The sequence below is a fragment of the Antarcticimicrobium sediminis genome, assembly GCF_004348975.1.
Taxonomy (GTDB): Bacteria; Pseudomonadota; Alphaproteobacteria; order Rhodobacterales; family Rhodobacteraceae; genus Antarcticimicrobium; species Antarcticimicrobium sediminis.
The window spans coordinates 1-57,671 of record NZ_SMFP01000012.1; the positions used below are offsets into that span (position 1 = coordinate 1).

General features: G+C 63.2%; 48 protein-coding genes and 2 tRNA genes (1 of these 50 running past the window's edge). 14 read left to right on the top strand and 36 right to left on the bottom strand.

Annotated features, from left to right (window positions below; all coding sequences use genetic code 11):
• A partial coding sequence (locus E1B25_RS16430) for a hypothetical protein (RefSeq protein ID WP_206338567.1) occupies positions 1–328 on the top strand: 328 nt, incomplete at its 5' end.
• Positions 325–681 carry a hypothetical protein gene (locus tag E1B25_RS16435; protein WP_132830615.1) on the top strand — a complete coding sequence of 119 codons (357 nt, stop codon included), beginning with the start codon at positions 325–327 and terminating at the stop codon, positions 679–681. The genes E1B25_RS16430 and E1B25_RS16435, both read left to right, overlap by 4 nt.
• 275 nt (positions 682–956) lie before the next feature.
• On the opposite strand, the gene E1B25_RS16440 is transcribed toward E1B25_RS16435, so the two are convergent.
• The 11 genes from E1B25_RS16440 to E1B25_RS16490 all read right to left on the bottom strand — a co-directional run bounded on the left by E1B25_RS16440 (position 957) and on the right by E1B25_RS16490 (position 14,272).
• Positions 957–2,120 (bottom strand): M20 aminoacylase family protein, encoded by a 1,164-nt coding sequence (locus tag E1B25_RS16440; RefSeq protein WP_132830616.1) that lies wholly within the window; start codon positions 2,118–2,120, stop codon positions 957–959.
• Positions 2,121–2,164: 44 nt separating this feature from the next.
• Complete coding sequence (locus E1B25_RS16445) at positions 2,165–3,193, bottom strand: ABC transporter ATP-binding protein (RefSeq protein ID WP_132830617.1); 1,029 nt, start codon at positions 3,191–3,193, stop codon at positions 2,165–2,167.
• Entirely contained in the window at positions 3,190–4,188 is a 999-nt protein-coding gene (locus E1B25_RS16450) for an ABC transporter ATP-binding protein (protein ID WP_165937645.1), read from the bottom strand. The genes E1B25_RS16445 and E1B25_RS16450 overlap by 4 nt, the downstream gene beginning before the upstream one ends.
• Entirely contained in the window at positions 4,188–5,141 is a 954-nt protein-coding gene (locus E1B25_RS16455) for an ABC transporter permease (protein ID WP_342635599.1), read from the bottom strand. The genes E1B25_RS16450 and E1B25_RS16455 overlap by 1 nt, the downstream gene beginning before the upstream one ends.
• Positions 5,138–6,142, bottom strand: a complete 1,005-nt coding sequence (locus E1B25_RS16460; protein ID WP_132830619.1) for an ABC transporter permease — start codon at positions 6,140–6,142, stop codon at positions 5,138–5,140. Before E1B25_RS16460 ends, E1B25_RS16455 begins: the two co-directional genes overlap by 4 nt.
• Positions 6,143–6,248: 106 nt before the next feature.
• Complete coding sequence (locus E1B25_RS16465; protein WP_245510741.1) at positions 6,249–7,778, bottom strand: ABC transporter substrate-binding protein; 1,530 nt, start codon at positions 7,776–7,778, stop codon at positions 6,249–6,251.
• 89 nt (positions 7,779–7,867) lie between these two features.
• A complete protein-coding gene (locus tag E1B25_RS16470; RefSeq protein WP_132830620.1) occupies positions 7,868–8,596 on the bottom strand; it encodes a sulfite exporter TauE/SafE family protein in 729 nt (242 codons plus the stop codon).
• Positions 8,593–10,083 (bottom strand): aldehyde dehydrogenase family protein, encoded by a 1,491-nt coding sequence (locus tag E1B25_RS16475; protein ID WP_206338569.1) that lies wholly within the window; start codon positions 10,081–10,083, stop codon positions 8,593–8,595. Before E1B25_RS16475 ends, E1B25_RS16470 begins: the two co-directional genes overlap by 4 nt.
• A gap of 70 nt (positions 10,084–10,153) precedes the next feature.
• Positions 10,154–11,056, bottom strand: coding sequence for a CobW family GTP-binding protein (locus tag E1B25_RS16480; RefSeq protein ID WP_132830621.1), 903 nt, complete (start codon positions 11,054–11,056; stop codon positions 10,154–10,156).
• Complete coding sequence (locus E1B25_RS16485) at positions 11,053–12,738, bottom strand: amidohydrolase (RefSeq protein ID WP_132830622.1); 1,686 nt, start codon at positions 12,736–12,738, stop codon at positions 11,053–11,055. Before E1B25_RS16485 ends, E1B25_RS16480 begins: the two co-directional genes overlap by 4 nt.
• 97 nt (positions 12,739–12,835) lie before the next feature.
• Entirely contained in the window at positions 12,836–14,272 is a 1,437-nt protein-coding gene (locus tag E1B25_RS16490) for an aminotransferase-like domain-containing protein (protein ID WP_132830623.1), read from the bottom strand.
• A 196-nt stretch (positions 14,273–14,468) separates the two neighbouring features.
• Here E1B25_RS16490 and E1B25_RS16495 point away from each other — a divergent pair, with 196 nt between their 5' ends.
• The gene (locus E1B25_RS16495) at positions 14,469–15,836 is read left to right on the top strand and encodes an aminotransferase family protein (protein ID WP_132830624.1); all 1,368 of its coding nucleotides are present in this window, start codon (positions 14,469–14,471) and stop codon (positions 15,834–15,836) included.
• Between the two features lie 300 nt (positions 15,837–16,136).
• Here E1B25_RS16495 and E1B25_RS16500 read toward each other — a convergent pair.
• The 11 genes from E1B25_RS16500 to E1B25_RS16550 all read right to left on the bottom strand — a co-directional run bounded on the left by E1B25_RS16500 (position 16,137) and on the right by E1B25_RS16550 (position 22,973).
• Positions 16,137–16,211, bottom strand: a tRNA-Phe gene (locus E1B25_RS16500).
• Between the two features lie 83 nt (positions 16,212–16,294).
• The gene (locus tag E1B25_RS16505) at positions 16,295–16,477 is read right to left on the bottom strand and encodes a DNA gyrase inhibitor YacG (RefSeq protein ID WP_132830625.1); all 183 of its coding nucleotides are present in this window, start codon (positions 16,475–16,477) and stop codon (positions 16,295–16,297) included.
• Positions 16,474–17,499, bottom strand: a complete 1,026-nt coding sequence (locus tag E1B25_RS16510; RefSeq protein ID WP_132830626.1) for a ribonuclease E/G — start codon at positions 17,497–17,499, stop codon at positions 16,474–16,476. The genes E1B25_RS16505 and E1B25_RS16510 overlap by 4 nt, the downstream gene beginning before the upstream one ends.
• Positions 17,496–18,074: a Maf family protein gene (locus tag E1B25_RS16515; protein ID WP_132830627.1), complete on the bottom strand. Its 579-nt coding sequence runs from the start codon at positions 18,072–18,074 to the stop codon at positions 17,496–17,498. The genes E1B25_RS16510 and E1B25_RS16515 overlap by 4 nt, the downstream gene beginning before the upstream one ends.
• A 207-nt stretch (positions 18,075–18,281) precedes the next feature.
• Positions 18,282–18,500: a translation initiation factor IF-1 gene (gene infA, locus E1B25_RS16520; protein ID WP_005978431.1), complete on the bottom strand. Its 219-nt coding sequence runs from the start codon at positions 18,498–18,500 to the stop codon at positions 18,282–18,284.
• Between the two features lie 139 nt (positions 18,501–18,639).
• Complete coding sequence (locus E1B25_RS16525; protein WP_132830628.1) at positions 18,640–19,098, bottom strand: arsenate-mycothiol transferase ArsC; 459 nt, start codon at positions 19,096–19,098, stop codon at positions 18,640–18,642.
• 2 nt (positions 19,099–19,100) lie between these two features.
• Complete coding sequence (locus tag E1B25_RS16530) at positions 19,101–19,580, bottom strand: UPF0262 family protein (protein WP_132830629.1); 480 nt, start codon at positions 19,578–19,580, stop codon at positions 19,101–19,103.
• A 7-nt stretch (positions 19,581–19,587) separates the two neighbouring features.
• Complete coding sequence (gene hisD / locus E1B25_RS16535; RefSeq protein ID WP_132830630.1) at positions 19,588–20,889, bottom strand: histidinol dehydrogenase; 1,302 nt, start codon at positions 20,887–20,889, stop codon at positions 19,588–19,590.
• A gap of 136 nt (positions 20,890–21,025) precedes the next feature.
• On the bottom strand, positions 21,026–21,496 hold the full coding sequence (locus E1B25_RS16540; protein WP_132830631.1) for a DUF2948 family protein: 471 nt from the start codon (positions 21,494–21,496) through the stop codon (positions 21,026–21,028).
• Complete coding sequence (gene murA / locus E1B25_RS16545) at positions 21,493–22,761, bottom strand: UDP-N-acetylglucosamine 1-carboxyvinyltransferase (protein WP_132830632.1); 1,269 nt, start codon at positions 22,759–22,761, stop codon at positions 21,493–21,495. Before murA ends, E1B25_RS16540 begins: the two co-directional genes overlap by 4 nt.
• 5 nt (positions 22,762–22,766) lie before the next feature.
• Positions 22,767–22,973, bottom strand: coding sequence for a hypothetical protein (locus tag E1B25_RS16550; protein ID WP_132830633.1), 207 nt, complete (start codon positions 22,971–22,973; stop codon positions 22,767–22,769).
• A 211-nt stretch (positions 22,974–23,184) separates the two neighbouring features.
• Between E1B25_RS16550 and E1B25_RS16555 the strand changes: the two genes are divergently transcribed.
• The 6 genes from E1B25_RS16555 to E1B25_RS16580 all read left to right on the top strand — a co-directional run bounded on the left by E1B25_RS16555 (position 23,185) and on the right by E1B25_RS16580 (position 30,956).
• On the top strand, positions 23,185–25,098 hold the full coding sequence (locus E1B25_RS16555; RefSeq protein ID WP_132830634.1) for a laminin B domain-containing protein: 1,914 nt from the start codon (positions 23,185–23,187) through the stop codon (positions 25,096–25,098).
• A gap of 150 nt (positions 25,099–25,248) precedes the next feature.
• A tRNA-Thr gene (locus E1B25_RS16560) sits at positions 25,249–25,323 on the top strand.
• A 1,165-nt stretch (positions 25,324–26,488) separates the two neighbouring features.
• Positions 26,489–27,016: a spore coat protein U domain-containing protein gene (locus E1B25_RS16565; protein ID WP_132830635.1), complete on the top strand. Its 528-nt coding sequence runs from the start codon at positions 26,489–26,491 to the stop codon at positions 27,014–27,016.
• Between the two features lie 75 nt (positions 27,017–27,091).
• Positions 27,092–27,526: a fimbrial biogenesis chaperone gene (locus tag E1B25_RS16570; RefSeq protein ID WP_132830636.1), complete on the top strand. Its 435-nt coding sequence runs from the start codon at positions 27,092–27,094 to the stop codon at positions 27,524–27,526.
• A 164-nt stretch (positions 27,527–27,690) separates the two neighbouring features.
• A complete protein-coding gene (locus E1B25_RS16575) occupies positions 27,691–30,018 on the top strand; it encodes a fimbria/pilus outer membrane usher protein (RefSeq protein WP_165937646.1) in 2,328 nt (775 codons plus the stop codon).
• Positions 30,009–30,956 carry a Csu type fimbrial protein gene (locus E1B25_RS16580; protein ID WP_165937647.1) on the top strand — a complete coding sequence of 316 codons (948 nt, stop codon included), beginning with the start codon at positions 30,009–30,011 and terminating at the stop codon, positions 30,954–30,956. Before E1B25_RS16575 ends, E1B25_RS16580 begins: the two co-directional genes overlap by 10 nt.
• On the opposite strand, the gene E1B25_RS22795 is transcribed toward E1B25_RS16580, so the two are convergent.
• The 5 genes from E1B25_RS22795 to E1B25_RS16605 form a co-directional block, all read right to left on the bottom strand.
• Entirely contained in the window at positions 30,953–31,663 is a 711-nt protein-coding gene (locus E1B25_RS22795) for an Arm DNA-binding domain-containing protein (RefSeq protein WP_132830639.1), read from the bottom strand. The two genes, E1B25_RS16580 and E1B25_RS22795, sit on opposite strands and share 4 nt — an antisense overlap.
• A gap of 288 nt (positions 31,664–31,951) precedes the next feature.
• Positions 31,952–33,193, bottom strand: coding sequence for an efflux RND transporter periplasmic adaptor subunit (locus E1B25_RS16590; protein WP_245510743.1), 1,242 nt, complete (start codon positions 33,191–33,193; stop codon positions 31,952–31,954).
• Between the two features lie 3 nt (positions 33,194–33,196).
• Complete coding sequence (locus E1B25_RS16595) at positions 33,197–35,572, bottom strand: ABC transporter permease (RefSeq protein WP_132830640.1); 2,376 nt, start codon at positions 35,570–35,572, stop codon at positions 33,197–33,199.
• A 4-nt stretch (positions 35,573–35,576) separates the two neighbouring features.
• A complete protein-coding gene (locus E1B25_RS16600; RefSeq protein WP_132830641.1) occupies positions 35,577–36,284 on the bottom strand; it encodes an ABC transporter ATP-binding protein in 708 nt (235 codons plus the stop codon).
• Between the two features lie 31 nt (positions 36,285–36,315).
• Complete coding sequence (locus E1B25_RS16605) at positions 36,316–37,824, bottom strand: amidase (RefSeq protein WP_245510744.1); 1,509 nt, start codon at positions 37,822–37,824, stop codon at positions 36,316–36,318.
• A gap of 101 nt (positions 37,825–37,925) precedes the next feature.
• Here E1B25_RS16605 and E1B25_RS16610 point away from each other — a divergent pair, with 101 nt between their 5' ends.
• Positions 37,926–38,453: a thioesterase family protein gene (locus E1B25_RS16610; protein WP_132830642.1), complete on the top strand. Its 528-nt coding sequence runs from the start codon at positions 37,926–37,928 to the stop codon at positions 38,451–38,453.
• Positions 38,454–38,476: 23 nt separating this feature from the next.
• Here E1B25_RS16610 and E1B25_RS16615 read toward each other — a convergent pair whose 3' ends face one another.
• Both E1B25_RS16615 and E1B25_RS16620 read right to left on the bottom strand, forming a co-directional pair.
• A complete protein-coding gene (locus E1B25_RS16615; protein ID WP_132830643.1) occupies positions 38,477–39,361 on the bottom strand; it encodes a 2-dehydro-3-deoxygalactonokinase in 885 nt (294 codons plus the stop codon).
• A 3-nt stretch (positions 39,362–39,364) separates the two neighbouring features.
• Complete coding sequence (locus E1B25_RS16620) at positions 39,365–39,673, bottom strand: EthD family reductase (RefSeq protein WP_132830644.1); 309 nt, start codon at positions 39,671–39,673, stop codon at positions 39,365–39,367.
• Positions 39,674–40,321: 648 nt separating this feature from the next.
• Here E1B25_RS16620 and E1B25_RS16625 point away from each other — a divergent pair.
• From E1B25_RS16625 to E1B25_RS16635, 3 genes are all read left to right on the top strand, one after another.
• Positions 40,322–41,047 carry a sugar transferase gene (locus E1B25_RS16625; RefSeq protein ID WP_132830645.1) on the top strand — a complete coding sequence of 242 codons (726 nt, stop codon included), beginning with the start codon at positions 40,322–40,324 and terminating at the stop codon, positions 41,045–41,047.
• A gap of 40 nt (positions 41,048–41,087) precedes the next feature.
• Positions 41,088–41,966 (top strand): CpsD/CapB family tyrosine-protein kinase, encoded by an 879-nt coding sequence (locus E1B25_RS16630; RefSeq protein ID WP_132830646.1) that lies wholly within the window; start codon positions 41,088–41,090, stop codon positions 41,964–41,966.
• A gap of 224 nt (positions 41,967–42,190) precedes the next feature.
• Entirely contained in the window at positions 42,191–43,474 is a 1,284-nt protein-coding gene (locus tag E1B25_RS16635; protein ID WP_132830647.1) for a GumC domain-containing protein, read from the top strand.
• 88 nt (positions 43,475–43,562) lie between these two features.
• Here the strand turns inward: E1B25_RS16635 and E1B25_RS16640 are convergent, their stop codons facing one another.
• Entirely contained in the window at positions 43,563–44,927 is a 1,365-nt protein-coding gene (locus E1B25_RS16640; protein WP_132830648.1) for an oligosaccharide flippase family protein, read from the bottom strand.
• A 261-nt stretch (positions 44,928–45,188) separates the two neighbouring features.
• Between E1B25_RS16640 and E1B25_RS16645 the strand changes: the two genes are divergently transcribed.
• A complete protein-coding gene (locus E1B25_RS16645) occupies positions 45,189–46,412 on the top strand; it encodes a glycosyltransferase (RefSeq protein ID WP_132830649.1) in 1,224 nt (407 codons plus the stop codon).
• Here the strand turns inward: E1B25_RS16645 and E1B25_RS16650 are convergent.
• From E1B25_RS16650 to E1B25_RS16670, 6 genes are all read right to left on the bottom strand, one after another.
• Entirely contained in the window at positions 46,409–48,181 is a 1,773-nt protein-coding gene (locus tag E1B25_RS16650) for a hypothetical protein (RefSeq protein ID WP_206338570.1), read from the bottom strand. The genes E1B25_RS16645 and E1B25_RS16650 overlap by 4 nt on opposite strands.
• Complete coding sequence (locus E1B25_RS22370; RefSeq protein WP_206338571.1) at positions 48,178–49,131, bottom strand: hypothetical protein; 954 nt, start codon at positions 49,129–49,131, stop codon at positions 48,178–48,180. Before E1B25_RS22370 ends, E1B25_RS16650 begins: the two co-directional genes overlap by 4 nt.
• Positions 49,132–49,198: 67 nt before the next feature.
• Positions 49,199–49,894: a 4'-phosphopantetheinyl transferase family protein gene (locus E1B25_RS16655; protein ID WP_132830650.1), complete on the bottom strand. Its 696-nt coding sequence runs from the start codon at positions 49,892–49,894 to the stop codon at positions 49,199–49,201.
• On the bottom strand, positions 49,891–54,576 hold the full coding sequence (locus E1B25_RS16660) for a MupA/Atu3671 family FMN-dependent luciferase-like monooxygenase (RefSeq protein WP_132830651.1): 4,686 nt from the start codon (positions 54,574–54,576) through the stop codon (positions 49,891–49,893). Before E1B25_RS16660 ends, E1B25_RS16655 begins: the two co-directional genes overlap by 4 nt.
• Positions 54,573–55,577: a glycosyltransferase family 2 protein gene (locus tag E1B25_RS16665; RefSeq protein WP_132830652.1), complete on the bottom strand. Its 1,005-nt coding sequence runs from the start codon at positions 55,575–55,577 to the stop codon at positions 54,573–54,575. The genes E1B25_RS16660 and E1B25_RS16665 overlap by 4 nt, the downstream gene beginning before the upstream one ends.
• Positions 55,578–55,581: 4 nt before the next feature.
• A protein-coding gene (locus E1B25_RS16670; RefSeq protein WP_132830653.1) for a type I polyketide synthase crosses the window boundary here: on the bottom strand, positions 55,582–57,671 show its end. The gene runs 4,423 nt beyond the window's last position; only the last 2,090 of its 6,513 coding nucleotides appear in the window; its start codon lies off the right edge, out of view; its stop codon occupies positions 55,582–55,584.

Consider the following 57,671-nt stretch of genomic DNA (forward strand, 5'->3'; position numbering starts at 1 on the left):
AGGCGAACCTTTCGATATAATTCCACGGTATAGATCTCCTCGCCCTCCCTGCTGCCGCACGAAGGGAAAAGTGGCCGGATTTTACTCCGCCCGCAGCAGGACTATCCCACCGCTACCGTGGCCCAATTTTGCACCGCCGTTCTCAGCAGTCGCTATCACGCTGTTTTGTGCATTCCCGTTTCGGGTGGCCGACACGGCCATGCGGTTCGGAGAAGAAATTCTCTGGGATGGCACCGGGTATCGTTTCGATCTGGTGCTCTCCAAGAACCGCATGCCGTTTGCGGCGCCCATTCAGCCAGTTTTTGGTCTTTTTTTATCGACCAGTTGATTCTGCAGGGGGCTGGTGTTGAGCATTTGCATGATTTGAGGGAGACCTGTTTTCGCCAGAAGCGCCCGCTGTTTGTGACATATGATGGGAGCAAACCCCATCCGCGGTATGTCAGCTACCTCTGGGAGAGGGTGCTGGGAACAGGAAACCACGCTGCGCGGACAAAACTCCATGACGAATTTGCACGTCTTGGAAGCCGCGGTGTGGAACTGGCCATGCGTGCCTGCGGACAGCGCAGCGAGAAGACGGCCGAGGCCTACCGTACTAGAGCGTTTCAGATGCTCAGCATCAACAGGGGGCATACTGACATGATCGGGGAGATCACACAGGAGGAATGGGAGGCGTTCTTCTGACATGAACCGGACTAGTAATTCAGTTCCAAACCGTACTGATCTCCAAGGAGATGGACATGCACAATTTTGCCAATGCGGATGTTTCGCCATCTGACCGGTCAGATTTCACCGCTCGCGAGTGGCCGGCTGGATGGCCTCCATCGGGTTCAGGGCGTCGGTCTGCTTCCCGACGGGATCGAGGATGACGACCTCCTGCTCCAGGGCGCGGCGCGCGCGGGCCGTTACTTTCGCACATCGATGCCGTCGGGGGGGGGAGTCACAGCATCAAAGCCTCGTCAGGCAAGTTCAGTTTCCACAAGGCGACAGAAATAGCTGGCCGCTGCAGGGATGATTTCATCATTGAAATCATAATTTGGGTTGTGGGGGCTCGCGCCAGGACCTGCGCCGACGAAAAGGTAGTTTCCCGGAATTTTCTCCATCAAAAAAGAGAAATCTTCGCTTCCTGGCATAGCTGGAAGATCGGTATGAACCTTGTCTTTACCCACCACATTACCGGCAACAGCGGCAGCAATATCTGTTGCTTCTGCGTCGTTCACTAGCGGCGCAAACGTATCAACGTATTCGACTTCGCTCGTGCCGCCATAGGAGTTGGCAACGCTTTGAATGATCGCCGTGAAACGGTCTTTCATTTTGTTACCGACTACCGCATCGAAGTACCGAAAACAGCCCTTCAACGTTGCCTTGTCAGGGATAACATTGTGGCTATTTGTACCTGCATAGACATCCGTAAAGGACAGGATGCCTTTCTCCTCGGTGTCCAAATTACGCGACACGATACTTTGGGCTGTCAGCACAATGTTGCTGGCGATTTGCGTGGGGTCGATCGTCGCAGCTGGCATTGCCGCGTGGCCGCCTTTACCTTGTATCTTGATGGTAAAGAAAGTGCTGCCTGCCATAGCGCGCCCGTGACGCATATAGACATGGCCAAACTCAAGCCCCGGAGCATTGTGGTAGGCATAGATGCGATCACAGGGAAACCGCTCAAACAAGCCATCGTTCAGCATCGCCAAAGCGCCGCCGAGCCCCTCTTCGGCGGGCTGAAAAATGAAATGAACAGTGCCTGAAAAATCCCGAGTCCGTGACATATGCGATGCAGCGGCCAGCAGGGTGGCGGTGTGCCCGTCATGTCCGCAAGCATGCATCACACCGGGCGTTTTAGACGCATAAACCTTGCCCGTTTCTTCCAGGATGGGCAGCGCGTCCATATCTGCTCGCAAACCGATTGCGCGGTTCGACGCCCGTTTGCCACGCAACACGCCCACAACGCCCGTTTTGCCGACACAGGTATGCACCTCGTCGAAACCAAATTCATGGAGTTTGGTTTCGACCAACTCTGCGGCAAAGCTTTCTTCAAAGCCAATACCAGGGTTTTCATGCATAGCGCGCCGCCATGCTGCAAATTCATCTTTCTGTGCGACAATCTCTTTAATCAATCCCATTGGGTCACCTTACTCTATCATTCATAAATTATTGCATTGTGAGACTATGGTGGTGTCCCTGGAGTTGATGTGACTTTGTTCTTCGGCCTTTGCTTGGCCGCAAGTTCGGCCAACGGTGGGGTGAGCGTTTCGGAAAAATGGCAGGCGACGCGATGTTTGCCCGCGACTTTCGTCAGTTCTGGCCGCTTGGTTACACAAATGTTCTGCGCAAACGGGCAGCGTCCGGCGAACCGACACCCCTTGGGCGGGTTGATCGGCGAGGGCGGTTCTCCCGACACGGTAAAGCGATCACGATCACGATCACGGTCATCCGGTGACAGGGCGGCGGCCATCAGGGACCACGTATAGGGGTGCTTGGCATTGGCAAAAATCTCGGCCACGGGCCCGGTTTCCACGAACTCCCCCAGATACATCACCGCGACATGGGTGCAGATGTTTTGTACCACGGCCAGATCGTGACTGATAAAGACATAGGTCAGTTTCTTGTCGCGCTGCAGCCCCTTCAACAGGTTCAGGATCTGAGCCTGAATGGCCACATCCAGCGCACTGACCGGTTCGTCACAGACCACGACGCGCGGCTCGGTCACCATCGCGCGGGCGATGCACAGACGTTGGCGCTGGCCACCCGAGAACTGGTGCGGAAACAGCCGTTTCGCATCAGGGTGCAGGCCCACCGCGGCGAACATTTCGTCCACCTTGGCCTCGCGCTCTGCCTTGGTTCCGATCCCCATGAGGTCCAGCGGTTCGCGCACGGCCTGACCTGCACGTAGACGCGGATTGAGCGAGGAAAACGGGTCCTGAAACACCATCTGGATGGTCTTGCGCGCAAGGCGCAGGCTTTCACCCTGCAATCCTGACAGGTTGTGATCGCCCAACCGCATCGCGCCCTCGACCGGATCAACCAGCCGCATCAACGCCTGCGCCGTGGTCGATTTGCCCGATCCAGATTCCCCGACGATGCCAAAGCTCGCGCCCTCATCAACCGAGAAGCTGACGCCATCCACGGCACGAACGCTCTGGCCGCTGGCCAGCGGGAAATGGACCTTCAGATTTTCGACTTCCAACAGTCTCATACGTAGACCTCTTCCTTGGCATGCCAGCACAGGGCGGATTGGTTGGGGCCGACCGCAACGGGCAAGGGCGCCTCGGTGGTGCAGCGGGTGTCGGCCAGTGGGCATCGTGGGGCGAACCGGCACGCCTTGGGAAACCGGCCCAACGGCGGAACCATGCCGGGGATTTCGCCCAGCGTGCCCGCCTCTGGCAACCGTGCCGCCGCGCCCAGACGCAGGCGGGGGGTGCAGGACATCAGCCCGCGGGTGTAGGGGTGCGCCGGGTGGTCGAGGATATCGGCCACCGGCCCGGTCTCGATCGACTTGCCTGCATAGAACACCGCGACCTCGTCGGCCATATCCGCGACCGCGCCCAGATCGTGGGTGATCAGCATGATGGCGGTGTCGGTATTGCACTGTAGATCGCGCAACAGTCCAAAGATCTGGGCCTGAACGGTCACGTCCAGCGCGGTGGTGGGTTCGTCCGCAATGATGACCTTGGGCCGACAGGCAAGCGCGATGGCGATCATCACCCGTTGCCGCATTCCGCCGGACAACTCGTGGGGATAGGCGGCCAGACGTTCCTCGGGCGAGGGGATCTGGACGGCGCGCAGGGTCTCTAGCGCGATCTCCCGCGCCTCTGTGGCGGACTTCCCCTGATGTAACTCGACCACTTCCGCGATCTGACGCTCGACGGTGAGCAGCGGGTTGAGAGAGGTCATGGGTTCTTGGAAAATCATCGAAATCGTATTGCCGCGCAATTGGCGCAGGCGGTTGGGTTTGACCGTGGTCAATTCCTCGTCGCCCAATCGGATGGAGCCACCGGCGATCCGGAACCGGTCGGGCAGCAGGCCCATGGTCGCGAGCGCGGTCATCGACTTGCCACAGCCCGATTCACCGACCACGCCCAGCGTCTTGCCGGGGTAAAGGTCAAGCGACACGCCATCCAGAACCCGGTGAACCGCCGATCCGGTGTCGACTTCGACGATCAGGTCACGAACTGACAGAATAGGTTGCATCAGCGTCTCCGCAGTTTTGGGTTCAGGGCGTCGTTGATCCCGTCACCGACAAGGCTGATCGCCAGCACGGTGACGAAAATGGCGATGCCGGGCAGGGTCACTGTCCACCAGGCGTCCAGCAGGTAATTGCGGTTCTGGCCGATGATCAGGCCCCAGCTCATCACGTTCGGGTCGCCAAGCCCGAGAAAGGACAGGCCGGCCTCGAACAGGATGGCGGAGCCGACGGCGAGGCCGGCGGCAACGATCAGCGGGGGCAGGGCGGCAGGCAGGATCACCGCAAAGATGAGATAGGCATTCTTGGCCCCAGCCGTCCGGGCGGCGGCAACATAGTCGAGTTTGCGGATCCGCATGAATTCGGCACGCGCCAGTCGCGCGGTTTGCGGCCAACTCACGATCCCGATGGAGAGGATGATCGTCAGCAGTTTTGCCCCAAAGACCGAGACCAACAGCATGGCGAGCAGCAGAGCCGGAAGGATCTGGAAGAATTCGGTCACTTTCATCAGCGCGGCATCGATCCAGCCGCCAAAGAAACCGGCGATGGACCCGATCAGAATGCCGATGACAACCGAGATGAACGCGGCGGAGGCGCCTACGGCAAGCGTGGCTTTGCCGCCCGTGACGATCCCCGCCAGGATATCGCGCCCGATATAATCGGTGCCCAGCGGCGCATAGTCGCCGCCCGGTGGGGCAAAGGGCATATCCACCATTTCATAAGGATCCACGCCATAGAAAAACGGCCCGATAAACGTCAGCGCGAACATCGCGATCAGCAGCACCAGCCCAAGGATCGCGGATTGGTTGCGGGCAAAGGCGCGGGCGAACTCGGTCACCGGATGCGCGGGTTTTTGCGGCACTTCCATGCCTTTGTCTGGCATCGGCTGTCGGGGCTGGCGCGCGGGGCTTTGGGCGGGATCGGTCACGGCGATGTCGGGCTCCATGGTCGCGTCGGTCATTGGGTGGCTTCCTTGGTCTTGCGCGGTGCGGGTTTGCGGCGCCCGCCGATCCGGGGGTCAATCTTGCCATAGGCAAGGTCGGTCAGAAGGTTGGCGACCACCACGATCACGGCCGAGAAAAACAGAATGGCCAAAAGCGTCGGATAATCGCGGCGAAGGATGCTTTCATAGGCAAGTCGCCCCAGACCCGGCCAGTTGAACACCGTTTCAACAAGCGTCGCCCCGGCCAGAAGCTGGCCCATCTGCAGGCCCAGCATCGTGACCACGGGAATGATGCCATTGCGCAGCGCGTGACCATAGATCACCTGCCGCTCGGATAAGCCCTTGGCGCGTGCGGTGCGAATGTAATCCGCCCCCAGCACGTCCAGCATCGAGGCCCGCGACAGCCGCGAGTACAGCGCGATGTAGACGGAGGACAGTGTGACAGCGGGCAAAACCAGATGATGCGCGACGTCGAGGATATATCCGAAAACGCCTTGCACGCCGCGGATGCTGGTCATACCCGAGACCGGGAAAATCGGCCAGACCGAGGAGAACAGGATCAAAAGCATCAATCCGGTCCAGAACACGGGGGCGGAATATCCGGCGAGGGAAAACAGCGTCACAAAGTGGCTCAGCAGCCCTTTGGGATGGCGCGCAGAAAAAATGCCCAGAAAGGTCCCGAGCACGACTGCAATCGTCATCGAGGCGAGCATCAGAAGCACGGTGGCGGGCAGGCGTTGCAGGATCAGTGAAAGAACCGGTTGGTTATAATAGATAGACAGGCCGAAATCGCCGGTCACGATCTTTCCCACATAGATTGCAAGTTGCACCAGAACGGGTTTGTCCAACCCGTATTCGGCTCGCATCTGGGCGACCAGTTCTTCGGATGCACCGCCCATTTCGCCAACGATCACCTCGACCGGGTCACCGGGGGCGAACTGGATGAGTAGAAAATTCAGCGCGACCACCGCGAACAAGAGCCCCACGACCGAGGCAAGTTTTGAGAGGAGGGTTTTCATCGGCTGTCGTCCTTTTGACTGCGGCATATCCGGGGGGCAGCGCGGCGGTTATGGTCCACCGCGCGGCAGGGGGCCGCGCGGTGAGTATTGGGCAGATCGGGTTGGATTATTCAGTCCAATGCAGGTCCAGCCAAGGCGAGGCGGGCCCCCAGATCGTGGTCGGCAAACCCTCCAATGTGTCTTTGTAGGCGAGAGAATAGGGGAGATCCGACAGATAGAGGATCGGCGCATCGCCGACGACAATCTGCTGGAATTCCTTGTACAGCGCGGCCCGTTTCGTCAGATCGGTCTCGATCGCAGCCTGTTCCAAAAGCTCGTCCACACGCGCGTTGGAGTATTGTTGGGTGTTTGACCAGATCACGCCGGGGCGGATGTTCGAGGTCATATAGGTGCGGTTCACACCGATCACCGGATCCCCCCAATTGAACACCGCGTCTTGCGTCATGTCGAAGTCATAGGACGAGATCCGCTGCGCCCATGTCGGGAAGTCGGGCGAGGTGCGCACGTCGAGCTCGATCCCGACCTGCTTGAGTTGCGAACGCAGGTATTCGGCCAGATTGCGACCGCCTTCGACGAAACCGGGGATATAGTCCACAGTCATCGAGAAGCGTTTGCCGTCCGCATCCTTGGTCATCCCGGCCTCGTCCAGCAGCGCTTCGGCTTTGGCGAGATCGAATGCATAGGCTTCCACCTCGTCGGTGGCGAGCGGCGAGGTCATGGTGATCGGCCCCATTGCATCATCCGCAAAGCCGCCCATGATCCGTTTCAGGTAGAACTCCTTGTTGATCGCATAGCCGATGGCCTGGCGCACCTTGACGTTGTCGAACGGCGCCTTCTTGGTATTGAACGCCAGCCAGTTGATGGCCCCGATTGAATCGCCGCCTTCGTTGGTAACTGAAATCCCATCGGCCTTTTGCAGACGGGCAATGTCGCGCACACCGGCCATATAGGTCAGCATGTCCACATCGCCACGCTCCATCGCGAGGACAAGGTTTGCGGGGTCGCTGAAGATCTGCACGATGATTTCATCAAGCATCGGTTTCCCGTCGATGAAGAAGTCGTCGTATTTCTCCAGCTTCAGATATTCGCCCTGACGGTATTCCACGAATTTGAACGGGCCGGACCCGATCGGGGCCAGGTTTGCCGGGTTTTGCTGAATCGGGCCTTCGCCATAGATATGCTTGGGCAGGATCGGCATCAGCGCGGGGCTCATCGCTAGCATCAGTGCGGGGTGCGGGTGTGCCAGATTGATGATGGCCGTGGTGGCGTCGGGCGTATCGACCGAGGTAACCGGCGCGAGCATGGTTTTGAACGGGTGGTTTTCCTGGATCACCCCGATGGAGAAGGCGACATCTTCCGAGGTCACCGGCGTGCCATCGTGGAAGGTGGCATTTTCAACCAGATGCAGGGTCACGGCGAGACCGTCCTCTGACACCTCCCAGCTTTTCGCCAGATAGGGCTGCGCGTTCCAGTTCTCGTCATACATCAGCGGCGAGGCAAAGATCTGGGTTGAGGGCATGGCTGTGGCGATACCCGACTGAATCGCGCCGTTGAAATGGCGCGGAACCTCGCCCGAGCCGACCAGCAGCGATTGCTGTGCCATCGCAGAGGTTGCCATGAGGGCGAGGCCAGCCAAGGCCCCGAATGCGGTTTTGCGAAAGTGTTTCAAGTTGTTTCCCTGTCGTTGTTTTATGGTTGGGTTGGCACGTGAGTGGTGGTTTCGGGTCAAAGGTATGCGGCGAGCCCCCGCAGGCCGGTCGCAATCGCGGTGAAGGCGAGCAGCACACTGGCGGCGGTGCGATAGCCGCCTTCCCCCAATCGGGTGAACATCCTGCCCCCGGCCCATGTCCCGATCAGCAATGCGGGAAGGGCGGAGACGGCGAGGATTACGGTCGAGCGATCCAGACGGTCGGCGATCAACAAGCCGGGCAGCGTCATCAGCGAGGTGATGAAGAAGAACACCATCAGAGACGCGCGGGTGGCCACCGCCCCGCTTGCGCGGCCCAGAAAATAGGCAATCGCAGGTGGCCCCGGCATGGCGGCAAGGCCCGAGAACACCCCCGACAACATCCCGGCAATCAAGGCCGGGGTGCGGTTCGGTGGCAGTTGGACCCGTGCCAGAAGGGCCGCCAAACCGGCAAATACGACCAGCGCCAGAACGATGCGCATGGCATCGGGCGACAATTGCGTCAGTGCGACGACGCCGATCGGTGTGCCGACCAGCGCCCCGATCGACAGCAGCACCAAGGCTTGCCGATCCATGAACGCGCGCATGGTCACGACATCGCGCAGGCCGACGAGGCACTGCAGCGTGATCGCAATGGCCACGGCACGGGCGGGGGCAACCACAAGGCTCATCGCCGGAACGGCTGCGAGGGCAAAGCCAAACCCCGTGAGCCCCCGCAAAACCGCTGCAAAAAAGACTGCTGCGCTTATGATCAGCGTCAGCATCATATGTCGAAGGCCATCACGATGGTCTTCTTGCGGGTGAAATGCTCCAGCATGGCTTCCAGCGACGCCTCTTTGCCGAGGCCGGAGCGCCCGAAACCTCCGTAGGAGACGTTGGGCTGGATGGTCAGGTTCTGGTTCACCTGAACATAGCCCGCGTTCAGCCGTGCGGTGGCATCCAGCGCGGTGGCGATATTCGTGGTCCAGACGGTGGCGGCAAGGCCATAGCGGCTGTCGTTCGCGCGCGCGATCACGTCGTCATAATCGCTCCATTTCAGGATCACCGCGACCGGGCCGAAAATCTCTTCGGTGACGCAGGGGTGATCGTCGGGCAGGTCCGTGATCAGCGTTGGTAGCATGAACAACTCGGGAGAGAGCGCCGCGTCGTCGGGCAGGGTGGCGCAGCGGATCACCTGCGCGCCGTCACAGGCCTCGGCCATGGCGACGTAGCGGGCGATGGTGGCGGCCTGTTTGGTCGAAACGATGGTGCCAACATCGGTTGCCTCATCCAGCGGATCGCCGATCACCAGCCGGTCGAGTTCGCCGGTCAGGCGCGCGGTGAAATCATCGTAAAGATCGGCATGGACATAAATCCGGCTTGCCGCCGTACAGCTTTGCCCCTGCCGGGTAAAGCGCATCCCGGAAATGGCCCCGGCAACGGTTTTGTCCAGATTGGCATCGGGGCATATGATCATCGGAGACTTGCCGCCCAGTTCCAGACTCACCGGGATGATCTTTTTGGCGCCAGCGGAATAGACGGTCTCGCCGGCAGCTTCGGACCCGGTAAAGGTGATCTTGGCCACATCCTCGTGCGCGGTCAGGGCCGCGCCACAGTCGGCGCCGGTGCCGCATACCACGTTCAGCACGCCGTCGGGCAGGTGCGACATGACGACCTCGGCGGCCAGCAGGGTGGCGAAGGGCGCTTCTTCCGAGGCTTTCACAACGACCGTGTTGCCAGCGACCAGCGCCGGGGCGATCTTGAGCATCATCAGGACCAGCGGCACGTTCCACGGCAGGATCGCTGCCACCACACCCAGCGGTTCGCGGGTGGTCATGGTCAAGATGCGCGGATTGAAGGGGATGGTCTCGCCCTTCAACTCGGATCCGAGCCCGCCATAGAATTCCAGCAGATCGGCCGCCACCGTGACCTCGCCCCGGCACTCGGTTCGCAGGGCTTTCCCGGTTTCCATCGCCAGCAGCCGTGCCACGGTTTCCAACTCGGCCAACATGGCCCGACCGGCCGCTGCGACCAGTTTGCCGCGGGCACGGGCGGGCAGGGCGGCCCAATCGGCGCCCGCCGCTTTCGCCGCCGCGACCGCCGCGTCGGTTTCCATGGCGCCGCTTGCCGCCGCGTGGCCAAGTACCTGCATCGTGGCGGGGTTCAGCACGTCCAACTGCGCCTGAGCGGCGACGCGCTGGCCATTGATCAGGTTTACACCTTCATAGGCGGCGAGCGCGGCCTCGGGTGTCAGGGGCAGGGGTGTATGTTCCATCATATTCTCATCATTCACGCCGCTGCGCGGCAATTCTTGGTCCAGTGTGACAATTTGGATGGGTCCAGAGCTAAGGCTTTGAACCCATTATGTTTTGAAGCGTTTCAGCCAGATCCATCTCGCCCGAGGCGGCAATGGCGACCAGACGAGTTTCTGCGGGAGCATCCGGCGCTGGGGTCAGCGCCCAGCGGCCCGCGACGTATTGCACCAGCATCGGCACAGGCTCATCCGTGATCTGCACCCAGCCCTTGAGCCGCAGGACGGATCTGGGCAGGGCGGTCAGCGCCGCTTCAAATCCTGCGCGCTCGACCGCATCGGGGCCGACAAACGTGGCGCTGGAATACATCCCGTCGTGGTCCGAGGCATCGACCAAAGGCCCGGCCGAAAAGATCGCATGGGTCGAGGCGGTGAGCATGTCGAGCGGCAGTTCAGCCGCCACCGTTTCCACCACCCTGCGCCCAACCGCGAGGCGGCGCAAAATGGCGTGCGCCTCTGCCAGCGTTTCGGGCGGCGCCGTGTCGGTATGATTCAGGACAATGAGATCGGCGCCATCGAACTGGCGCACCACGGTGTCGCCGATCAGCGGATCGTTTACCTGTTCCGACAACTCGACCGCATTGGCCAGCGTCACGATCATGTCCAGCCGAAGGGCGGGATCAAGCAGCGCGAACTCGGCCACTCGGCGCGGCTCACCTACGCCGCTGGCCTCGATCAGGATCACCTCTGGCCGGGTCGTAAGCGCCCGTTTGATCGCCGGACCGACCCCTTCTGCCATCGAACAGCAGATACAGCCGCCCGATAGCTCAAAGATCAGATCGTCGTCGGTTTCGACCAGATCAAAGTCCACGTTGATTTCGCCAAAGTCGTTTACCAGCACCGCCGTGCGCGCGGGCGCAGCGGCAAGAATGCGGTTGATCAGCGTCGTTTTCCCGGCCCCGAGAAAGCCGCCGACAACGGTAACCGGGACGGTCATGCGCGCGCCGGCTCGGTGGCTTTCGCACCGTGAATGGCGCTGATCTGTGGCGTGCCGCCCAGCACGGTTCCCAGTACCTTGATGTCTTTCAACGCCTTGGCGCCAACCTCGACCGGGTCGGCGTCTAGTACGGCGAAATCCGCGAACTTGCCGATCTCGATCGACCCGACAAGGTGATCCAGCTTCAACTGCCATGCCGCCCCCAAGGTGATGGCGTGCAGGGCCTGCTCGACGCTGATCTTTTCTTCTTCGCCCAGCACCCGCCCCGTCGCGGTTTCCCGGTTCACCGCGCACCATGCCGTGAACAGCGGCGCCAATGGCGTAACCGGCACATCCGAGTGGATCGCAAGCGGCACGTTGTAGGCCAGCGCGGTGGCGCAGGCATCCATCCGGTTGGCGCGATCCGGCCCCATGGTCAGGGCATAGTGTTGATCACCCCAATAATAGATGTGGTTGGCAAAAAGGTTCGCGCAAATGCCCAGTGCGCCCATGCGCCGGAACTGGCTGGAATCTGCCATCTGGCAATGTTGCAGGGTGTGGCGGTGGTCTGGATTGGGATGCTCGCGCAGCGCCTCTTGCAGGCAGTCGAGCACAAACTCCGAGGCCTGATCGCCGTTCACATGCAGGTGCAACTGCAACCCTTCGGCGTTATAGGCCTTGATCAATTCTTTCAGCTGCATGGGCGGGGAATTCCACATCCCGTTGGGTGCGCCGTTGTGATAGCCCGGCCATTTCACCCGGGCGGTGAAGCCCTGAATCGAGCCGTCTGTCATCACCTTGGTCACGCCGAAATGCAGCTTGTCGTTGCCACGCGATTTCAGCGCTTTTGCCCGCGCGACACCGGCCGGAACATCCCACATCATCGAGGCAAAAGCGGTGGCAATCCGCATCGGAAAGCCGTCTTCGCCGGTCGCCTCTTCATAGGTGGAAAGCTGGGTTTCGTCCATCTTTTGCGACAGGTCTGCCGAGGTGGTGACGCCCGCGTTCACGCCGGATTTGCCAAACCAGTATAGCTCGTCCTTGCTGATTCCCTGCAGCTTGAACCCCGCCCCGGTGGCCTCCTGAGCCATGAACATGGCGGCCATTTCCTGCAGTTCCCCGGTAACGTCGCCGCTGTCGTCCTTCAGGATCCCTTCCACGCCGGTGTCGCCAAACATATTAGCCATCTCCAGCACCTTGGAGTTCACGTTCATGATGTGGAACGAGGCATGCAGAACGATGATCGGTCGGGTGGTGGAGACCTGATCCAGTTGATGCCGCGTCATGCGCTGATTGTCATAGTAGATCGGGTCATAGCCCCAAGCGAGCAGCGGTTTGCTGGGGTCGTCCATCTTGGCTTCGGCAGCCTTCAGCCGCGCAAGCACCTGATCAAGGGTCTTCAGCCCACCTTCCAACTGCCCCTCGGGGGAATAGCGTTCGAAGAATCCCAGAAACAGGTCGCGCCAGACGCCGCCCTCCATCGCGTGCCCATGCGCCTCGACAAACCCGGGCATCAGCACCTTGTCGGCGTATCTGTCATCCACCCTGATCCCGGGCCATGTCGCCATCCAGTCGTTCAGATCGCTGCTGGTGCCGACCGCGCGCACCTTGCCGTCCTGCACCGCGACATGGGTGGCGGTGGGCCGATTGCGCGACATTGTTCGGATTTTCTTGGCGCAAAAGACGGTGATGGGGCTGGTCATAGGGCGACTCCGAGGCGTTGTTCCGGTTGCGCAGAACGTAGTGACCCCGCCTGCGACCCGGCTAGGTCCACGGCTCCAAAGTCGGTTGGTCCAAGGCTCAGATGAGGGCGTTCGCCGTCTCGCCCAAGATCTTAAGCCCTTGATCAACCTTTCTTTCTTCTATGTAGGAGATGCCGAGCCTAAGGAACCGCCCCGCCTGATCCTCTGGTACGAAAGGATCGCCGTCTTCGGCCAGTACCCCGCGTTTTGCGGCCGCCGCCAACAGTTGGTGGGCATTGATACCGGGGGGGCATTCCAGCCAGACGCTGGAGCCGCCAGAGTTCGTGGCGCGGGGGAAATCGGGCAGATACCGTTCGCAACCTTCCACCACTTTTTCAAAGCGTTCCGACAGGGCATGGCGAAGCTGTTTCAACAGGGCAAGGTAGTGCCCTTCGGCCAGAAAGATCGCGGCGGTGCGTTGGTTGTTCAGCGGGGCCGAGCGGTGAATCATGCGCCGCAGCCAGCGCGCCTCTTCGATAAGGGGGGCATCCGCGACCATGAAGCCAAGCCGCACGCCGGGGGCCAGCACCTTGGACAAGGTGCCGAGATAGGCGACCCGACCGCTTCGATCGAGTGATTTGAGCGTCGATTGATCGCCCGAATAGGAGGTTTCGCCCTCGTAGTCGTCCTCGATCAATATGGTGCCGTCCCGTTCCGCTTGTGCCATGATGGCTGCCCGCCGGGCGTGGGTCATCGAAATCATCGTCGGGCAGTGGTGCGCCGGTGTCAGGATGGCGATATCCAGCGGTCCGGCCCCGTGCATCACCGCGCCTTCGGTATCGATGGGCAGGTCCACCATGGTCGCGCCTTCGGCGGCAAAGATGTTGCGGCTGTCCGGATATCCGGGCTGTTCAACGCCGACCCGCGTTGTCTCCCGCGCCAGCAACCGGGCGAGCAGAAAGAACCCCTCCTGCGATCCCAGCGTGATCAGGATCTCTTCGTCGCGGGCATAGATGCCGCGTTGAGGAAGAATTTGCGTTCGGATCTGTTCAATCAGAAGCGGGTCATCCTCAACCGCGCGATCCGCCGTCCACCAGTCGATCGCAGAGCGGCCCAGTGCATCGCGCGAACAGGCCCGCCATGTGTTGAGCGGGAACAGTTGCGGGTCCACTTGCCCGTAAACAAAGGGAAACGGGAAATCCTGCCAGTTTGACGGTTTGTGGATATGGCGCAGGGTCGAGGGCCGCTGATGCAGGAGCGTGTCCCAATCCACGTTCGGGCGCGGGCTAACTGGGGCTTCTGACGCCCCTGATCCAATGCCGCGGGCGATGAAGTGACCTCGGCGCGGCACGCTGTAGAGATATCCACGCGCGACCAGTTCCTCATAGACTGCCGTGACGGTGTTGCGGGCAATTCCTAGTTGTTCGGCAAGTTGGCGAGAGGGAAGCATGCGCTGCCCTTCGGTCATCTGCCCGGAGTGAATCGCTTCGATCACAGAACGCCGCAGCCGGCTCTGGATCGTGTCACCGCGGTGTTTGTGGAAATCAATCAGCATGGTTTTCAGGGGCTTTCGTGAAGAACCTTCACCCATTTGTCAGTTGCTTGGCGGCGTCAAGACGACGCCGATCGTTCTGTTACGTCACGCCTGTCATCGCATAAATTTTAAGCTGGCTCCATCCTATGTCTGCACCTGGACCTGTCAGACGAGCGACGAAAGTGGCCATCTGAGCGCAGCAAATCAGGAGACCTTCATGCTCGATAACGATCTGACGAAAGTCGTATCCGCCGACCGTGCCCACGTCTGGCACCACCTGTTCCAGCACAAGACGCTTGAGGACAAAGACCCCCGCATCATCGTCGAAGGAAAAGGGATGCGCGTCTGGGATCAGAACGGGCGCGAATATCTTGACGCTGTCTCGGGCGGGGTCTGGACGGTAAACGTCGGCTATGGTCGCACCACCATCGCGGACGCGGTGCGCGACCAATTGGTCAAGATGAACTATTTCGCGGGCTCTGTCGGGACAGTGCCCGGTGCGCAGTTCGCCGAAAAGCTTATCGAGAAAATGCCGGGGATGAGCCGCGTCTATTATGCGAACTCGGGATCGGAAGCGAACGAGAAAGCGTTCAAGATGGTGCGCCAGATCGCGCACAATCGCTATGGCGGCAAGAAATACAAGATCCTGTTTCGCGAACGCGACTACCACGGCACCACCATTGCGACCCTGTCAGCCTGTGGGCAGCCGGAACGTGTGGTGCAATACGGTCCGCTTACCCCGGGCTTTGTCGAGGTGCCGCATTGTCTGGAGTACCGCGCGCAATGGGACGTGGAGGAGTATGGCCGACGTGCTGCCGACGCTATCGAAGAGGTCATTCTGCGTGAAGGCCCGGAAACCGTCGGCGCGATCTGTCTGGAACCGGTGACCGCTGGCGGCGGCGTCATCACCCCGCCCGAAGGATACTGGCCGCGGGTGCAGGAAATCTGCCGGAAGTATGATGTGTTGCTGCACATCGACGAAGTGGTTTGCGGGGTCGGGCGCACCGGGGAATGGTTCGGCTATCAACACTATGGAATCGAACCGGATTTCGTCACCATGGCAAAGGGCGTGGCCAGCGGTTATGCCGCCATTTCCTGCTGTGTGACGAACGAGCGGGTTTTTGATATGTTCAAGGAAAACGCGGACGATCCGCTTAGCCATTTTCGCGACATTTCCACCTTTGGTGGTTGCACCAGCGGCCCGGCGGCGGCGCTTGAAAACCTGCGTATCATTGAGGATGAAGGCCTGCTTGAGAATTGCACCGTCATGGGCGCGCGGCTGCTGGGCCATTTGAACGCGCTGAAGGACAAATACCCGGTTATCGGTGACGTGCGCGGCAAGGGGCTGTTTTGCGGGGCGGAGCTGGTCGCAGATCGCGAAACAAAGGTGCCGCTGTCTGAAAAGCTTGTCGCATCTGTCGTCGCGGAATGCGACAAACGCGGCGTTCTGATCGGCATGACCAACCGGTCTCTGTCCGGCTTCAACAACACGCTGTGCCTCTCTCCTGCGCTGATCGTGACGGCTGAGGAGATCGATAAGATCGCTCAGACCTTGGATGAGGCCTTGGCGACGTTGTCTGTCTGACGCCCGATGGTGCCCCGGTAAACCCGGGCTGTCGCATGCGTGAAATACGGCTGCGACAGCCCAGCGATCCGTGGGCCACGGAGATCGGGAGGGCGTGCATTCTGAATGTTAGGCAAGGGAGGCCTGTAGGGGCATAGACCCTCAGCAAGGCTGGAGCCTACTTTTTAGCCTGTTTCTAGAGAGCGTGAGCGTAAAGGGTACTGAAAGCCTTTGCGTCCCCAGTGCGTCCCCGCAAGCTATTGGCTTCGAAATCCAAGCGCGTTGTGAGAAAAATAGTTTATATTTTTCAAGTGCTTGAAGTGGTGCCCGGGGGCGGAATCGAACCACCGACACGAGGATTTTCAATCCACTGCTCTACCCCTGAGCTACCCGGGCACGGGAAAGGCTATTGCCTTTGGGTGGGGGCGTTCTAGGCATTCCACAGACGGGTGTCCAGAGGCATTTTTACCTTTGTTGCGCTAATGTGGGCGGTGGTGATCTGTCTCGATCTGTTCTGCCGCTTTATCAAGGTCTTCGGGGCTGTCCGAGGGCACCGCATAGGTGCCATCAAGCCAGTTTCCCAGATCAATATTGGCGCAGCGTTTCGAGCAGAACGGGCGATAGGCCGGATCGCTCGCACCCTTGCAGATCGGGCAGCTCATGCCAGCAGCTCATGCAGGGGCGCGCGACCGCGCTTGCGCTGCAATTCGTAGTGGCCCAGCGGGGTCCAGCCAAGAAGGTTGGTCTCTTCGCTGTCGGTGCGGAAGGCGGCGCGCAGGGCGGCTTCAAAGCCGCGGCGGTCCTTCTTGGGCATTGGTGCCAGATCGATCGTGATCTGCCCGCCCAACCCGCGCAGGCGGAGTTGGCGGGGCAGGTCGCGGGCGGTGGCGATATTGGCCTTGAGCCCGGCCGCGAGCGAACCGTCAGGCCCGGTGTTCACATCCACCGCGACCAGCGCGCGGGTCGGTTCCACATAAAAGAACGCGCCGCTGGGCAGGGGGGCACGGGGGGATTTCAGCGCCTCCAGCGCATCGAGCACACCGCAGCGCTCGAACCCGTCCGCATCTGTCTCGACCTGCGCAGGCTCTGACCAGTCGCGCCAAGCCAGCAGGTGTGGCGCATCGCCCTCAGTCAATGTTTCCGCAGCGCCGTCGGCATCCGCCAAGACCGCATCGGCCAGCGCTAGCATGGCGTCGACATCTTCGGCGATGTCATCCGCATCGGCGCCGTCGCAGGCCGAGCGCAGGATGATGCCATGGGCGCTGTCTTCGGCCGCTGGGGTACTGGCCGCCGACAGGATGCGGATGCGTTCCTCTTCATCGTGGATGCGCCGCGACAGGTTCACCCCCGGCGCTTGCGGGGTGACGATGGCATAGCGGCTTTTGAACAGCAGCTTGGTGGTGACCGGGATCGCCTTGCCCGGTTCGGCATATCCGGTGACCTGCACCAACATTGCCTGTCCCGGCGCGATGCCGCGCACCTGACGCAGATAGGCGGCGCCATCGGGCGTGTCGAGAAACAACCCGCCTTGACCCTTCATCGGGCGCCCGGCAATGGCGCGATAGATCGCGCCGGGGCGTGGGGCGTCGCTGTCGATCAGTAGATCCTCCAGCTGCCCGTCAATCAAAAGAGCGGCGGCCTCATGCCCGCCGATATGGTCCAGAACGATTTGACGGCCCTTCATGCGGTGCCTCCGTAAACGGGATATCCGGCCGCCTGCAACAGCGCGGCGGCCTCGGCCAGTGGCAGTCCCATGATTCCGGTAAATGAGCCGCTGATCCACGGAATAAAGGCGCCTGCCGGCCCCTGAATCCCGTATCCGCCGGCCTTGCCCTGCCAATCTCCGCTAGAAAGATAGGCCTCGATTTCAAGGTGCGACAGGCGTTTCATCCGCACCGCGCTGACCACCTCGCGTTCCCACAGGCGTTCACCGCGCCGCACCGCCATGGCGGTAATCACCCGGTGCCGTCGCCCCGACAGCGCCCGGAGAAAGCGTTCGGCTTCCGCCTTGTCCGCCGGTTTGCCCAGAATGCGCCGCCCCAGCGCCACGGTGGTATCGGCACAAAGCACGATCTCGTCGGGCGCGGCTGTGATGGCCAGTGCCTTTTCGCGCGCAACACGGGCGGCATAGGGGCGGGGAAGCTCGTCTTTTCCGGGGGTTTCGTCGATATCCGCCGGGCGGATCTCGTCCGGCACGACGTTGATCTGCGCCAGCAGATCGCGCCGGCGCGGGCTGGCAGAGCCCAGGATCAGTTTCATTGTGTGGCTCCGTCATCCGGCACGGTGCCGGATCTGTCCTTGTGGGCGCGAGCCATCCCGGCAGCGAGATGACATGCAAACGGGTTCAGGCCCTGTCCGGGATGCGGATCATTGATCTCGACCGCATCCTTTTGGGTAAACTGAACAGCACGCTTCGACGCGGTGCGCAAGCCACGCGAGCTTTCGAAGCAGCGCGCCAAGGCGTGGTTACTTGAAGCGATAGTTGATCCGACCCTTAGTCAGATCATAGGGGGTCATTTCGACCTGCACCTTGTCGCCGGCAAGAACTCGGATGCGGTTCTTGCGCATCTTGCCTGCCGTATGTGCGATGATCTCATGGCCGTTTTCCAGCTCGACCCTGAATGTCGCATTCGGCAGGAGTTCCTTCACGACACCGGGAAATTCGAGCGTATCTTCCTTGGCCATAGTGTCTCCATAGTCGTTTCACCCGCCAAGATGCGGGCCGTGCGCTTAGATGGCTCCATTTTGCCGCGTTTTCAAGGCTGCAATCGCCCGAAGTGTACGATTTGTGCCGGTTTTTCCCCAGACCGGCATGAACTGGCGGTCATTGCCCCTCGGTGGGCGGGCCCCATTTTCCGGCCAGCCGGGTAATGATCTGGTCGCGGGCCTGTCGATAGGCGTCCAGTTTTTCCGCGCGGGTGTGCCCCAGTCCGGTGGGGTCAAGCACCGGCCAGTATTCAACGTCCAGATGAAAGAACCGGGTCAGATCCAGCGCCCGGCGCTGGCTGGCGGGGGACAGCGCCACCACCAGATCGAACGAGCTGAGATCGTCGCCCCACTGTTCCATGTCCTCGAACGAGCGGCTGCGGTGGCGCGACAGCTCGACGTCGATTTCCTGACACACGGCGATGGCAAAGCCGTCAATTTCCAGATCGCTTTTAACACCAGCCGACTGCACATAAGTCGCCTTGCCATAAAGCTTTTTCATGATCCCCTCGGCCATTGGCGACCGGCAGGAATTGTGGTCGCAGCAGAACAGAATGGACTGCGGCAGCGATTCCATGGCTAGGCCCCGAAATGCAGGACGCAGATCAGGGTGAACAGGCGCCTTGCGGTGTCCTCGTCGACCCCGGCCTTGCCCTCCAGCCGTTCCTTCAGCACCCGGCTGCCTTCGTTGTGGATGCCGCGCCGGGCCATGTCGATGGTTTCGATCTGGCTGGGCGGCAGGGTTTTCACGGCGTTGTAGTAGGATTCGCAGATCTGGAAATAGTCTTTGACCACCTGCCGGAACGGGCCCAGCGACAGGTGAAATTCTGCCGCCTTCTGCCCGTCCTCGGTGTCGATATCAAAGACCAACCGCTTGTTCCGGATCGAGAGCATCAGCCGATAGGGCCCATCGGGCACCGCGCGGTCGTCGCGATCGGGGAGGGTGAAGCTGTTTTGCTCCAACAGGTCGAACATGGCGACCTTGCGTTCCTGTTCGATCTCGGGCGTCGGCGGGGGCAGCCCCGCATCGTCCAGCGCGATATCCACGATATGTGACATGGGCTGACTACCTGTTCAATTGATCCAGACGGGCGCGGACCGACAGCCCGTGCGCCTCGAGGCTTTCCGATTGCGCCAGACAGGCGGCGCTGGGACCGATGGCGCGCAGTGCTTCGGGGGTCATGCGCGCCATGGTGGTGCGTTTGAGGAAATCCAACACGCTCAACCCCGAAGAGAATCGCGCCGAACGCGCCGTGGGAAGCACATGGTTGGGTCCGCCCACGTAATCGCCGATGGCCTCGGGGGTGTAGCGCCCCAGAAAGATCGCCCCGGCATGGACGCAACTGGCGGCCAGCCCCTCGGGGTCGTTGACGCAAAGCTCAAGGTGTTCCGGCGCGATCCGGTTCGACAGCGCCGCCGCCTCGCTCAGATCGCGCACGGTGATGATGGCCCCGAAATCGCGCCAACTGGTGCCTGCGATGGCGCGCCGGTCCAGCGTTTCCAGCCGCTTGTCCACCGCAGCGGCCACCAGTTGGGCGAAATCGGCGTCATCGGTGATCAGGATGGACTGCGCGCTTTCGTCATGTTCGGCTTGGCTCATCAGATCGAGCGCGACCCAGTCGGGATCGTTGTCCTTGTCGGCAATCACCAGAATTTCGGACGGGCCGGCGATCATGTCGATCCCCACCTTGCCAAAGACGCGCCGCTTGGCTGCGGCGACAAAGGCGTTGCCGGGGCCGGTGATCTTGTCGACCGGCGCGATGGTTCCGGTGCCATAGGCCAGTGCCGCGATCGCCTGTGCGCCGCCGATGCGATAGATTTCATCCACCCCGGCGATCTTTGCCGCCAGCAGCACCAGCGGATTGACCTGACCATCAGGCGTCGGCACGGCGATGGCCAACCGATCAACGCCCGCCACCTTGGCCGGGATCGCATTCATCAGCACCGAAGACGGGTAGGAGGCCAGCCCCCCCGGCACATAGAGCCCTGCAGCGGACACGGCGGTCCAGCGCCAACCCAGCGTCGCGCCATCCGGGTCGGTCCAGCTTGCATCCGGGGGCATCTGGCGCACGTGATAGGCGCGGATGCGCTCGGCGGCCAGTTCCAGCGCGTCACGCTCAGCGGCCGGGACCATTGCGGCGGCTGTGGCGATCTCGTCGGGGGTAAAGGCAAGCCGATCCGGCGTCAGCTCCATCCGGTCGAATTTCGCGGTCAGCTCGATTACCGCCGCATCGCCGCGGGCCCGCACATCGGCAATGATGGCGGCCACCGTGTCATCGACATCCGGGCTGTCCTCGCGCTTGGCGGACAGCAGGGCGGAAAAGGCGGCTTCGAAATCGGCGTCTTGAGTGTCGAGAAACTGGGGCATTTGTGTCTCCGGCGGATAGTCTCACATACAAGCGCGGGCGAGGGGCCTCAAGGGGAGAGGTGTTTCTCCATCGCAGACCCGGATCAGCGCGGTGATGTACAGTCCGAGGTCATATTTGTACGCTTGTTCTGGTGGCTCATTCGGGGTGCGTGGGCGCCTTCCCCGAGAGGGCGCGATAGGGACGGGTGACATCCTTGAGCGTCACCCCCAGCGCCTCGACCTCGAGTCGGATCGCGCCATCGCCCGCCAGCGTCAGCAGCACATGTCCTGCACCATCCGCATCGGGGGTGAACTCGACCGACAACAGGGACAGCACCGTATCGGTGTCCTTGCGGTCGATGCCCTGACTCGAGACGCGCAGCACCTCGTCGATCGCCAGCACCGAGCGCACCCGTTCAGCGCCGTGGCGGTCGCGGTTGGCGTCCTCCCAGCGGAAGCGGTTGAGCAAGAGGGCGAAGCGGCGTTGCGCCGGGGCCCATTTCATCTCGCTGGCCGGAAAAACCGCGTCCTGCGCCAGCGATGAAATCACCTTGAGATCCTCGGCATCAAGTGCCCCAAGGTTCAGCGGCGCCTCGCCGCCTTCTTCGAATGTGGCATCTTTGGTCATCGGCTTTTGATCCGTTCGATTTTTGCACCTACGGCCTGCAACTTGCGTTCCACGTTCTCATAGCCACGGTCCAGATGATAGACCCGGTTGACCACGGTTTCGCCCTCGGCGGCAAGGGCGGCCAGGATCAGCGACACGCTGGCGCGCAGATCGGTGGCCATGACCGGCGCGCCCTTGAGGCGATCAACCCCGGTGACGGTGGCGGTGCCGCCCTGCACGTCGATCTGGGCCCCCATGCGCACCAGTTCAGGGGCGTGCATGAAGCGGTTCTCGAAAATCCGTTCTTCCAAAACGCTGGTGCCATTTGCGGTGCACAGCAGCGCCATCATCTGCGCCTGCAGGTCGGTGGGAAAGCCGGGAAAGGGTTCGGTGGCGACATTCACCGCCGCGATCTGGTCGCCGCGGCGTGACACCTTGAGCCCTTTTTCGGTCTCTTCGACGGCGACGCCGACGGCATCAAGCTTTTCGCAGAATGCGCCCACCAGATCGATCCGCCCACCCAACAGCTCAACCTCGCCGCCGGCGATGGCGGGGGCCAGCATATAGGTGCCCAGTTCGATCCGGTCGGTGACCACCGGATGGGTGGCGCCATGCAGCCGATCAACCCCCTGAATGGTGATCTCGGAGGTGCCGTCGCCGTCGATCTGCGCCCCCATCTTGCGCAGGCAGGTGGCCAGATCGACGATCTCGGGTTCGCGCGCGGCGTTCTTCAGAACCGTGGTGCCCTTGGCCAGCGTTGCGGCCATCATCACGTTTTCCGTCGCCCCGACCGAGGCAAAAGAGAAGTTGATCACCGCCCCTTTCAGCCCGCCCGGCGCCTTGGCGTGCAGATAGCCATCGCGCAGCTCGATCTCGGCCCCCAGCGCTTCCAGCCCGTGGACATGCAGATCCATCGGTCGCGCGCCGATGGCGCAGCCGCCGGGCAGGGACACCACCGCATGACCCAGACGCGCCAGCATCGGCCCCAGAACAAGGTTCGAGGCGCGCATCTTGCGCACGATGTCATAGTCGGCGACGTGGTTGTTCACGTCATGGCTGGACATCGCCAGCACCTGACCGTCCTGCAAGCCTGAGACTTCGGCCCCCAGCGATTGCAGCAGCTCGGTCATGGTGCGGATGTCGCTGAGACGCGGCGCATTGGTCAGCGTCAGCGGTTCCTCGCTCAGCAGCGTCGCGGGCATCAGCGTCAGGCAGGCATTCTTGGCGCCCGCAATGGGGATCTGGCCGCTGAGCGGTCCGTTCCCGGTTACCAGAATCGAATCCATCTGCCCTAGCCCTCGCTTTTGCCTGCTTTGTCCGCCTCGCCGCTAGCCTCGCCGCCGGCCTTGATCGCGGTTCCGGTCTCGGCCACGATCTCGGCTCTGGCCCGCGCCTGTGCCTTGCGCTTGGCCATATTGGCCTTGAGCGCGGCCTTGAGCCGGTCTTCCCGGTCTGCTGCCGGTTTCGTCTTGTCGGTGTCTGTTGGTCTGGATGCCATAGGGTCTCTCTACAGGAGGCCCCGCCTCTGGTCCAGATTGCGCGACAGCCGTGGGTGGAGGCGCGCAAATGATGCAAATCAAAAATGATATTCCGTAAATTCGATATAATGCAGGGATCAGGTGCGAGGAAAAGGATGCTGCCGGGCCAGCCTGTTTCCGGTCACAGCATCGGGCAAAAGTGCCCCTCGGACCCTTTGGGGAGAGAGAAGTATGACGATCAGCGCTTTTACGACGGGTTTGGACGGTTGGACCACCACCAACGGGACAGAGATATTTGACGCCATCGACGGCGATCCGGTCGGCAGCCTGCGTGGCACCGAGGGCGGCGGCGGGGACTGGTATTTCGTCGCGCCCGACGCCTTTCTGGGGGATCGGTCCGATTATTACGGCGGGTCGATCAGCTTCGACATGAAGCAGGATATCGCCACCAGCCAGTTTGACGCCGCCGACATCGTTCTGACCGGGGCCGGGATGGATCTGGTTCTGGACATGGGCGACAACCCGGGCACCGATTGGACCGCCTATTCGGTCAACTTGGCGCTGGGCGGCGGCTGGCGGATCAACAGCCTGTCCGGCTCGATCGCGAGCGAGGTGCAGATCCGGTCGGTTCTGGCCGATCTCGAATCGCTTTCGGTGCGGGGCGAATTCGTCAATGGCACCACGGGCGACGCCAGCAACCTCGACAATTTCTCGATGGTCAAGGAGCCGGCGACTCCGCCCGAGTACATTGGCGTAAAGGTGGACTCGCGCTTTGATACCGGGCTGGACGGCTGGTCCTTTGTTGCCGACGTCAAGGCGTTCGACTGGGTCGACACCGGTGGCAATCCCGGCGGCTATGTTCAGGCGGTCGATTACGCCACGGGGGCGGTGTGGTATTTCGTGGCGCCCAACGAATATCTTGGCGACAAATCCGCCTATTCGGGCGGCTCACTGCAATTCGACCTCAAGCAATCCTCGCTCAGCAGCCAGTTCAATGACGAGGACGTCGTGATCACCGGTGGCGGCAAGACCATTGCGTTCAACACGGCGAACAATCCCGGGCTCGACTGGACCCATTATTCGGTGTCGCTGGACGCGGGTAGTGATTGGCGGTTGGGCTCGGTCTCGGGTGCGGTGGCGAGTCAGGCTGATATCGACGCGGTGCTCGCCGATGTGACGAGCCTGTGGATCCGGGGCGAATATGTATCGGGCGCCGACACCGGCGGTCTGGATAATGTCCTGCTGAGCCCTGACACCTCGGCGGTCCGGGTGCTGTCGGACACCACCCTGGGGGTGCTGATGTCGAACCACGACACGCTGACAGAGGCGTTGGCGGCGACCGAGGATGGCAATGTGGTGCAGATCAACAAGGCCACTGCAGTGACCGAAGACAGCTATACCGTCACCGACAACGGGCTGAGTGTGACCTCGAACCGGGCCATCGACGCCGAACTCAAGCTTGATGGGGTGACCAGCCTGACCCTGTCGGGCGACAATGATCTGGACGCAACCGGCAACGTGTTGGCCAATACGCTGACCGGGTCGGACGGGGACAACACGCTCAAGGGGCTGGGCGGTCGCGACCGCTTGACCGGCGGTGACGGTGCCGACCGGTTGTTGGGGGGCAACAAGGGGGACACGCTGTTCGGGAATAATGGCGCAGACGCGTTGTTCGGCGAGAAAGGCAACGACACGCTGAAGGGCGGAAATGGCAGGGATCTGCTTGATGGGGGTGTCGACAACGACCTGCTGCTGGGCGGAAACCTGCGCGACAGGCTGCTCGGGAACAAGGGGGCCGACAAACTTTTCGGCCAGAACGGGAGTGACACGCTGAAAGGCGGAAACGGCAAGGATACGCTGGTTGGCGGGGCCGGGAACGACAAGCTCTTTGGCGGGAACGGGGATGATACCTTTCGGTTCTCTGAGGGGTCCGGCTTGGACAGTATCTTCGATTTCGAGGCGTCGAATGATCTGGAGAAAATCGACCTGTCCGGCCTGTCCGAAATCACCGGGTTCGCCGATCTGGCCGGTTCCCACATGACCCAGGTCGGTCTGGATGTGGTGATCGACGCCACGGGCGGCGACGTCATCACCTTGGTGAATGTCCAGCTGGCGGATCTGGACGCGGCAGATTTCCTGTTCTGATCCGATCTGAACAGGGGGTGGGCGGCCCTGAACCAGGGGCCGTCCGCCTGTTATCGACGGTGTTGGCGCGAGCCGATGGCATTGCTTTGAAAAAATTCCAAAGAAGCGCTTGCACCCCCGGATTTTTAAGTCTACCTAGCCGCCCACAGTGCTGCTGTAGCTCAGAGGTAGAGCACTCCCTTGGTAAGGGAGAGGTCCAGAGTTCGATTCTCTGCAGCAGCACCATGGATTTCACATAAGTCCTTGAGTGATAAAGGTGATCTCCTTTGGGCGGAGTGGCTTTATCCCCCAATTGTCCACCCTTCATGCGCTGGTGATGTCCAACATTCACTAATATTTTGGGCACCGAAGTTGCGGGTCGGTTTGGCGGGTTTGGCCGGTGACTCGGGTGACATTCGATGGGTCCGAATACTTTCGGGGGGCTGTTCCGGCAGGTCGGCGGTCGGTAGCTTTGTGGGATTGGAGACAAGCGGTGGGCTCAGTGGCGCTCAAGCCCGACCTCGACAAGCGCCACAATCAACCTTGTCAAACCTTAGCATTGTGGAGGGCGCTGGTGGCATGCCCGTCCCCCTTTGCCAAATCATTGCAGACCCAAAATGGCACGTCGATGCCGTCGGGGAGCGGCCACATCACCAAAGCCTTTTCTCATTGGGATCACGAGTTGAAGCAAGCGGTGTATAGGCCCCGGATTTGGCCAATCGCCGAAATTGTTTTGAAGGGTGGACATCGCGAGGGGCTGGAGTTGCGGAGCTGGAACCTGATTTCAGCATGTGGCGGCCATCCGCGTTGCGCTGTTGCATATGCCGGTCTTCACGAGACAGATTGGTTGAACTGACACCGGGGCTCACATCATTCAGGGGGCCGGCTGCTCGCGCAACAGTGGGGACCGACCATAGGGGCCGGGCCAAGTGTTGTCAGTCGTGGATGTGTCCGACCGGGCAGTACCAAGGCATCAGAGTTTCGCAGCGATGTCGCCCCCCTCGCGCTCGATTTTTTCCACCACCCAATTCAAGTAACTGCGTGGATTGATATCGTTCAGACGAGCGCTTTCGATCCGCCTCTGGCTTCTCCATTTGTCAATATGACCTAGATGTCATGCTTTTGGGAACGGCGGTCGGTGAGGCCAAACGCCGCAGGCCCGTCTTGAATTATGACGTCGTCAGGCGAGATTCAAGATTTCGAGAGTTCAATTGATCTACACCTACCTCATAAGTTGAGTGGAGTGGTGGAGTTTTCGCTTAAGTCATTGAAAACGCGAGAATTAATTTAATTGGATAATAATTATTACCAATAAGGAAATTCTATTTACTAAAAACTTGACCTCCCCGGTGTGATTTGAAAGGGCTGTTAAGTAGCGATCTCAAGCCAAGTAATCTATTGGCAGTAGAAGGTGAAAGTAAAAATGACGTTTTCAACGGGCCCTTTTTCACTGGGCACCTTAAGCACAGCCGTATTTTTGACAGCGACAGTTTTGTTGCCAGCGACAGCGCATGCCGCTGTGGAAGAAGGCACCCTGAACGTGACGGCCACGGTGATCGCGCAATGCACCGTCACCACATCGGCTGTCGCGTTTGGCGAAATCTCTCCAACCCAAGCGGCATCTGCCACGGGCTCCATTTCCATCAGTTGCGATGCCGACAATACGTTGTCTTCGGTCGTTCTCGACGGCGGCAGCAACGAGAGCGCGGGGACCCGCCAGATGAGTGACGGGACCAATTACATTCCCTACACTCTGGCCGTCAGCGGCAGTTCGGTCGCGGTAGATGGTGACATCAGCAGCAGCTTCACACTGACGGGAGGGGGCCCCTACGCGGACTCTGCCGACATCGACGGTGCGATCGCTTCTGTCGGGTCGGCGCGTGTGCTGGGATCCTATTCGGACGACATCACCGTTACCGTAACTTACTCAGCTCCCTAACCCCCCAATTTCCAGGCCGACCCAAGTCCCGAAAAACAAAAAAAGTCTCGGCCGGGAGAGTAAAGGCATACAGGCATGAAACTTGCGAAAAGGATCGCGGCGACCTTGTGCGCCGCGGTGATCCTCCCCTCCCTTGCTGTCGCGGATTCCTTTTCAATTTCGCCGACAAACCTGCTGGTAAGCGGAGCGGAGCGAACTGCAACACTCACTGTGAAATCCGGCGGCCCCGGCCAGATGCAAGGGCAGATCCGCGTCATGAGGTGGACCCGTTCCGGTGGAAAGGACCATCTGACACCGACCCGGGATGTCATCGCCAGCCCGCCGGTTCTGCGCCTTGCGCGCAATCAGGAGACGACGATCCGCCTTGTGCGTGTGAAGAAAACCGCCGTCCGGCAGCAACGCGAATGCTATCGCGTCCTGATCGACCAGTTGCCCGGCACTTCGCAGCGCAATTCCGCTGTCAAGTTCACGATCCGGCATTCCGTTCCGCTCTGCTTCGAGCGGGGTTGAGGTCGCGATAGGGTGGAGACCGGATTTCCAAAGCCAGGGCCCCGGTTGCCGGCTTTGGAAGGGAGAAGGACGTGATCAGAGCATCGGTTGTTCTTGCCGCAGTTTGCATGCAGATGTCGACAGTGGCATGGGCGCGCGACAATGCGCTGCAACTGCTCAAGCCTGTGGTCGTGGACCGCAGCCAAGACAGGGCAGGACCGGACGCAGTGCGGCCTGTCCCGGACGACGGGGTGCCGCTTTTCCTTCTGGTGTCGCTCAACGGGGTGGATACCGGATTGATCGCTGAATTCCTCTGGTTTTCCCAGGGCAACCGCCTAGGGATTTTGCCAAACGAACTAAAGGACATCGGCCTGACGCCCCCTCGGGCCACCCGGTCGATACTGTTGCTGGACGACATTCCCGGACTGTCCTACCGCTACGACGTGGCAGCCCAGGAGATCGAGATCTCCGCGGCGCCGGAGCGGCTGCAGCGCCGCATCATCAAGGGCAGAACACGGCCGACCTTTACCAAGGCGCAGCCCGGCTATGGCGCGCTCCTGAACTATCACCTGACGGGCAATATCGGCCGCGACGTTCTTTCGGACGGTTTTCGGGTCGAAGGCATGTTCGCTTCGCTGGAGGGGCGGATTTATGCGCCCTTTGGCGTCCTGCGGACCACCGGGTCGGTCTCTGCGCAGAACCTCGGTTTCGAGGGTGCGCATTTCCACCGCGAAGACACGACATACAGCTATTCGAGCCCGGGGTCCCTTGTGACCTTCAGTGCCGGGGATGTCATATCTTCCGGGCAACCCTGGACGCGCTCGATCCGCATGGGCGGCATTCAGATCCGGCGCGATTTCTCGCTTCGCAGCGACATCGTAACAGATCCGCAACTGGCCTATTCGGGCACGGCGGCCGTTCCCACCGCGATAGACGTATATGTGGATAACGTGAACGCATGGTCCGGCACGGTTCCACCGGGGCCGTTTACCCTGACCGACCTGCCGATGATTGGCGAAAGCGGCGAGGCGCAGATCGTCATTCGCGACGAAGCCGGAAACGAACAAACCAAGACGATCGGCTTCTTCGCAACCGAGAACCTCCTCCGCCGGGGGCAGCTGGATTTTTCCTTCGAAGCCGGCGTCGCGCGCAATAACTTCGCACAGGACAATTCCGCATATAGCGACGAGCGGATGGCACTTGCCAGCCTGCGCTATGGCCTGACGGATCGGGTAACGCTGCAAGGTCACGTCGAAGCCAGTTCGGACCTGGTCGCTGCCAGCGGGGGAATATCCTCGGTGCTTTTCAATCGCGCGGAGTTTGGACTGGCTGTCGGTGCCAGCAGGTTTCAGGGCCATACCGGATATCTGGGGCATTTCGATCTGCGGACCGACATTTCCGGCGTTGACCTTCGGATCTCGTCGACCCGCCATAGCGGTGACTACGCGGATCTCGCCTATGTCACGGCCCTGGTGGACGGCACCGCATCCAGCCCGGACCTTTTGCGCCCGGCCAAGGCGCAGGATGTCCTGTCGATATCGAAGCCGCTGTTTTCGGATCTCTCGACGCTTGGCATCAACCTCATCAACATTGAACGGGCGGATAGCCACAACACGATCCTTTCGGGATCGTTCAGCCGGAAGATGAAATGGCAGGAGGCCGATTTTCATGTATCGGGGTTCAAAGACGTCTCTACCGAGAGTTATGGCCTCTCGATCGGGCTTTCCGTTCCGCTCGGCAAAAAGGCCCGGGCCTCTTCCGACCTGCGGCGCGACAGCAGTGGCCAATGGCGCGCGGGCCTGCATTTGCGGAAACCCCTCGATCAGGATGTTGGCAGCGCCGCCTACAGGGTAGACATTGAAAAGACCGGAAAAGGGGATGACTGGGCATTCCTGGGCGGATCCTACCGTGGCCGTTACGGCGTCATCGACGGACGCCTGCAACGGGCAGATGATGGGGCCGTCGCGGCCGCTGCCAGCCTGGAGGGTGCCTTGGTTCTAAGCGACGCGGGGCTGGTTGCCGGCAACAGGATCAGCGACGGTTTCGCGGTTGTCGACCTTGGCGTTGCCGATGTCCCGATCCTGTTGAACAATCAGCCGGTCGCAAAGACAGGAGTGACGGGCAAGGCATTGGTTGCCGGGCTCGTGCCCTATCAGGAGAACCGCGTTTCGGTCGATCCCTCTGGCCTGCCGCTCAATACCAACATGATCGCCACCGCCATTCAGGCGGTTCCGGCCCGCCGCTCCGGGACCACCCTGCGCATGGGGCGAGGGGTCGGCTCCTCCGCTCTCATCGTGCTGCACGACAAGGCCGGACACTTTGTTCCCGTCGGTTCCGAAGTCGTGCTCAATGGCCGAACGTCGGATTTCGTGGTGGGCTATGATGGTGAGGTCTGGCTTGAGAAACTGCACCGACAGAACAGAATTGAAGTGATCGGCGGCGCCCTGCGATGCACGGCCCGGTTCGATCTTCCGTCAACCGAGACAGCCTATCTGGAATTGGAATGCTTGTGAAAATTCGAGCCCTCGCGCGGATCGCGCTGTTTCTTATGGTCCTCACAACCTTTGCCGGAGGAGCATCTGCGGCGACCTGCACGGCTTCGATGAGCGATTTCAACTTCGCGACCACCTCGGTGCGCGACGGCAACACGCCGCGCATCATGGGCACATTGCGGGTGGAATGTGATGCCCTGCTCGGTCTGATCAGCCTCGTCAATCTGTGCATAACAGTGGATGACGGCGACGGAGGTGCGGGGTCGTCAAATAGCCCGCGCTACATGCGCCGCGCCGATGGTACCCAACTGGCCTATCAACTCTACCGTGGCGGCTATGGCGGCACGGTTCTGAACACTATTTCCGGGATCACGCTGAACTTGCTCGGGTCGAGCGTCTACGAGGAGCCGATCTTCGCGGAGGTGATCGATTCAGGTACCTCCGTCAAGGGTGGATACTATTCCTCAAATTTCACGGCCGGCACCGATTTCCGCGTCACTGCGGGAACCCTGTTTTCCTGCACCTCCCGTGGCGCGCAGGACACAAGCGATTTCATGGTCTCCGCCGACATCGAGCCAAGCTGCACGGTCTCGGCCGGCACATTGGACTTCGGGACATTGGGCACCAATGTCTCCGCCGCTGTTACGGCGCAGACAACCATCGACGTATCCTGCTCTGTCGGCGTGCCCTACTCGGTCCAGCTCGGAGAGGGCCAAGGCCCGGGCGTTTCCGACCCGAGTTTTCGGAAAATGACATCTGGCAGCAACACGCTGTCCTACGGCCTTTATCGCAATCAGACGCTGACAGCGCCCTGGGGCTGGACCATCGGCGTCAACGACAACTCCGGCACGGGAACCGGGGCGATCCAGTCAATCCCTGTCTACGGGCAAATCAACAGCGGCCAAACAGTGCCTGTCGGTGTCTACAGCGACAGCGTTATCATTACGGTCAATTATTAGCGGAGTAAGCCAGCAGTCCGTATTCCCGTGAAGGGTCTGAGAACCGGGCAACCGCGCCGCACCAATGCCGCCCGTTTGGCCGGTGCCTTGCCCATTCCGACAGCCGCCGCCACGCATCCAGCGACACGACGCGGCCCGTCCAAGTGAGCGGACTGCCCGCGATGGATAGGCCATGTGGGAAGGTTTCGGGGGGGTGACACTTGCGACATTCGCGACACGGGGCGCGCCCTCCCCAACCGACTGAGGCTGCGCCCCGTGTCGCGAATGTCGCGTTGATCCACGTCGGTCACGGGCACTTTTCCCAGTTTTGGTAGAACGTGATTTTCGAGTGGTGACATCCAGCGTCCAGCCTTTCCGTCATCCTTCAACTCTGCCTTTCGCGCTTCGAACGCCTCGGCGGTCAGGGCCGCGAGCGAGATATTTTCTTGCCGAGCTGCTCGCCGCTCTGCTTCTCGTTGCTTGATCGGATCTTTGCCGATCGCAGCCACGGCGCGCCAACGGTCAGCCGCTTTGTGGGCCTCGGCGAGTCCCACTCCGGGTAATCCGCCCAAGCCCATCTCGCGCCGCCGACCGTGAACTGTTACACGCAATACCCATTGTGCGCCGCCGTCCTCACGCTTCACCAGCCAAAGGCCAGCGCCATCGTTCCATTTTCCGATAGGAGCCTTCTTCACGAAGGCTGCCGAAAGCCTGTTGCGAGCCCGCATGTCGTATCCACCTTTCAGGGCCTGGTTCTCTATCCACCAGTTTGTCCACCCTCAAGATATCGACACAGTTGGACGGGTAAGACAGAAAACTACAGTAAAATCAGCAATTTTTGGGAGGCGGGTGGGAACTCGGACGAGATAGGGCTACAACATATAGATGTTAGATGCCTCTCAGAGGCACCATTTATCCCTCTTGAAACGGTTCCGGCACTTTCTTGTCGCGCTTGCAGGGCTGGCTGTTGTCGTCACCGGAATCGGTGGTTGGTCCCTGTGCTTGGCCCCTGTGGCCTACTCGATCTGGCGTTGTGCCACGCGCTGCCCATCGGTCAGGCTGGCCGAGGGGAACAGCACCACCTTGTCGCCGGGCGACAGGCCGCCCAGCACCTGCGCCGTGGTGCCGTTGTCGCGCCCGATCTGTACCTTTCGCAGCCGCGCGATCCCGTCCTCGGCGCGAAACACTGCCCAATCCCCCTGATGGCGAAACAGCGCGCTGGAGGGGGCCAACAGCGCGTCCTCGCTTTGCCAGACCACGATCCGCACCTCGACCCGGTAGCCATGGCCCAGCCCGGCGCGCGGCGCGCTGTCGCCGGTAAAGCGGATGGTGGTCTTGACCCGCTGTTCTTCGACCCCGAGCGCGGAATACTTGGTATAGCCATAGGGGTCGATCCGCTGCACCACCCCGCTCAGATCGCCGGTCCCGCCCCAATTGGTGACAAGCACCGGATCGCCGACACCGACCTGCACCGCGTCCGAGGACAAAAGTTCGGCCTCGATCTCCAGATCGCGGGTCACATCGCCGATCTCCAGAATGGGATCTCCGGCGGGCAGGGTGGTCGCGCTTTTGCGGATCACCTTCAGGATGGTGCCGTCGATCGGGGCAAGGATGGGAATGCCCGACTGGGCTGTGGCGGAGTCTTCCAGCGCCTGCGCCAGATCCTTGTCGTCGAAACTGATCAACTGGGCGCTGGCGCTGTTCAACTCGGCCACGCGCATGGCGATGGCGGCGCGGGCGGTGTTGACGGCGGCATGGGCGACCCGCGCCTCCTGCTCGGCGCGTTCCAGCGCCACCTGGCTGGTGATCCCGCGTTCGACCAGTTGGCGCATGCGCTTCAACTCTCCGTCGGAAAACTCCTGATTAGCCATGGCCGCGTTCAGATCCGCATGCGCCACCTGCACCGCGGCCTCGGCGGCGGCGACCGCGGCCAAGGCCTGTTCGCGGGTGCGCGCATCCAGCGCGCTGGGGTTCGCGGGCCGCATCCGGGCCACCACGGTCTTGTTCGCGATCACCTTGTCGCCGGGTTGGACGGCAACGCGCTGTAATTCGCCCGCCACCGGGGAAGAGACGACATAGGGCTCATGCACCTGTGTGCGGCCCTCTTCGTCGATGCTCACCCGCATCGCGCCGCGCTGCACCTCTGCCAGATCGACCAGCGCCGCGCGGGGCCAAAAGGCCGCCGCCATCGCCGCGCCCACCAGCGCGACCGCCAAAAGCGTCAGGACCCTGCGAGAGTGTTTTCGTTTCACGGCCACCTGTCATTCCCTCGTTTTCAGCGCGGTGACCAAGTCTGCCCGGTCAATGTCGCGTTTGACAAGCCACCCCGAGACCAGCGCGGCGACCAGCACCACCGCCATCGCGAGCCCAAAGCTCTCGGCGTCCAGCACGGGCCGGATCTGATAAACGTCGGTGCTGAAGCCCGCCGCGATGGCAAAGGTCAGCCCATAGCCGATCACCCCGCCCAGCGGCAGCGCCAGCAGCGTGACCGCGGCCAACTCGCCCAGCAGGACAAAGGCGACCTCGCCCCGGGAAAAGCCCAGAACCCGCAGACCGGCAAGATCGCGGGCGCGTTCGGCCTGCGCCACGCGGGCGGCGTTGTAGATCACGCCAAAGGTGATCACCGCCGCGATCAGCGCCATGACATAGCGCATCGCGCCCGCCCCCTGATCCATGACCTTTTTCAGCGCCGCCCGGCTTTCTGATTTCACGCTGACACCGGCAACCATCGGCATCGCCTTGAGCGCGGCATAGATCTTTGCCGCCTGTGTCGCGTCCACCCGCAGATAGGCGCCAGAGATCCGCAGCGGTTCCTTCAGCACCCGGTTCAGCGCACCGATTTCCATATAGGCCGGCGATCCCAGCAGGCTTTCGGCCACAGCGATCACCGGCAAGCTCAACCGGGGCCGGCGCCCCTCGCGCACATCCACGCTCAGCTGATCGCCGGCTTTGATGTCCAGCGTGCGCGCCAACCCGGAGGACAGGATCACGCCCCCTTGCCGCATCGTGATCGGCTGCGTGTCCGCGTCCACGGCGCGATACAGGCGCGGCTGTTCGATCAGCCCGTGGATCGCGCCGTGATACAAAGCGCGTCCGTTGCGCAGGATCGCGGGCACGATGCGCACCGGCTCGACCTCGATTACGCCGGGCAGGCTTTGCAGATCATGGATGCTGCGCGCCTCTAGCGGCTGGATGAAGCTCACGTTCAAATCGCTGTGGTCGATCACGTCAAAGGTCAGCGCCTGCATGGCGGAAAAACTGTTGAGGATCGACATCATGGCGATCGACACCGACAGCCCCGCCGCCACACCCAGCACCGCCCCGCCCATGCGCAGCGGCTGGCGGGTGAGACGGCGCAGAACCATTCGCGTGGGCTGATCCAGAACATGCTCCAGCGCCGAGGAGAACTGACCGCTGTGGCTATAATCAGGCGGTGCCGCGGCGCGCATGGCCACCGCCGGTGTCAGGGCAAAGACCTGCCGCAACACCAGCAGACCGCCCGCCGAGGCCGCCAGAATGCTGACGGCAAAGCCGGTCAGGAACGAGGCCGGGTCAAGCCGAAACACCAGAAAGGGGAATTTGTAGTAAAGCAGATAGAGATCGGCCATCCATCGGCCCGCCGCGACCCCCAGCAGACAGCCAGCCAGCGCCCCGCCGACTGCGATCACAAGGATCATGCGGAAATAATGCCCGCCGACCTCGGTATCACTATAGCCAAAGGCCTTCATCAGGCCGATTTGCTCGCGTTCGGCCTGCACCATGCGCGAAATCACGATGTACAGCAGAAAGGCCGCCACCGCGAGAAAGATGGGCGGCACGCTGCGCGCGCTGCGCCGCAGCCCGTCGATCTCTTCGCTGATGAACAGGTCCGATTGCAGGTGCGACAGCCCATAGGCGCCTTGCGCGCCATAGCGGTCCAGCAGCCGGTCGGCCGCCGCGATCACCGCCTCCGGTTCCGCCCCGCGGCTGAGCGAGAACAGCACCTCGTTGAACGCGCCCTGCATGTCAAAGGCGGCCGCGAGCGCGGTGCGGCTCATCCACAGCACGGCAAAGCGGGCATCGTCGGGGGCGAGTTCGCCCGGCGCGGTCGAATACAGGAATTCCGGCGACTGGGCAAAGCCCACCACGCTGAGCTCGCGGCGAAACCCGTTCATCGTCGCCGCAATATGATCGCCCGGGCGCAGCCCATGGGCGCGGGCGAAACTGCGCAGAACCACCACCTCTTCGGCACGCGCGGCGTCGAACATGCGCCCATCGGTCAGATAGATGGTGTTGAGCGCGGCGGCCCGATACTCGGGCAGCGACAGTGCACGGGCCTGAATCGGCAGGGCATTGCCGCCCAGATCGATCAGCGCGCGTCCGCTCACCCGGGTCTGGATCGCGGCCACCCCGGGCAGGTGACGCAGCCGCTGCGCGACCGTCTCGGGCGCGCGGGCCACCGGGGCAAAGACATCGGCCAGCCGGAAGCGGTCGTAGTAGGTGCGCCGTGTCTCGCTGAGCGAGGCGACCAACCCGGTCATCATCACCAGCATCATCACCCCGACGGCGATCACCGCGCCAATCGCCACGGCTTGTCCCTTGATGCGGTACAGGTCGCGCATCAGCTTGTGGGTCAGCGGGGCAGGGTGGAGCGTCATCGCCTCACCACTCGATGTCTTCGGGGGCGCATTTGTTGGCGTTCTCGATGACCTCGCGCACGGTGCCATCGGCGAAATGGATCACCCGGTCGGCCATGCCGGCCTGAGCCGCGGCATGGGTCACGATCAGCACCGTGGTGCCCATCTTTTCGTTCGCCTCCTTCAGCACGTTCAGCACCGCCCGCCCGGTGGTGCTGTCCAGCGCGCCGGTGGGTTCGTCGCAAAACAGCACATCGGGCTGCTTGGCGAGCGCCCGCGCGATGGCAACGCGCTGCTGCTCGCCGCCCGAAAGCTGGGCGGGAAAGTGATCGGCCCGCTGCGCCAGCCCGACCCGCGCCAGCGCCTCGCCGGGGTCCATCGGGTCGCGGGCAATCTCGGTCACCAGTTCGACATTCTCGCGCGCGGTTAGGCTGGGCATCAGGTTGTAGAACTGAAAGACAAAGCCGACATGGTCGCGCCGATAGCGGGTCAACTCCCGGTCGCTCATCGCCGCAAGGTCGCGGTCGCGGAAGAACACCGCGCCATCGGTGCCCCGATCCAGCCCGCCAAGGATGTTCAGCAAGGTCGATTTGCCGCTGCCCGAGGGGCCCAGCAGCACGACAATCTCGCCCTCGGGGATCTCCAGCGTCACGCCGCGTAACGCCTGCACCGCCGCCGGCCCCTCGCCATAGATCTTGCGCAGGTCGCGGGTGGTGAAGGTGTTGCGCGTCATCGGCATTCCTTTGCCCCGATTTTGGGCCAGTTCAGGGGGTGCGGGGGCCACCCTCGATCAGGCTCAGTTGTTTGGCGGCCCAAGGGGCGGCGCGCTCGATCTGGGCCGACAGCGATATCAGGCGTTCATCCTCGCCAAAGGCCGTGGCCAGATGCACCCCGACCGGCAGGTCATCGGCGCTCCAGTGCAGCGGCAGGGTCACCGCCGGCTGACCGCTGGCGTTAAAGATGGCGGTGAAGGGCGAATAGTCAAACACGCTGCCCGGACCGTTGCGATAGGCGACGAAATCCTCGAAATCCGGCTTGTACTTGCCCACCGGTGCCGGTGGGGTCGCAAGGGTCGGTGTCAGCAAGACGTCGCAGTCAAGAAAGACATGCGCCATGCGGCGGCCAAAGCCATGGACCTCTTCGATCGCGGCCAGATAGTCCGCGCCGCTGATCTGCGCCGCATAGGCGATGGCGGCGCGTGTGACCCCCTCGACCTTGGTGGGATCCAATGGCGCGCCCTTGAGAACACTTTGCACGCTCAAGGCGGTGCCGCAGGCCACGATCTGGGTCCAGGCCAGCATCATCGCCTCGACGCCCAGGTCAGGGGCCGGGCGGAACGCTTCGACCTCATGGCCCAGATCCGCCAGCAGGCGGGCGGTCTTTTCCACCGCCGCGACACACTCGGGGTGCAGCGGGACGCCGCTCAGCGTTGTTGTGGCATAGCGCACCCGCAGCTTGCCCGGATCGCGCTGCATCGCCTGCAGGTGGGTGCCCTGCATCGGCGGTGCCCAATAGGGCGCACCAAGATCCGGCCCGGTGCAGGCATCCAGCATCGCGGCGGTGTCGCGCAGCGACCGGCTCAGCACCCCGTCGGTCGCCATCCCGGCCCAACCCTCGCCCGCAGCAGGCCCGTCAGGCAGCCGCGCGCGGGTTGGCTTGAACCCCACCAGCCCACAGGACGAGGCCGGGATTCGCACCGATCCGCCCCCGTCCGAGCCATGCGCCATCGGCACGATGCCTGCTGCCACCGCCGCGCCCGCGCCGCCGGAGGAGCCGCCCGAGGTATGGCCGGTGTTCCACGGGTTGCGGGTGGGGCCGCCATAGGCCTGCGCCTCGGTCACCGGGCCGACCCCCAGTTCGGGCGAAGCAGTGCGCCCATAGGTCACCACCCCGGTCGCCTGCATCCGCAGAAAGATCTCGGAATCATATGCCGATTTCGTCCCCAGCATCAGGCGCGAGCCGTTGTTGGTGGGATAGGCCCGCGCCTCGGCCCCCAGATCCTTGAGCAGGAAGGGCACGCCGGAAAACGGCCCCTTGGGCAGCCCGTCGCGGATCGCCTGGCGCGCCACCTCGTCGTGCCGCATCACCACAGCGTTCAGCGCCTGGTTGCGGTCCTCGGTCAGCGCCAGCGCGGTTTCCAGCAGCTCATCCGGCGTCACCTCGCCCTTGGCCACCATGGCGGCCAATCCGGTGGCGTCTTGCTTGAGATAGGTGTCTTTCATGGTCTGGCGGTCCTCGTAATGCGGCGGTGTGTTGTGGCGGATTTCCGGCATCCTCGACCGCCCACCCGGAAAAGGCAACTGCCGGGGCTTGGCCCCCGGGCTCTGGCAGGGCAAGGTGCCGCCGGTTTCAGGCAAGAGGAGAAAGACCAAAGATGACACAGCCGCCGGTCAATGGCCACGATGGCCCCTATCCCGCACCGACTCTTGTGCAAAATCAAAAGGTTGATCCGGCGTGGATCGACTTCAACGGCCATATGAATGTGGGCTACTACGGCATCGCCTTCGATCTGGCCGCCGATACGTTGTTCGATGAAGTTCTGGGCGTGGGCTGGGAGTATGTCGAGCGCTGCGGTCAGGCGGCGTTCGTGCTGCAGGCCCATACGCATTTCTTGAATGAGCTACGCGAGGGCGAGGCGTTTTCGGTGCGCTTCCAGCTGATTGATCATGACCATAAGCGGCTGCATTTCTTTGCCGAGATGGTGCGCGATGCGGATGGTGTCGTTTGCGCCACGCAAGAGCTGGTTTCGATGAATGTCGATCACGGCACCCGGCGGTCCATTGCGTTTCCGGACTGGGCCCTGCGGCGGTTCGCGCAGATGAAAGCCGATCACGCCGGGCTGGCGCGACCGGCGCAGCTTGGCGCGCCAATCGGTCTGCGCGCCAAAAGCCGGACGTCGTAGCGAGGTTAAAGAGCGGCCCCGGATCAGCCCGTGTGTTTGATCCGGCGCCAAGCGGCAGTAAGCCCGGCCAGGGTCATCCGCGCCTCGTTGGCGATCGTGGTGGGCACGCCCTGTCGTTGCAGCGCCTCGGCATAGGGGCGCGCCTCTGTTTCGGTCCCGATCAGGGCCACTTGCTGGCCCAACCAATAGGGACGCGCCGCCGCCAGCTCGGCCCCGGTGAGCAGACCGAACAGTTGCGCCCGCGCCTGACCCGGTCGCAGCGTTCCCAGCTCGGCCCCGGTCTGGATCGTGGCCAGCCCGGTGGCCAGCCGTTCGGGGCGTGACAGGACGCTGTCCAACGCCGCGCTGAATTCCGTGCTGTCCCAGCCGTCGCCCTCCAGCGCCGGGCGCAATGAGGACGCGGTGGCCAGCGCTGTCGCGATCTCTCCGGTCAGGGCGCTGAGGAAGCTCACCACCTCATCGGCGCTGATCTGAACCCAGTGGGTGACCGGGCCGGGCAGGCAGATCACCCCGTCCCAGCCGGGGTTGAGCGCGAGAAATCCCGCGACCCGCACCGCCCCCGCCCGCATCAGCCCCGGCGGGGTGTCCTGACGCAGACCGGGCAGCGCATGGGCCTGCATCTGCTCCAGCGGCACCGGGAGGATCGACGCCGGTTTCGCGGGCACCGCGATCGGCTCTGGCCCTTCTGCCAGCCCGCAGATCACCGCGGGTACCCCGGGGCAAAGCGCTTGCACCAGCTCTTTCGCCACCGCGATCCCCGGACGCGCCGACAGGCTCTCGATCTGGTGGGTGGCTTTCATCGTGTCGCCCTGCATCGCCCAGCCCCGCGCCGCCCAGCCACGTCCAGCATGGGGGCTAAGTTCGATCGCACACCAACTCGCATTGTCCGAAGCGGGGTTCATCGCCATACCCTATGCGATCACGTCACCGATGAGGACCTGCGGTCGCACATCGGTGAAATTGACGACATCCTTCATCACCGGGCCAGAGCCCTGCATCGCGGCGCCCATCGCCGCCTTGTCGGCAAACACCATCGTGGCCACAGCATAATAGGCCGGCGGGGTGTCGGGGCCACCTGCGACGCCTCGGGTTACCAGCGTCTGTTCGATATGCGGCCCCATATGGGTGCTGACCAGCGGCATGTGGGTGCCGAGGTAATAGTCATAGTCGAAATGCGTCCCCTCGGAGATCGGGTAAATAACCTGAAGCGAAACAGTCATTTGGGCTCCTTTCCGTTGTTCCCGGTGTCGCGGTCCTGCGCCGCGTTGGTCTGATGTGGTCATGTCATGGCCGCGATCGGTCAGGCAAGCAAAAGGGGCCTGGGCCGCAATCTGCTCTGGAGTCAGCCCCGGAGTTGGAGCCACTGCCCCTATTGCGCCACAGTTTGGCCGGGTTCCTTCGGCAGCCCCCCCCGGGCAGAGCGGGGCGGTGTTAACCGATTCTGAGGCCCGTTTGGTTTCCATAGTCGCAACAATCTTCTGGAAATGGATGGAATGCGTCCTATCTATTTCGTATCGAGCCCGGTTTTCTGGGGTTTCGTGGTGGAAACAAATTGTTTCCTCCGAAATTATTAAAACTGTATGTGTGAGTGGTAAATTCAATCATGGCGAAAACAGGGCAAGTTCTAGACCTGATTTAGCCAGCGGAAGAAACGGTCTGTCTGTGGGGGACATCCGGTTCGAAAGTCCGCATTCAACGCCCGGTCGAGCTGCTTGAACGGGTATCTGAAATTTGAGTGAGAGCCAGTGCGGCGGGTTGCCCAGTCTGTGGACTGCGGTCGCCTGTCGGGAAAGTGAATGGCAATGAGTAAAGTATTTTTTTCACAAGGCGCAGCGCTGCGTTTCCCGCCGACCCCACGGCGTATCAGGATGCATTTGACCATCCCGACGCCGGCCAACTTTGATTTTCCTGTCGCCGGTTACGCGGCGGCGCATGCAATGCCCGTGGACAAGACGCCCGCGCAGGTCGTGACGTCGGCCCCCAAGGACTGGTATGCCCGGACCGGCAAACGCGCGCTGGATCTGGTGCTGATTCTGCTCACGCTTCCGGTGACGCTGCCGATCATCATGATTTGTGCGCTGGCGCTTTGGGTCGAAGGCGGTCAGCCGTTTTACTGGCAGACCCGGCTGGGGCAGGGGGGACGCAAGTTCTTTATCGTCAAGTTGCGCACGATGGTGCGCGATGCCGATGCCCAGCTGGTGCGTCTTCTGGCCACCGATCCGGCGATCCGCGACGAGTGGAACTGCACCCAGAAATTGCGCAACGATCCGCGTATCACCCGCGTCGGTCACTTCCTGCGCGCAACGTCGCTGGACGAGTTGCCGCAGCTTTGGAACGTGGTTAAAGGCGAGATGAGCCTTGTTGGACCGCGCCCGATGCTGCCTGAGCAACTGCGGCTTTACGGCGATGCCGATTGTTATGAAATGCTCAGACCGGGGATCACCGGGCTGTGGCAGGTCTCGGCCCGCAATGACAAGGAATTCAGCTACCGTGCCAAGGTCGATGCTGTCTATTGCCGCTCGCTGTCGGTCTGGCGCGATCTGGTCTTGATGTTTCGCACCATTGGCGTCGTATTCCGCCGCACCGGATGTTGATCGGCGTCGTTCGCAGGACCAAGCAGTTGGAGGATAGGGCGTGAGAGATTATCTTGATATGGACGTGGCCAGCAGTGAAAGCATGGTTCTGCCCTTGAACGAGGTGAGCGAAACGGAACGAATGACCCGTCAGGATCGAAAAATTTTTCGGCGCAAGGCCGCGCGCGGCCAAGGGAATGTGACGATGAGCATGAACGCGCCGGTTCGCAACCTGCCGGCAAGCCTGCCCGCGCCTTGGGATCGGCTGCACCGGGTGAAGCCGGGGCTTCTTGATATCAATGGCGGTCCTGCCGCGCTGGTCAGCCTGTTTCGTGAGGATCCGGCCGCCCGCGCCTTTGACCTGCTGCGCACCCGGCTGATGCAAACCCTGCGCGCCCGGGGCTGGAGCCGCGTGGCAATTGCCGCGCCGACTTCGGGCTGCGGCGCAACCTTCACGGCGGTGAATCTGGCGCTCAGCCTTGCCCGGGTTCCTGAAACCCGCACCGTCCTGATGGACATGAATCGCCGCAATCCCGGCGTTGCAAACGCGCTGGGTCTGCAGGGCGTCGGCGATATGGAGGGGTTCCTGCGCGGCGACGTCGCAACCGGGGATCATCTGGTGCGCTGTTCTGAAGGGTTGGCGCTTGGTCTCGCCGATGGACCTGATCGCAACGCTGCGGAAACGCTGCACGACCCGCGGTGTGCGCATGCGCTGGACGAGATGATGCTGTCGCTGAATCCGGATGTGGTTCTGTACGATCTGCCGCCCATTCTGTCGTTTGACGATGCGGCCGCGTTTTTGCCGCAGGTTGATGCGCTGTTGCTGGTCGCTGATGGCACCAAGACCACCGCCGCCCAGATTCGGTCCTGCGAAGACCTGCTGGGGGATCAGGGCGAGCTTTTGGGTGTGGTGCTGAATCAGGCCCGCAACTCCCACTGATACTCCGTCCGACTCTCTGGCTCCAATACTGGCCCCAGTTCAGGCCCCAGTTCAGGCCGCAGTCTTGGTCGCAGTCTTGGCTTCGGTCTTGGTCTGTGGCCGGGCAACTCCCCGGAATCGCCATAGTTTCGCCCGTTTGATATGGTGCCTAGACCGGGCAAGAAGCCCGGGTTACGGGCGGCATGTGGGCGCGACCAGCCCCGTGCGGTATTGAGGTAGGGTGCATGGGTTCGGTTCTTTCTTTGGCAGATTTTTTCGACTTGCTGCGTCGGCGCGCAGGTCTGATCGTGTTTCTGACGGGGCTGGGCGTGGCGATTTCGGTGGTCACGGCGCTGGAGCAACGCCATCTCTATCGTTCGGCCGAGGTGATTCAGGTGGTGCAGGCCAAGGTCGCAGGCGATCTGGCGCGCAGCACGGTCGAAGGGTCGGCGGCGCGGCGTCTGCAATCGATCGAACAGCGCGTGATGGCGCGCGACAGCGTGCTTGAGATCATCGCACTGCACGGGCTTTATGCTGATATCCCGGCGATGACACCGAACGAAAAGATCCAGATGTTGCGCAGCGCCGTCAGGATCGACAATCAGGCCGCCGCAGGCGGGGGCAATGGCCGCGACGGTGCGGTCTCGATCCTGACGGTCTCTGCCGAGATGTCGTCTGCACTTTTGGCGCAGCAGATCGCCCATGAATTCGCCGCGCGCACCATCGCGCTGAGCCGTGAGACGCGGCTGGAACAGGCGCGCGAGACGCTGGCCTTTTTCACTGCACGCGAGGAAACGTTGCGCGCGCAGGTCTCGCGGGTCGAGGATGCGATGGCTGCGTTCCGCAGGGATAACGATCTGGCGCTGCCCGGCACGCTAAGTTTCCGCCGGGATGAGATTGCCGGTATCAATCAGGAATTGCTGACCATCGCGCGGGAACGCATCCGTATCGAGCGGGCCGCCGTTCAGGCGCAACAGACCGAGCGTCAGGCCACCGCCGTGCGAAAACTGGCGGATTTCAATGCCGAACTGGAGACCTTGGACGCGCAGGTGCGCCTGCTGGAGTCCCGCAAGGTCGAACTGGAAAGCTCTATCGAGACCTCGCCACAGATCGAACGGCAACTTGGGGCCTATGAGCGCGAACAGGAACAATTGCGGGCGGAACTGGACGCGGCGGTTGCGCGTCGTACCGAGGCCGAGGTGGGCTATCGTCTGGAAACGCAAGGTCAAGGCGAACAGCTGACGGTGATCGAACCGGCCTCGATGTCCGACTATCCCTTTACGCGCAGCCGGACAAAGCTGGTCATCGCTGGCGCCATGGTCAGCGGTGTTCTGGCGCTTCTGGCTGCCTTTCTGCTGGATCTGATGAACCCGGTGATGCGCACCGCCGCGCATATGGAGCGGGATCTGGGGATCAAGCCGGTGGTCTCGGTGCCGCGGATGGATACCCGGTCGAAACGGCGCGGGATTTTGCGCCGGCTCTTTGGCCGCCGTTCGGCGCACCGGTCCCATGACAGGACGGTTTTCTGAGGCCGGATCGCGCCCGCCGCGTGTTGTAAGGTGCGTGCCCGTACAATCAGGGGCCCGTCTGTACAGTCAGGCAAGCCCCAAAACCTCGTCAGGAGATCACTCCGATCAGACCGATCACCTCGTCCCAGTGCGCCCAAAGCGCGAGGGCACAAAACACGCCGGTCAGGCTCCAGAACACCAGATCGAGCAACGGGTCCCAGACCCGGTGGCGGCGTGCCAGCCAGACCAGGATCGGATAGGTGACCAGACTGGTCAGCCCCATCGCCAGAATTGCCCCGAACAGCCCGAACCAGATCACGCCGGTCAGGATCAGACCGATCTGGGCTGCGGCGCGCGCGCTTGAATAGATGAAATAGGACCGGCTGTCGCCTGCGGCCAGCGCCGCCAGATCATAGGTCGTGCCCAGCGCGGTGGGGGCCAGCGCGCAGGCCATCAGGGTCACGATCTGCGCCGAGGTCAGATATCGGTCGTCATACAGAAACTCGACCAGCGCCGGGCCGATCAGCGCCATCAGGATGGACAACCCGGCAATCCCCCCGGCCAGCCCGGCGCGCATCAGGCGCAGCTTGCGAAAGTTCTCCGGTGTGGCATGGGCGGGTCGGTCTCGATAGATCGGGATCAACATGCCATTGGCGACGGAATGGCCCAGCAGGGTGGGGAAACTGGCCAGAAAAAAGCCGATGTTGTACAGCCCCAGCATCTCCAGCGACAGGTAGCGGCCCAGGATGATCCGGTCGCCCTGGCTGATGAGGAACCACAGCGAGGTGCTCAGGAAAATCCATTTCCCGAATGACATCAGTTCGATCGCGATTTTCCGGTTCCAGCGAAAGCGGTTGCCGCGCCCGGGCAGAAACAGGTTGCACAGGATCAGCCGGGCAATCGCGTTGAAGATGCCGCCAAGGACAAGCGCCGCCACCGACTGGGTGATCAGTGCCACGATGACCATGCCGCCGATGCCGATGGCTTGGGCCACCAGCTCGACCACGGTCAGGCGGCCCAGCAACAGGTGGCGATGGGCGGTCTGCACCTTGGTCGGGACAAAGCCCGAGATGGCGGTGCCCAGCCCGGCAATCGGCAGGTAATAGGCGAGGTCCGGCTCGCCATAGAACTGTGCCACCGGCAGCGCCAGCAGGCAGACGAGCAGCCACAGCGCAAAGCCCCGGATCACCTGCAACACCCAGGCGGTGTCCAGAAATTCGGGATCGTCGCCGCGCGGATTTTGCGAAATCGCCGGTCCCAGCCCGATATCAGAAAACAGCGACAGCCCCACCGTGACCAGCGAGACCAGCGCCATCAACCCGAACGCCTCGGGAAACAGGATACGGGTCAGGATCAGGTTCGAGGCCAGCCGCAGCGCCTGCGTGCCGCCGTATTGCATCATCAACCACGTCAGGCTGCGCAGCACGCGCGCCATCAGGCCGTCGCCTTGAAACGGGGAAATCAATCTGTTCACGAATGGTGTTCTTTTTATTGTGCCACAGGGTGCCTCGCGCGCAGGCTAGGGTGCGGGCGCGGGGGGGTCAATCGACCTGCGGTCCTGCGGGGTATTGGCGCGCCCCCCTGTTTCGTCCGGGGCGGGAAATGCGCGCTCTGCCGGGCATTTCAGCCAGAGCTGAAACAATCGCGCGGCCGGTTTCTACGCCCTGCGCGGGATGCTTTCCTCAGGTCGCGCCAGAGGCTAGGAAGACAGTGTCCCTGTCTGAAAGTTGCGCCCGTGAAGATTGCATATGTGCTGAACACCTATCCCATGCCCTCGCATAGTTTTATCCGCCGCGAGCTGCGCGCGTTGGAGCGGGGCGGGGCGCAGGTGCTGCGACTGGCGATGCGGCGCAGCGCGTTGCCGCTGGTTGATGCCCAGGACCGGGAGGAGGAGGCGCGCACCACCTATGTGCTCGAGCGCGGCGCCGGGCGGTTGTTGGCGGCACTGGCGGGGCGGGCCCTGCGCCATCCGGGGCGCACATGGGCGGCACTGCGGCTGGCACTGCGGGTTGGGCGCGCCTCGCCGCTGGGGCGGGCGCGGCATCTGATCTATCTGGCCGAGGCGGCCGAGGTGGCCAATCGCTGTGAGGCTGCTGGCGTCGAGCACATGCATGCCCATTTCGGCACCAACGCCACCACGGTGGCGATGCTGGCCCATGCGCTGGGCGGGCCGGGCTATAGTTTCACCACCCATGGCCCGGAAGAGTTCGACGCGCCCGCCGCGCTGTCGCTGGGCGAAAAGCTGGATCGCGCCACCTTTTCCGTGGCGATCAGCCAGTTCGGGCGCAGCCAGCTTTGCCGCTGGGCCGCCTTTGACACATGGGACCGGATCAAGGTGGTGCATTGCGGCATCGAGCCGGGGGCCTTCGCCGATCCTGCGCCACTGCCGGGTGGGCCGCTGCGGCTGGTCACGATCGGGCGGTTCTGTGAACAAAAGGGGCAGATGCTGCTGATCGAGGCACTGGCAAAGCTGCGCGCGGCACACCCGGGTCTGCATCTGACACTGGTCGGGGATGGGGAATTGCGCGGTGCCTTGGAACAGGCTGTCGCGGCGCAGGGGCTGGGCGACGCGGTGACCTTGACCGGCTGGCTGGACGAGGCCGGGGTGCGGCGCGAGTTGACGGCGGCGCACGGGCTGATCCTGCCAAGTTTCGCCGAAGGCCTGCCGATGGTGGTGATGGAGGCGATGGCCGCCGCCCGCCCGGTGATTGCCACCTATATCGCCGGCATCCCCGAACTTGTGCGCCCGGGCGAGACCGGCTGGCTGGTGCCTGCAGGCGATGCCGGGGCGCTGGCCGTGGCCGTGGCCGAGATGGCGACCACCCCCGTCGCCACCTTGGCGCGGATGGGGCAGGCGGGCCGCACCCGGGTTCTGGCGCGCCATGATGCCGAAGCCGAGGCGGCCAAGCTGGCCGGGTATATCGCGGCGGTTGTCGCCGCCGGGCCTGCAGCGCGCTAGTCTGACACGGGGGCCAGAAACGCCTTGATCGCATCCCAGCGGGGATTGTCGTCGGACAGGTGACGCAGCGCGCCCCAGCTGCCCCATTTGCTGGGACCGGCCACATCGGAAAACACGTTGAACAGCTGCCCCCCGGCCGCGTGCCAACCGTTGATCAGCTCGGTATAAAGCGTGCCCATCTCGGGTGTGTAATTGAGATGGATGAAAAAGTCGCTCAGCGCGTCGTCGTTCACCATCTCGCCGATGCCGACCAGATGGGTGCCGCCCTCATACATGATCAGATCAAGCCCGTGTTCGCGCGCGACTTCGGCGTGATAGGGAAAGACGGTGGTCACGATTTGGTTCAGCGTATCGTCTTCACTGCCGCTGCTCAGCCCGTCGCGCAGCTCGGCCCAGGCCAGCGCTGTGGCGACGTCGTATTGATGCGCCGCGACATAGGTCTCGCGCGCGGGCCCGGACAGCCCCTTTTTGTCCGCCGCCGCCTCCGCCAAGGCGCGGCTGTCCGCGATCCACTGGTGCACCATCGGCGCGCGGTCTTCCTTGCCCAGCGCATAGCCGAAATAGCCGGTGATCGCATAGGCGTCGAAATAGCTTGCGATCGGCGCGCGCTCGGGTTGCTCGCGTTTCAGGTGTGGCGGGTCGAGGATATCACGTTCCAATCCCATCCAGCCGGTCTGGGTCGAGATCACGTTGATCAGCCGGGCGTCGGCATCGGCGCCATAGACATCGGACCAGATCGCTGCCACCTCGCTGGCGCGCAGGGCATAATACTGCACCCAGCCATTGTCCTTGCCCCAACGCTCGCGGGCCATGCGGTCGGCCCAGCGGGCCTGCTTGAATTGCCAGTTCCAGACCTCGTTCGAGAACTCCACATAGGCGGAGAGATCGTGCCAAAGCGTGTCATGCACCAGCGTGGCCAAACGACGGACATAGTCGTCATTGGCCAGATGCGGGATGTTGAACCAGCCGTCCACGCCCAGCAGGTTGGCCAGGTCGATCATCACCTCGGCCGGGACACCCCGCAGGGAATAGGTGTAATCGTCGATCTGTGGGCGATCAGCCCAGTGCATGACTTCAGAGTTGTTGGTCCGCATCCAGTCCATGAAACGCAGCGCGCCGAACCCGTCGAGCACGTGCAGGAAGTCGGGGTTGAACACCGCGCCCGCGTCGAACATGGCCAGGTTGTCTTCCTTCACGACGGTGATGTTGCGCAGGTAGTCGCCGGTTTTCTTGCGATCGGTGCGCTGGATGCGAATATCAACGAGACCGGGGTTGGGGGCATAGTCGAAGCGTATCTCGCCCTCGCCATAGTGGACATTGCTGACCTGGCCTTTGACCTCGAGGATGCCGTCGCCCTCGAAGCGCAGCACATAATGCCCGGCCAGCGTGTGCGCCTGCTCCGGCATCGAGGTCAGCAGCACCGTGCCGATCGAGCCGAGCTCAGGCGGGATTTCCATCGGCCAGCCGTTTTCGTCCAGATAGCCGGCCTGCGCCAGATCGTCATGATCGATCCCGCCCCATTTGCCGGGGAGATGCCCGATCCAGGGTCGCGCGGTTTTCATCACGTCGATAAAGGGCTGTTGCGTGCTCCAGTCGGTGACCGCGTTCAGCTCGATTGCCATCGGCACCGGGCCAATCGGCTGTGGTGGACCGTCCCCGGCGAGCAGCGCTTGCGCCTCCGGGGCCGGGGTCTCCTGCGCCAGGACGGGGGGCGCCAGTATGGCGCAGAAGCTGAGCAGAAGCAGGGCGAAACGGATCGGCGCGATCATGGGGCTACTCCGGTCTTGGGATAGGGGGTGACGACCTGCCAGACGATTTCTTGCATCAGCCGCGCGGCCTCGGGGCCGGGCGCGGTGGCCGTCGTGCCGTTGGCGCGGCTCAATTGGCGCGGCAGGCCCACGGGGCTGCGGCCATAAAGCACCGCATAATGGGTAAGCGCCACAAGGTAATGGCCCAGATCGTTCAGGTGGATATTGTCGCGGGTGCCTTTGGCGTCGCGACGAAAGAGGTCATCGCGGCTGTGGATATTCTCGACGCCGCCAGCGGCTTCAACCGCTCGGGTAAAAGCGGCCATGACTTGGCCCGCCGGGATGACATGGATCGGGCGCGTCGCCCCGCCGCCCGCCAGATCGGGCAGCAGAACCTTGTTTTCCCACAGGGTTTCCAGATCACCGTCAAGCCGGTTCAGCCAGCCTTCGGGATCATCCAGCCGGTGCCATGTCTCGTAAAGATAGACCCGCGTCGTGGGCGAGGCCTGCCGCGCCAGATCGGCCCAGTTCGACAGGTATCTGGCGCTGTCGTGGGATTTGATCGCATCGCGCAGCTCGACCATCTCGGTCAGAACCACGGCGTCATAGTCGCCCGACGCGATGGCCGCGCGGGCGGGGCGGAAATGCGGCGTGTCATTCTCGGCCTCGAAGCCATTGATCGCCACGTCCGGCTCCCAATGCTGTTTCAGCGAGGTGCCCCAGCCCAGTTGCAGCGCGTAGCGATGGCCGGGGCCCGCCAGTTGCGCCAGCATCGCCGGCATGTCGCGCCCTACCAGCGAGTGGCCAAGGTGATAGACCGCGATCGGCCCCTCGGGCGGCGCCAGCGGCGTGGCATAGGCCGCCGCGACGCTTGCCGCATCGGGCAGCCGGGGTTTGGACAAATACCACCAGACCAGTCCGGCGAGCACCGGCGTGGCAGCGATGAGAAAAACGAACGGGCGCAGGGTCATCGGGTGAAGGGCCTCTGGCGGTTAAATCGCATCGTTACCCCAGATCTAGCTCAGCTAGGGGCAGATTTCACGTCGCAATCCCCACTGCCGTCACGATCCGCCCGCCGCCGATGGCATAGCGGCCCGACAGGCGGCTTTCGGCCGCAAACGGGGCGATGGCGCGCAGGAACCGGGCCGAAAACTGGCCGGGGGCGTCTGTGTCGATGTCGATCTCCAGCGTTTGGAAATCGAACAGGGTGTGGCTCAGCGGGTATTGCGCCTTATAGGCGGCCTCTTTGGCGGAAAAGATCAGCTTTGCCCTAAGGCCGCGTTGGTCCGGCGGCAGGGCCGCAAGATGGTTCAATTCAGCTCCGGTGCAGATGGTTTCGAACAGATCCGGCTCCAGTGGCGCGGCCTCTTCCAGATCAAGCCCAAGCGCCTGCATGTCGCGGCGATATGCCAGCGCGGCGAGACAGGCCCCGGCGCCGTGGGTGATGGTTCCGACCAGCCCCTCGGGCCAGATCGGGGCGCGGTCAGCCCCATGCAGGACCGGGGCCGGGGGCGCGCCCAGTTGCACCATGGCGCGCCGCGCCGCCGCGCGCCCGGCATCGAATTCGCGCAACCGGGCGGGCCGGGCCCCGGACAGCGCGGCCCGCTCTTGCGGCAGGGCGGGAGGCTGCGCTGCGTTTGGATCGGTGGCGACCAGCGCGACCGTGCCCGGCAGCAGCGGGCGCGCGAGCGTCCAAGCCTGCGATTCACGGCAGAGGGTCGCCACCGCGCTCATTCCGCGCGCATCCGCCGCCGGTCGCGCATCGCCCGGCGTTTCGAGATGGTCTCGCTGCGGTCCTGCTCGGGCTGCACCGGCGGTTCGGGGGCGGGGTCGCTGCCCGCGTTCAGATGCGCCGTCAGCCCGCCCAAGGTAGGAAAGCGGAAGATGTCGGTGATCGACAGGTCCGGCCGCGCCAGCGCCGTGCGGATTTCCCGATGCGCCTGCACCGCCAGCAGGGAATGGCCGCCAAGGGCAAAGAAATTATCCTCGGCCCGCAGGCTGGCGGGATCGAGCCCGAGGATGGCGCCCCAGACCGCCGCGATCCGGGTTTGTGCCCCATCCCCTGTGGCGGTATTCGCGACAGCCGTCGCCGGGATCGCGCCGCCAGCCGGTGCGGAAGCAGGCCCGGAATTTGGGCGCGGCGCGCGCGCCGGGGCCGGGTCGGGCAGCGCCTTGCGGTCGATCTTTTTGTTCGGGGTCAGCGGAAAGGCGTCGAGCCGGGTGATCCGGGTCGGGACCATGACCTCGGGCAGGTGGCGGGCCAGTTCCTTGCGCAGGGCGGGCTCGTCCACCGGGGTGTCGGATGTGACATAGGCCAGCAAGCGTTGATCGCCCGCCGCGCCGCTCCGTGCGATGACTACCGCGCCGGTGATGCCGGGGTGGGCGGCAAGTGCCGTCTCGATCTCGCCCAACTCGATGCGCTGGCCACGAATCTTGACCTGATGGTCGGTGCGGCCAAGGAAATCGAGCTTGCCATCTGCCCGCCAGCGCACCAGATCGCCGGTGCGATACATGCGCAGCGGGTGAGGGCCGGCAAGTCCGATCTCGGGGCCGAACGGGTCGGGCGGGAACCGCTCCGCCGTCATCTCGGTGCGTTGCCAATAGCCGCGCGTCACACCGGCACCGCCGATGCACAGCTCTCCCGGGACGCCGATGGGGGCGGGACGTCCGGCGGGGTCAAGCACATAGACAGCGGTATTGGCGATCGGGGTGCCGACATTGACGATGCCGCGCGCCTGCGCGCCGACCGTCTCGCAGGTGGACCAGATCGTGGTTTCTGTCGGCCCGTACATGTTGAGGATGCGCGCGCTGGTGCATTCACGCAGATCCGCGACCAGATCACCGGGCAGCGCCTCGCCGCCCAGCAACAGGTGTTTCACCCGCCCCAGCGCCAGCCGCGCCTCGTCATTTATGGCGATCATCCGCGCCATGCTCGGCGTGCATTGCATATGCGTCACGTCATGGCGCAGGATCTGCGCGGCAAGCGAAAAGTCGTCGGCCTCGGGCGCGCTGGGCGCATTGGCACGCGCCAGCACCTCGGCCAGCGGTTTCAGCCCCTCCAGCACCAGATCGGGGGCGATGCCATAGTCGATCAGGCAGGCGATCTCGTCGACCCCGATCCGCTTGAGCTGTTCAACCCGCGCCAGCCCGTCCGCGACGGTGCCGAACAGGCCGGAGTCCTCGAAATACCGCTCGAAGGCGAAATCGAGGATCGCTTCCAGCTCCTCTTCGCTCAATACGCCGAGATCCATTTCAAAGGCATTGGTCACGCCCTTGGGTTTCTTGAAGGCGGGAAAGGCCCAGGCGTATTGCTTGATCAGCCCGGCGGCGGCGCGCAGATAGTCCTTCATCGGGCCGCGCGCGACCTGTTCTGCCTGCTCGCGGGTGTCGGCCAGATAGCTGTGCAGCATCAGGGTGACGGTAAAATCGGCCGGATCATGGCCGTTTTCGCGCAGCGCGGCGTGATACAGGCGGATCTTTTCGCCCACCTCGTCGACGGATTGGCCCAGCAGGTGGGTCAGTACATTGGCACCGATCGCCCCGGCCTCTTTCCAGGTTTCGGGATTGCCGGCGGTGGTGACCCAGACCGACAGCTCTTTTGACACCGGGCGCGGCTGGGTGACGACGGAATGCATCGTGCCGTCGGCCTTGGGAAACTCGACCGCCTCGCCGCGCCAGAGCTTGCGCAGGGTCTCGATGGTGGCGAACATCGCTGGCTTGTTGTTGGGCGGCGTGTTCTCGGGGCGCAGGATGAAATCATCCGGTTGCCAGCCCGAGGCGATGCCAATGGCGGCGCGCCCGTTGGTCAGGTTGTCGATCACCGCCCATTCCTCGGCAATCCGCGCCGGGTGGTGCAGCGGCGCGACGCAGCTGCCTGCGCGCACGGCGATATTTTGCGTCACCGCCGCCACCGCCGCGCCCGTGACCGCAGGGTTGGGATAGGGGCCGCCAAAGGCGTGAAAATGCCGCTCTGGCGTCCAGACCGCGTTGAACCCGTGCGTATCGGCGAATTTCGCGCCCTCGAGCAAAAGCTCGTATTTCTTTGGCCCGACGCCGTCGTCATTGCCCCAGTACATCAGGTTGAAATCAATATGACGCTCGCTCACTGCCAGCGGCCCACGCGACACCACGGCGCGGTTTTCCTCGCCCGAGAGCACCAGCTTGAAGCCGCGCGCCAAGGTCCAGAACAGCTCCAGCACCGAGATGTCAAATCCCAGCGAGGTGACGGCGAACCATGTGCCGTTTTCGGGCACGCCGATGCGCGCATCCATACCGGCAAAGAAATTGGCCACGTTGCGATGTTCGACCATCACCCCCTTGGGCAGGCCGGTGGAGCCGGAGGTATAGATCAGATAGGCCAGATCGGCCCCGGTCGCGCCGCCATCGACCCGCGCGGCCTGTTCGCCGTTGCCGTCAAACACGACGATCTTGGCCTCGGTCGTGGGCAGATCTGCGCGCAGAGTGGCGTCTGTCACGATCACCGCCGCAGCGCTGTCGCTGATGTAATGGGCGATGCGGTCGGCGGGATAGGCGGGGTCAAGCGGCACATAGGCGCCCCCGGCCTTGAGGATCGCCAGCGCCGCGATCACCATCTCGGGGCTGCGACGCAAGTACAGGCCGACATGCGCCCCCGGTGCCACGCCCTTGTCGCGCAGGCGTGCGGCCAGTGCATTGGCCCGCGCGTCGAGCTGGGCATAGCTTAGCGCGCGATCCTCGAAGACAATCGCGGTGGCCTCGGGGGTCTTGGCCACCTGCGCCTCGATCGCGCCATGCAGGGTCAGATCGGGGTCGAACTCCTGCGCGGTGTCGTTCCAGCTTACCAGCGTTTTGCGCCGTTCCGAGGCGGGTAGGATGTCGAGCGCGCCCAATTCGCTGTCTTCCGCGGCCTGTGTCACGGCCAGCATCGCGGCTTCCAACCGGCGCGCCAGCAGTTCGGCCGCGTCCTCGTCCAGTCGGGCGCGGTTCACATGCAGGCTGACCCGTTCGCCGCGCAGGCTCACGGTGGTGGTGCTGCCGGGTAGCGGGTCGGCACCGTCCAGCATTAGCGCGATGTCGGGGCCGCCGGTCCAGTCGATCTGCGGATCGCGGGCGATCAGGTCGCGGGCGAAGCCGGATTGTGCCGCCCGGGTGCGGACCTGCGCGAGGGTTTGCGCGGTTTCGGCCAGCGTTGCGTCCCGACGCAATTGCAGCGGCACCCAAGACGCGACATAGCCCGGCGCGGCAGCCTCGGCGGCGATCAGCGCGGGGTCACTCATCGCCAGATCGGCGGCCTCCTCACCGCTGCTCAGCAGCGCCCAGACCAGCACGGCCAGCGTGGCGCGTTCGGGGCTGATCCCGTCCGGGGTGGCGATGCGCAGCGCCTCCCATGTTTCGGGGCCTTGAGGCCCTTGGGCGGGGCGGGGGCTGGCCAGTGGCACCGAAACCGGGTGCATCGCGCAGAGCGCCCGACGCCAATGGCTTTCGTTCTTTTGCGTGGCGGCCAGCGCTTCGGTCAGGCGATGGGCCTCCTCGGTCTCGGGCGAAGGCAGGTGATCGCCCGGCTTGACCAGATCGGCGGGCTTGAGCATGCCCCCCTCGGTCGTGCGCAGCGCCGCCAGCCGCAGCGCGCCCTCGCCGGTGGCCAGCGTCAGGCTGTCGCCCGCGACCGTCATGACCGTGCCGGGCAGGCCGCGCGCCTCGCCCACCACCTCGGCCTTGCCGACCAGCAGCACACGGCCGTTGATCTCGATTTTCGGGCAAGCCAGCGGGTTGCGGTAACCGCCGAAATCCAGCGCCCGCACCAGCGTTGCCAGATGCGCCGCCGGGCGATGAAAATCCAACCGCGCCGCGGCCTCGGGGCGGGCATCGCGGGCAAAATAGCTGCGCAGGTTCAGATCCTGCGCTGTGCGCTTGGGCGCGCCGCTTTCCAACTGGGCGATCACGGTGGGGAAACTGTCCATCGCCGCGCCGTAGCATTTGGAGTTGAGCGAAAGTGCGGTGTCATCGGGGGCGATGGCAAACAGCGCCTGCGCCAGGATATCGCCCTCGTCGACGCCGCCTTCGATCATGTGCCAAGTGATGCCATAGTCGGTCTCGCCCGCGATCAGCGCCCAGACCGGGGCGTTGATCCCGGCATAGCGCGGTAGCGGACCATCGTGGAAATTGACCGCGCCGCCTGCGGGCAGGGCCAGCACCGCGTCGGGGATCATGGCCAGATTGGCGATCGAAAACAGCCAGTCAAAGCCGCCTTGTTCGAACCGCTCGGTCAGCGCGGCAATCGTCTTTTCCAGTGGCAGATCGTTCTGGCTGGCCCAGGCCCGAATCTCGGGGTCGCGTGAAACCACCGCGCGGATCTCGTGGCCGCGCTCGCGCAGGGCCTCGCCGCAGCCGACCAACAGGGATTCATTGCCAATCAATACACAGGAAAACGGGGTCATTTACGGTCCTCTGCCAAGGGGGCGGATACGGCGCGCGCCGGTGCGGGCGTGGCGGGCTTTCCAAATGAATAGGTGAACAGGTCGCGCAGAAAATGCTCAGGATCGGTCTGTGGTTTACGCTCAAGAAACCGACGCAGCAGCCAGATCGCCTGACCGGCAGCCCGGGCAAGCGTGGCGACGGCGGCATAGGCATGTCCGTGGTTCTTGGTGAAATAGTGTCGCCGCGATTCGAACCAATAGCCCGGCGTGCGGGTCCAGCGTTTCATCCCGGTCGAGGCCGAGCCCAGATGTGTCACCCGGCTTTGCGGCAGATACCAGCACGACCAGCCTTCCCGCGCGGCCCGCAGACACAGGTCGGTCTCTTCGAAATAAAGAAAGAATGTTTCGTCGAAACCGCCGATCTGCTCGATCATCTGGGCGCGCAGCATCAGGCTGGCGCCGGCGGTCCAGTCGACCTGCGTCTCGCCCTTTGGCTGGGGCAGGGGCACGACGGCGTGTTTCAATGCGCGCGAGATCAGGCCGGTGCGCGCCGCCGTCTCGAATTCCCCGGCAATCGAGGGAAAGCGAAAGGCGGTGCAGTGCGGCTTGGCGTCCTCGCCCTCGACATGGCTGCCAGCCAGCCCGGCAGTGGGGTGGGCGATCAGGAAATCGCGCAGATGCCGGATCGCCCCCGGTTCGGGGAAGGCGTCGGAGTTCAGCAGATAGTAAAACGCCGGTGTCCCGCCGGATGAGAGCCCCGCGCGCATCCCGAAATTCATCCCGGCGCCGAACCCGCCATTGCGCCCGGCGCTGATCACGCGCAGCCGGTTGCCTGCGGTCCAGCCCCGCGACGTGGCCGCCTGTGACATCTGGGCAAAGGAGCCGTCGCCGGAGTCATTGTCGACGATCACGACTTCGCCGGGAATCCCCTCCATCGCCGTCAAGGCGGCGGCGGCGGCCTTCAGCGTCAACTCGGGCGTGCGGTAGTTCAGGATCACGCATAGAACTGTTGGTTGGCTCATCGCATCACTCCGCCGCTTCGATCCAATCCGACGGAGCGTCTCCGTCGGCGGTATTTCCGGTCTCGGCCCGGTCAAGCACGCGCGCCAACCGTTCGGACAACACGTTGACGTTGGGCACCAGCACCATGCTGTCGTGATCGCCGGGCACTTCGATCACCTTCATGCGTGGGGCCCAGCGGGTCCAGTCGTTGTCGGGATAGACATATTCCTTGGCCGCGCTCACCCAGCGCCCGCCCGAGACCTGCCAATGGCGATCCAGTGGCGGGCGGAACAGCACCAGCGGCCCGGACCATTGTTCCAGCTCATAGGCGTTCACCGCCTCAAGAAAGGCGGCCTCGATCTTGGCGTTGTCGAAGGCGGTTGCCGCATCGAAGGCCGCCGGGGCGCGGCGTTTCTCGCGTTCCCATCGGACCCGGTTTCCGGCCCATTCGCGCAGGTATCCCGGCCCTTTTCGGCGCAGTTCCTGCAGTTTTATCAGGGCCTTGTCATGGCGCGAAAGGGGCGGGCGCACCGGCAGCGGCGTGTCGAGCAGGACCAGCATCGCCACCTGTTCGCCAGCGGCTTGCAACTGTCGGGCCATTTCATAGGCGGTGATGCCACCGCCCGAGAACCCGCCCAGCAGATAGGGCCCCTCGGGCTGCACTTGACGCAGTTCGGCGATATAATCGGCGGCGGCTTCTTCCATCCGCCGGTGTGGCGCGTCACTGCCGATCAGCCCGCGCGCCTGCAGGCCATAGACCGGCCGGTCGCGCCCCAGCATCAGCGCCAGATGGCGCAGGTTCAGCACATTGCCGAACATGCCAGCGACAAGGAAAAAGGGTGCGCGCGCGCCGCTGTTGCCCTTGTACAGGGGCACCAGATGGGTGAACTCCGGGGTGTCGGCGGGGGGCGCATCGGCAGTCGGGTCAGCCTCTCCGGCCCCTGTCTGGCCGGTTCGGCGCTGGACAAGATCTGCCAGCGCGGCCACGCTGGGGGCCTCGAACAGGGTCGAGAGCGGGAACTCCACATTGTAAAGCCGGCTGATGCGTGAGAACAGCCGCACCGCGATCAGAGAATGCCCGCCCAGATCAAAGAAACTGTCCTGTGCGCCCACCCGCGCGACCCCGAGCAGGGATTCAAACAGCTCGGCGAGGGTCTTTTCGACCCCGGTTTCCGGCGCGACATAGGCGGTGTCGAGATCGGGGCGATCAAAGCTTTGTGCCTCGTCCAAGGGGGCGGCGGCGGCGGTATGATCTGCCTGCGCGATCAACGCCGGCAGATCGAGCGAGCTGATCACCACCTGTCCCAGCCCCAGCCCCAGCGCGCGGGTCAGCGCCTCGGGGCCCTGCTCGGGGCGGATGCCTTGGGTGATGTTGTGCCGCAACCTCTGTTCGTCGGGCGAAAGCGGGGTCTCGCTGGCGCGTGCCGCAAGCCCCAGTGCCGCCGCATCGGCATCGGCCCGGTCGGGCTGGCCAAGGTCTAGCGCGGCGCTGGTGCGCTTCATTTCGAAGCCTTCGACCTCGACACAGACGCGGCCTTCGCCGTCGCAGAGCGTGACGTCGAAATTGACAAAGCCCTCGGCAGGACGGGCCCCCGGCGACAGGCGGACCCAGCTGTGGATCTTGCCCGGCAGCGGCGCCAGCACCCGGACCGCACGATAGGACACCGGCACCCAGAGCGCGCTGCCGTCATAGCCCGGCGCCAACCCGATCGCCCAGCCGGTGGCAATGTCGAGCAATCCCGGATGCAACCGGAAGCCCTGCGCCAGATCGCCATAGGCGTCCTGCGGCAGGCTCAGTGTTGCCACCCCCTCGCCGTCGCCAAGCGCCATGCGGCGCAGTACATGCCAGCGCGGACCAAAGCGCAGATGCGCCTCTTGCGGGCTGTGCAGCCGGTTGCCCGGCGCGGCGGTCTCGACCTGCGGACAGCGGGCTTTGATGGCGGCAAGATCCAGCGACGTTGCGACCATGTCGGGGCGTGGCAGCAGCCGCGCCTGTGCATTCAGGGCAAAGCCCTGCGTTTCATCGTGCCCCAGCGCCGAATGCACGGTGAAATTCAGCGCGCCGCCCTCGGGCTCCAACCTAATCACCGCCCGGCGTGGCGCGTCGTCACCCA

What these genes read in the sequence shown, in the direction of transcription:
- E1B25_RS16440 (WP_132830616.1), bottom strand. Translation starts at nt 2,120, where the DNA reads ATGGGATTGATTAAAGAGATTGTCGCACAGAAAGATGAATTTGCAGCA.
- E1B25_RS16445 (WP_132830617.1), bottom strand. Translation starts at nt 3,193, where the DNA reads ATGAGACTGTTGGAAGTCGAAAATCTGAAGGTCCATTTCCCGCTGGCC.
- E1B25_RS16450 (WP_165937645.1), bottom strand. Translation starts at nt 4,188, where the DNA reads ATGCAACCTATTCTGTCAGTTCGTGACCTGATCGTCGAAGTCGACACC.
- E1B25_RS16455 (WP_342635599.1), bottom strand. Translation starts at nt 5,141, where the DNA reads ATGACCGACGCGACCATGGAGCCCGACATCGCCGTGACCGATCCCGCC.
- E1B25_RS16460 (WP_132830619.1), bottom strand. Translation starts at nt 6,142, where the DNA reads ATGAAAACCCTCCTCTCAAAACTTGCCTCGGTCGTGGGGCTCTTGTTC.
- E1B25_RS16470 (WP_132830620.1), bottom strand. Translation starts at nt 8,596, where the DNA reads ATGATGCTGACGCTGATCATAAGCGCAGCAGTCTTTTTTGCAGCGGTT.
- E1B25_RS16475 (WP_206338569.1), bottom strand. Translation starts at nt 10,083, where the DNA reads ATGGAACATACACCCCTGCCCCTGACACCCGAGGCCGCGCTCGCCGCC.
- E1B25_RS16480 (WP_132830621.1), bottom strand. Translation starts at nt 11,056, where the DNA reads ATGACCGTCCCGGTTACCGTTGTCGGCGGCTTTCTCGGGGCCGGGAAA.
- E1B25_RS16485 (WP_132830622.1), bottom strand. Translation starts at nt 12,738, where the DNA reads ATGACCAGCCCCATCACCGTCTTTTGCGCCAAGAAAATCCGAACAATG.
- E1B25_RS16490 (WP_132830623.1), bottom strand. Translation starts at nt 14,272, where the DNA reads ATGCTGATTGATTTCCACAAACACCGCGGTGACACGATCCAGAGCCGG.
- E1B25_RS16495 (WP_132830624.1), top strand. Translation starts at nt 14,469, where the DNA reads ATGCTCGATAACGATCTGACGAAAGTCGTATCCGCCGACCGTGCCCAC.
- E1B25_RS16505 (WP_132830625.1), bottom strand. Translation starts at nt 16,477, where the DNA reads ATGAGCTGCCCGATCTGCAAGGGTGCGAGCGATCCGGCCTATCGCCCG.
- E1B25_RS16510 (WP_132830626.1), bottom strand. Translation starts at nt 17,499, where the DNA reads ATGAAGGGCCGTCAAATCGTTCTGGACCATATCGGCGGGCATGAGGCC.
- E1B25_RS16515 (WP_132830627.1), bottom strand. Translation starts at nt 18,074, where the DNA reads ATGAAACTGATCCTGGGCTCTGCCAGCCCGCGCCGGCGCGATCTGCTG.
- infA (WP_005978431.1), bottom strand. Translation starts at nt 18,500, where the DNA reads ATGGCCAAGGAAGATACGCTCGAATTTCCCGGTGTCGTGAAGGAACTC.
- E1B25_RS16525 (WP_132830628.1), bottom strand. Translation starts at nt 19,098, where the DNA reads ATGGAATCGCTGCCGCAGTCCATTCTGTTCTGCTGCGACCACAATTCC.
- E1B25_RS16530 (WP_132830629.1), bottom strand. Translation starts at nt 19,580, where the DNA reads ATGTCACATATCGTGGATATCGCGCTGGACGATGCGGGGCTGCCCCCG.
- hisD (WP_132830630.1), bottom strand. Translation starts at nt 20,889, where the DNA reads ATGCCCCAGTTTCTCGACACTCAAGACGCCGATTTCGAAGCCGCCTTT.
- E1B25_RS16540 (WP_132830631.1), bottom strand. Translation starts at nt 21,496, where the DNA reads ATGACCAAAGATGCCACATTCGAAGAAGGCGGCGAGGCGCCGCTGAAC.
- murA (WP_132830632.1), bottom strand. Translation starts at nt 22,761, where the DNA reads ATGGATTCGATTCTGGTAACCGGGAACGGACCGCTCAGCGGCCAGATC.
- E1B25_RS16550 (WP_132830633.1), bottom strand. Translation starts at nt 22,973, where the DNA reads ATGGCATCCAGACCAACAGACACCGACAAGACGAAACCGGCAGCAGAC.
- E1B25_RS16555 (WP_132830634.1), top strand. Translation starts at nt 23,185, where the DNA reads ATGACGATCAGCGCTTTTACGACGGGTTTGGACGGTTGGACCACCACC.
- E1B25_RS16570 (WP_132830636.1), top strand. Translation starts at nt 27,092, where the DNA reads ATGAAACTTGCGAAAAGGATCGCGGCGACCTTGTGCGCCGCGGTGATC.
- E1B25_RS16580 (WP_165937647.1), top strand. Translation starts at nt 30,009, where the DNA reads ATGCTTGTGAAAATTCGAGCCCTCGCGCGGATCGCGCTGTTTCTTATG.
- E1B25_RS22795 (WP_132830639.1), bottom strand. Translation starts at nt 31,663, where the DNA reads ATGCGGGCTCGCAACAGGCTTTCGGCAGCCTTCGTGAAGAAGGCTCCT.
- E1B25_RS16595 (WP_132830640.1), bottom strand. Translation starts at nt 35,572, where the DNA reads ATGACGCTCCACCCTGCCCCGCTGACCCACAAGCTGATGCGCGACCTG.
- E1B25_RS16600 (WP_132830641.1), bottom strand. Translation starts at nt 36,284, where the DNA reads ATGACGCGCAACACCTTCACCACCCGCGACCTGCGCAAGATCTATGGC.
- E1B25_RS16605 (WP_245510744.1), bottom strand. Translation starts at nt 37,824, where the DNA reads ATGCCGGAAATCCGCCACAACACACCGCCGCATTACGAGGACCGCCAG.
- E1B25_RS16610 (WP_132830642.1), top strand. Translation starts at nt 37,926, where the DNA reads ATGACACAGCCGCCGGTCAATGGCCACGATGGCCCCTATCCCGCACCG.
- E1B25_RS16615 (WP_132830643.1), bottom strand. Translation starts at nt 39,361, where the DNA reads ATGGCGATGAACCCCGCTTCGGACAATGCGAGTTGGTGTGCGATCGAA.
- E1B25_RS16620 (WP_132830644.1), bottom strand. Translation starts at nt 39,673, where the DNA reads ATGACTGTTTCGCTTCAGGTTATTTACCCGATCTCCGAGGGGACGCAT.
- E1B25_RS16625 (WP_132830645.1), top strand. Translation starts at nt 40,322, where the DNA reads ATGCATTTGACCATCCCGACGCCGGCCAACTTTGATTTTCCTGTCGCC.
- E1B25_RS16635 (WP_132830647.1), top strand. Translation starts at nt 42,191, where the DNA reads ATGGGTTCGGTTCTTTCTTTGGCAGATTTTTTCGACTTGCTGCGTCGG.
- E1B25_RS16650 (WP_206338570.1), bottom strand. Translation starts at nt 48,181, where the DNA reads ATGATCGCGCCGATCCGTTTCGCCCTGCTTCTGCTCAGCTTCTGCGCC.
- E1B25_RS22370 (WP_206338571.1), bottom strand. Translation starts at nt 49,131, where the DNA reads ATGACCCTGCGCCCGTTCGTTTTTCTCATCGCTGCCACGCCGGTGCTC.
- E1B25_RS16655 (WP_132830650.1), bottom strand. Translation starts at nt 49,894, where the DNA reads ATGAGCGCGGTGGCGACCCTCTGCCGTGAATCGCAGGCTTGGACGCTC.
- E1B25_RS16660 (WP_132830651.1), bottom strand. Translation starts at nt 54,576, where the DNA reads ATGACCCCGTTTTCCTGTGTATTGATTGGCAATGAATCCCTGTTGGTC.
- E1B25_RS16665 (WP_132830652.1), bottom strand. Translation starts at nt 55,577, where the DNA reads ATGAGCCAACCAACAGTTCTATGCGTGATCCTGAACTACCGCACGCCC.